This is a genomic window from Oceanobacillus salinisoli, from assembly GCF_009733865.1.
Taxonomy (GTDB): Bacteria; Bacillota; Bacilli; order Bacillales; family Amphibacillaceae; genus Oceanobacillus; species Oceanobacillus salinisoli.
On record NZ_WOFB01000001.1, the window covers coordinates 230,687 to 288,357 of the forward strand.

Annotated in this window: 59 protein-coding genes and 2 riboswitches (1 of these 61 cut by a window edge); of the genes, 45 read left to right on the forward strand and 14 right to left on the reverse strand. The window is 37.6% G+C overall.

Annotated features, from left to right (window positions below; all coding sequences use genetic code 11):
* The first annotated feature begins 45 nt into the window (after positions 1-45).
* From GMJ66_RS01005 to GMJ66_RS01025, 5 genes are all read left to right on the forward strand, one after another.
* On the forward strand, positions 46-936 hold the full coding sequence (locus GMJ66_RS01005; RefSeq protein WP_156288477.1) for a sulfite exporter TauE/SafE family protein: 891 nt from the start codon (positions 46-48) through the stop codon (positions 934-936).
* 38 nt (positions 937-974) lie between these two features.
* On the forward strand, positions 975-2,153 hold the full coding sequence (sat, locus tag GMJ66_RS01010) for a sulfate adenylyltransferase (protein ID WP_156288478.1): 1,179 nt from the start codon (positions 975-977) through the stop codon (positions 2,151-2,153).
* An 18-nt stretch (positions 2,154-2,171) separates the two neighbouring features.
* On the forward strand, positions 2,172-2,771 hold the full coding sequence (gene cysC, locus GMJ66_RS01015; protein ID WP_156288479.1) for an adenylyl-sulfate kinase: 600 nt from the start codon (positions 2,172-2,174) through the stop codon (positions 2,769-2,771).
* Between the two features lie 1,281 nt (positions 2,772-4,052).
* Entirely contained in the window at positions 4,053-4,394 is a 342-nt protein-coding gene (locus GMJ66_RS01020; RefSeq protein WP_156288480.1) for a DMT family transporter, read from the forward strand.
* The gene (locus GMJ66_RS01025) at positions 4,394-4,708 is read left to right on the forward strand and encodes a DMT family transporter (protein ID WP_156288481.1); all 315 of its coding nucleotides are present in this window, start codon (positions 4,394-4,396) and stop codon (positions 4,706-4,708) included. Before GMJ66_RS01020 ends, GMJ66_RS01025 begins: the two co-directional genes overlap by 1 nt.
* A gap of 50 nt (positions 4,709-4,758) precedes the next feature.
* Here the strand turns inward: GMJ66_RS01025 and GMJ66_RS01030 are convergent, their stop codons facing one another.
* The 5 genes from GMJ66_RS01030 to GMJ66_RS01050 form a co-directional block, all read right to left on the reverse strand.
* The gene (locus tag GMJ66_RS01030) at positions 4,759-5,184 is read right to left on the reverse strand and encodes an SH3 domain-containing protein (RefSeq protein ID WP_197046566.1); all 426 of its coding nucleotides are present in this window, start codon (positions 5,182-5,184) and stop codon (positions 4,759-4,761) included.
* A gap of 219 nt (positions 5,185-5,403) precedes the next feature.
* Entirely contained in the window at positions 5,404-5,817 is a 414-nt protein-coding gene (locus GMJ66_RS01035; RefSeq protein WP_156288483.1) for a Fur family transcriptional regulator, read from the reverse strand.
* Positions 5,814-6,662, reverse strand: a complete 849-nt coding sequence (locus tag GMJ66_RS01040; RefSeq protein ID WP_156288484.1) for a metal ABC transporter permease — start codon at positions 6,660-6,662, stop codon at positions 5,814-5,816. Before GMJ66_RS01040 ends, GMJ66_RS01035 begins: the two co-directional genes overlap by 4 nt.
* A 14-nt stretch (positions 6,663-6,676) precedes the next feature.
* On the reverse strand, positions 6,677-7,432 hold the full coding sequence (locus tag GMJ66_RS01045) for a metal ABC transporter ATP-binding protein (RefSeq protein ID WP_156288485.1): 756 nt from the start codon (positions 7,430-7,432) through the stop codon (positions 6,677-6,679).
* 358 nt (positions 7,433-7,790) lie between these two features.
* A complete protein-coding gene (locus GMJ66_RS01050; protein ID WP_156288486.1) occupies positions 7,791-8,831 on the reverse strand; it encodes a metal ABC transporter solute-binding protein, Zn/Mn family in 1,041 nt (346 codons plus the stop codon).
* Positions 8,832-9,202: 371 nt separating this feature from the next.
* Here GMJ66_RS01050 and GMJ66_RS01055 point away from each other — a divergent pair, with 371 nt between their 5' ends.
* Genes GMJ66_RS01055 through copZ form a run of 3 tightly spaced genes read left to right on the forward strand, consistent with a single transcriptional unit; the run spans position 9,203 to position 12,181 of the window.
* Entirely contained in the window at positions 9,203-9,505 is a 303-nt protein-coding gene (locus tag GMJ66_RS01055; protein WP_156288487.1) for a metal-sensing transcriptional repressor, read from the forward strand.
* Between the two features lie 28 nt (positions 9,506-9,533).
* Complete coding sequence (locus GMJ66_RS01060; RefSeq protein WP_156288488.1) at positions 9,534-11,918, forward strand: heavy metal translocating P-type ATPase; 2,385 nt, start codon at positions 9,534-9,536, stop codon at positions 11,916-11,918.
* A gap of 56 nt (positions 11,919-11,974) precedes the next feature.
* A complete protein-coding gene (gene copZ / locus GMJ66_RS01065) occupies positions 11,975-12,181 on the forward strand; it encodes a copper chaperone CopZ (RefSeq protein WP_156288489.1) in 207 nt (68 codons plus the stop codon).
* A gap of 468 nt (positions 12,182-12,649) precedes the next feature.
* Here copZ and GMJ66_RS01070 read toward each other — a convergent pair whose 3' ends face one another.
* Positions 12,650-13,393 (reverse strand): NADPH-dependent oxidoreductase, encoded by a 744-nt coding sequence (locus GMJ66_RS01070; protein ID WP_156288490.1) that lies wholly within the window; start codon positions 13,391-13,393, stop codon positions 12,650-12,652.
* A 282-nt stretch (positions 13,394-13,675) separates the two neighbouring features.
* Here GMJ66_RS01070 and GMJ66_RS01075 point away from each other — a divergent pair, with 282 nt between their 5' ends.
* The 16 genes from GMJ66_RS01075 (at position 13,676) to sufB (ending at position 30,695) form a co-directional block, all read left to right on the forward strand.
* Positions 13,676-16,063, forward strand: coding sequence for a 3-hydroxyacyl-CoA dehydrogenase/enoyl-CoA hydratase family protein (locus tag GMJ66_RS01075; protein ID WP_156288491.1), 2,388 nt, complete (start codon positions 13,676-13,678; stop codon positions 16,061-16,063).
* Positions 16,064-16,076: 13 nt separating this feature from the next.
* Entirely contained in the window at positions 16,077-17,252 is a 1,176-nt protein-coding gene (locus GMJ66_RS01080; protein ID WP_156288492.1) for an acetyl-CoA C-acetyltransferase, read from the forward strand.
* Between the two features lie 42 nt (positions 17,253-17,294).
* On the forward strand, positions 17,295-19,079 hold the full coding sequence (locus GMJ66_RS01085; protein WP_156288493.1) for an acyl-CoA dehydrogenase family protein: 1,785 nt from the start codon (positions 17,295-17,297) through the stop codon (positions 19,077-19,079).
* Positions 19,080-19,479: 400 nt separating this feature from the next.
* Entirely contained in the window at positions 19,480-19,836 is a 357-nt protein-coding gene (locus tag GMJ66_RS01090) for an arsenate reductase family protein (RefSeq protein WP_156288494.1), read from the forward strand.
* Positions 19,837-19,921: 85 nt separating this feature from the next.
* The gene (gcvH, locus tag GMJ66_RS01095; RefSeq protein WP_156288495.1) at positions 19,922-20,305 is read left to right on the forward strand and encodes a glycine cleavage system protein GcvH; all 384 of its coding nucleotides are present in this window, start codon (positions 19,922-19,924) and stop codon (positions 20,303-20,305) included.
* Positions 20,306-20,443: 138 nt separating this feature from the next.
* The gene (locus tag GMJ66_RS01100) at positions 20,444-20,818 is read left to right on the forward strand and encodes a toprim domain-containing protein (protein WP_156288496.1); all 375 of its coding nucleotides are present in this window, start codon (positions 20,444-20,446) and stop codon (positions 20,816-20,818) included.
* Positions 20,819-20,876: 58 nt separating this feature from the next.
* Entirely contained in the window at positions 20,877-21,191 is a 315-nt protein-coding gene (locus GMJ66_RS01105; protein ID WP_156288497.1) for a thioredoxin family protein, read from the forward strand.
* A gap of 559 nt (positions 21,192-21,750) precedes the next feature.
* A riboswitch (SAM riboswitch) is annotated at positions 21,751-21,865 on the forward strand.
* Positions 21,866-22,104: 239 nt separating this feature from the next.
* Positions 22,105-23,142 (forward strand): methionine ABC transporter ATP-binding protein, encoded by a 1,038-nt coding sequence (locus GMJ66_RS01110; protein WP_156288498.1) that lies wholly within the window; start codon positions 22,105-22,107, stop codon positions 23,140-23,142.
* Entirely contained in the window at positions 23,132-23,788 is a 657-nt protein-coding gene (locus GMJ66_RS01115; RefSeq protein ID WP_156288499.1) for a methionine ABC transporter permease, read from the forward strand. Before GMJ66_RS01110 ends, GMJ66_RS01115 begins: the two co-directional genes overlap by 11 nt.
* Before the next feature lie 15 nt (positions 23,789-23,803).
* Complete coding sequence (locus GMJ66_RS01120) at positions 23,804-24,694, forward strand: MetQ/NlpA family ABC transporter substrate-binding protein (RefSeq protein WP_156288500.1); 891 nt, start codon at positions 23,804-23,806, stop codon at positions 24,692-24,694.
* 162 nt (positions 24,695-24,856) lie between these two features.
* Positions 24,857-25,042 carry a hypothetical protein gene (locus GMJ66_RS01125; RefSeq protein ID WP_156288501.1) on the forward strand — a complete coding sequence of 62 codons (186 nt, stop codon included), beginning with the start codon at positions 24,857-24,859 and terminating at the stop codon, positions 25,040-25,042.
* A 428-nt stretch (positions 25,043-25,470) separates the two neighbouring features.
* Positions 25,471-26,256 (forward strand): Fe-S cluster assembly ATPase SufC, encoded by a 786-nt coding sequence (sufC, locus tag GMJ66_RS01130; RefSeq protein WP_156288502.1) that lies wholly within the window; start codon positions 25,471-25,473, stop codon positions 26,254-26,256.
* Positions 26,257-26,273: 17 nt separating this feature from the next.
* Positions 26,274-27,584 carry a Fe-S cluster assembly protein SufD gene (gene sufD, locus GMJ66_RS01135; RefSeq protein ID WP_156288503.1) on the forward strand — a complete coding sequence of 437 codons (1,311 nt, stop codon included), beginning with the start codon at positions 26,274-26,276 and terminating at the stop codon, positions 27,582-27,584.
* Positions 27,584-28,807 (forward strand): cysteine desulfurase, encoded by a 1,224-nt coding sequence (locus GMJ66_RS01140; protein WP_156288504.1) that lies wholly within the window; start codon positions 27,584-27,586, stop codon positions 28,805-28,807. The genes sufD and GMJ66_RS01140 overlap by 1 nt, the downstream gene beginning before the upstream one ends.
* A complete protein-coding gene (sufU, locus tag GMJ66_RS01145) occupies positions 28,794-29,228 on the forward strand; it encodes a Fe-S cluster assembly sulfur transfer protein SufU (RefSeq protein ID WP_156288505.1) in 435 nt (144 codons plus the stop codon). Before GMJ66_RS01140 ends, sufU begins: the two co-directional genes overlap by 14 nt.
* Positions 29,229-29,297: 69 nt before the next feature.
* Complete coding sequence (gene sufB, locus GMJ66_RS01150; protein ID WP_156288506.1) at positions 29,298-30,695, forward strand: Fe-S cluster assembly protein SufB; 1,398 nt, start codon at positions 29,298-29,300, stop codon at positions 30,693-30,695.
* A 91-nt stretch (positions 30,696-30,786) separates the two neighbouring features.
* On the opposite strand, the gene GMJ66_RS01155 is transcribed toward sufB, so the two are convergent.
* Positions 30,787-30,999 carry a hypothetical protein gene (locus GMJ66_RS01155; RefSeq protein ID WP_156288507.1) on the reverse strand — a complete coding sequence of 71 codons (213 nt, stop codon included), beginning with the start codon at positions 30,997-30,999 and terminating at the stop codon, positions 30,787-30,789.
* A gap of 192 nt (positions 31,000-31,191) precedes the next feature.
* Between GMJ66_RS01155 and GMJ66_RS01160 the strand changes: the two genes are divergently transcribed.
* From GMJ66_RS01160 to GMJ66_RS01195, 8 genes are all read left to right on the forward strand, one after another.
* The gene (locus tag GMJ66_RS01160; RefSeq protein WP_156288508.1) at positions 31,192-32,010 is read left to right on the forward strand and encodes a sulfite exporter TauE/SafE family protein; all 819 of its coding nucleotides are present in this window, start codon (positions 31,192-31,194) and stop codon (positions 32,008-32,010) included.
* Positions 32,011-32,025: 15 nt separating this feature from the next.
* Positions 32,026-33,432 (forward strand): bifunctional metallophosphatase/5'-nucleotidase, encoded by a 1,407-nt coding sequence (locus GMJ66_RS01165; RefSeq protein WP_156288509.1) that lies wholly within the window; start codon positions 32,026-32,028, stop codon positions 33,430-33,432.
* A gap of 241 nt (positions 33,433-33,673) precedes the next feature.
* Positions 33,674-33,985: a YunC family protein gene (locus tag GMJ66_RS01170; protein ID WP_156288510.1), complete on the forward strand. Its 312-nt coding sequence runs from the start codon at positions 33,674-33,676 to the stop codon at positions 33,983-33,985.
* A gap of 301 nt (positions 33,986-34,286) precedes the next feature.
* The gene (locus GMJ66_RS01175; RefSeq protein WP_156288511.1) at positions 34,287-35,372 is read left to right on the forward strand and encodes an HD-GYP domain-containing protein; all 1,086 of its coding nucleotides are present in this window, start codon (positions 34,287-34,289) and stop codon (positions 35,370-35,372) included.
* A gap of 52 nt (positions 35,373-35,424) precedes the next feature.
* Positions 35,425-36,240 (forward strand): sporulation protein YunB, encoded by an 816-nt coding sequence (gene yunB, locus GMJ66_RS01180; protein WP_156288512.1) that lies wholly within the window; start codon positions 35,425-35,427, stop codon positions 36,238-36,240.
* Positions 36,241-36,280: 40 nt separating this feature from the next.
* Positions 36,281-36,456, forward strand: a riboswitch (Lysine riboswitch).
* Positions 36,457-36,650: 194 nt separating this feature from the next.
* Positions 36,651-38,210 carry a Na+/H+ antiporter NhaC family protein gene (locus tag GMJ66_RS01185; RefSeq protein WP_156288513.1) on the forward strand — a complete coding sequence of 520 codons (1,560 nt, stop codon included), beginning with the start codon at positions 36,651-36,653 and terminating at the stop codon, positions 38,208-38,210.
* Positions 38,211-38,926: 716 nt separating this feature from the next.
* On the forward strand, positions 38,927-40,459 hold the full coding sequence (locus tag GMJ66_RS01190) for a sodium-dependent transporter (RefSeq protein ID WP_156288514.1): 1,533 nt from the start codon (positions 38,927-38,929) through the stop codon (positions 40,457-40,459).
* A complete protein-coding gene (locus tag GMJ66_RS01195; protein ID WP_156288515.1) occupies positions 40,459-40,575 on the forward strand; it encodes a methionine/alanine import family NSS transporter small subunit in 117 nt (38 codons plus the stop codon). Before GMJ66_RS01190 ends, GMJ66_RS01195 begins: the two co-directional genes overlap by 1 nt.
* Positions 40,576-41,500: 925 nt before the next feature.
* Here the strand turns inward: GMJ66_RS01195 and GMJ66_RS01200 are convergent.
* A complete protein-coding gene (locus tag GMJ66_RS01200; RefSeq protein WP_197046567.1) occupies positions 41,501-42,469 on the reverse strand; it encodes a M23 family metallopeptidase in 969 nt (322 codons plus the stop codon).
* A 120-nt stretch (positions 42,470-42,589) separates the two neighbouring features.
* Entirely contained in the window at positions 42,590-43,162 is a 573-nt protein-coding gene (locus GMJ66_RS01205; protein WP_156288516.1) for a YhcN/YlaJ family sporulation lipoprotein, read from the reverse strand.
* A gap of 131 nt (positions 43,163-43,293) precedes the next feature.
* Between GMJ66_RS01205 and GMJ66_RS01210 the strand changes: the two genes are divergently transcribed.
* Entirely contained in the window at positions 43,294-43,569 is a 276-nt protein-coding gene (locus GMJ66_RS01210; protein WP_156288517.1) for a YutD family protein, read from the forward strand.
* Positions 43,570-43,607: 38 nt separating this feature from the next.
* On the opposite strand, the gene GMJ66_RS01215 is transcribed toward GMJ66_RS01210, so the two are convergent.
* Positions 43,608-43,859: a hypothetical protein gene (locus GMJ66_RS01215; RefSeq protein ID WP_407939175.1), complete on the reverse strand. Its 252-nt coding sequence runs from the start codon at positions 43,857-43,859 to the stop codon at positions 43,608-43,610.
* A 95-nt stretch (positions 43,860-43,954) separates the two neighbouring features.
* On the opposite strand from GMJ66_RS01215, the gene GMJ66_RS01220 reads away from it, so the two are divergent.
* Positions 43,955-44,263, forward strand: a complete 309-nt coding sequence (locus GMJ66_RS01220) for a hypothetical protein (protein ID WP_156288518.1) — start codon at positions 43,955-43,957, stop codon at positions 44,261-44,263.
* A 506-nt stretch (positions 44,264-44,769) separates the two neighbouring features.
* On the opposite strand, the gene GMJ66_RS01225 is transcribed toward GMJ66_RS01220, so the two are convergent.
* Positions 44,770-46,197: an amidase gene (locus GMJ66_RS01225; protein ID WP_156288519.1), complete on the reverse strand. Its 1,428-nt coding sequence runs from the start codon at positions 46,195-46,197 to the stop codon at positions 44,770-44,772.
* Between the two features lie 247 nt (positions 46,198-46,444).
* Between GMJ66_RS01225 and GMJ66_RS01230 the strand changes: the two genes are divergently transcribed.
* The 3 genes from GMJ66_RS01230 to GMJ66_RS01240 are packed head-to-tail and all read left to right on the forward strand — an operon-like array spanning position 46,445 to position 48,331.
* A complete protein-coding gene (locus tag GMJ66_RS01230) occupies positions 46,445-46,885 on the forward strand; it encodes a DUF86 domain-containing protein (RefSeq protein WP_156288520.1) in 441 nt (146 codons plus the stop codon).
* A gap of 12 nt (positions 46,886-46,897) precedes the next feature.
* Positions 46,898-47,536, forward strand: coding sequence for a helix-turn-helix transcriptional regulator (locus tag GMJ66_RS01235; RefSeq protein ID WP_156288521.1), 639 nt, complete (start codon positions 46,898-46,900; stop codon positions 47,534-47,536).
* 21 nt (positions 47,537-47,557) lie between these two features.
* Positions 47,558-48,331, forward strand: coding sequence for a TIGR01457 family HAD-type hydrolase (locus GMJ66_RS01240; protein ID WP_156288522.1), 774 nt, complete (start codon positions 47,558-47,560; stop codon positions 48,329-48,331).
* Positions 48,332-48,799: 468 nt separating this feature from the next.
* On the opposite strand, the gene GMJ66_RS01245 is transcribed toward GMJ66_RS01240, so the two are convergent.
* Positions 48,800-49,300, reverse strand: a complete 501-nt coding sequence (locus GMJ66_RS01245; protein WP_156288523.1) for a phosphatidylglycerophosphatase A family protein — start codon at positions 49,298-49,300, stop codon at positions 48,800-48,802.
* 81 nt (positions 49,301-49,381) lie between these two features.
* Here GMJ66_RS01245 and GMJ66_RS01250 point away from each other — a divergent pair, with 81 nt between their 5' ends.
* Positions 49,382-50,356 carry a protein kinase family protein gene (locus GMJ66_RS01250; protein WP_156288524.1) on the forward strand — a complete coding sequence of 325 codons (975 nt, stop codon included), beginning with the start codon at positions 49,382-49,384 and terminating at the stop codon, positions 50,354-50,356.
* Positions 50,357-50,391: 35 nt separating this feature from the next.
* Entirely contained in the window at positions 50,392-51,354 is a 963-nt protein-coding gene (locus GMJ66_RS01255; protein ID WP_156288525.1) for a 2-hydroxyacid dehydrogenase, read from the forward strand.
* A 189-nt stretch (positions 51,355-51,543) separates the two neighbouring features.
* On the opposite strand, the gene GMJ66_RS01260 is transcribed toward GMJ66_RS01255, so the two are convergent.
* Positions 51,544-51,768, reverse strand: a complete 225-nt coding sequence (locus GMJ66_RS01260; protein WP_085991476.1) for a NifU family protein — start codon at positions 51,766-51,768, stop codon at positions 51,544-51,546.
* A gap of 163 nt (positions 51,769-51,931) precedes the next feature.
* On the opposite strand from GMJ66_RS01260, the gene GMJ66_RS01265 reads away from it, so the two are divergent.
* The 3 genes from GMJ66_RS01265 to GMJ66_RS01275 all read left to right on the forward strand — a co-directional run bounded on the left by GMJ66_RS01265 (position 51,932) and on the right by GMJ66_RS01275 (position 53,697).
* The gene (locus GMJ66_RS01265) at positions 51,932-52,258 is read left to right on the forward strand and encodes a YuzD family protein (RefSeq protein ID WP_156288526.1); all 327 of its coding nucleotides are present in this window, start codon (positions 51,932-51,934) and stop codon (positions 52,256-52,258) included.
* A gap of 12 nt (positions 52,259-52,270) precedes the next feature.
* A complete protein-coding gene (gene dapF / locus GMJ66_RS01270) occupies positions 52,271-53,134 on the forward strand; it encodes a diaminopimelate epimerase (RefSeq protein WP_156288527.1) in 864 nt (287 codons plus the stop codon).
* A gap of 206 nt (positions 53,135-53,340) precedes the next feature.
* Positions 53,341-53,697 carry a HesB/IscA family protein gene (locus GMJ66_RS01275; RefSeq protein WP_156288644.1) on the forward strand — a complete coding sequence of 119 codons (357 nt, stop codon included), beginning with the start codon at positions 53,341-53,343 and terminating at the stop codon, positions 53,695-53,697.
* Positions 53,698-54,101: 404 nt separating this feature from the next.
* Here GMJ66_RS01275 and GMJ66_RS01280 read toward each other — a convergent pair whose 3' ends face one another.
* Positions 54,102-55,094 (reverse strand): NAD(P)/FAD-dependent oxidoreductase, encoded by a 993-nt coding sequence (locus GMJ66_RS01280; protein ID WP_156288528.1) that lies wholly within the window; start codon positions 55,092-55,094, stop codon positions 54,102-54,104.
* Positions 55,095-55,395: 301 nt separating this feature from the next.
* Between GMJ66_RS01280 and GMJ66_RS01285 the strand changes: the two genes are divergently transcribed.
* The 3 genes from GMJ66_RS01285 to GMJ66_RS01295 form a co-directional block, all read left to right on the forward strand.
* A complete protein-coding gene (locus GMJ66_RS01285; protein ID WP_156288529.1) occupies positions 55,396-56,616 on the forward strand; it encodes an NAD(P)/FAD-dependent oxidoreductase in 1,221 nt (406 codons plus the stop codon).
* A 95-nt stretch (positions 56,617-56,711) separates the two neighbouring features.
* Positions 56,712-57,023, forward strand: coding sequence for a YuiB family protein (locus tag GMJ66_RS01290; RefSeq protein WP_156288530.1), 312 nt, complete (start codon positions 56,712-56,714; stop codon positions 57,021-57,023).
* Between the two features lie 71 nt (positions 57,024-57,094).
* Positions 57,095-57,671, forward strand: partial view of a 3D domain-containing protein gene (locus GMJ66_RS01295; RefSeq protein ID WP_156288531.1) — the 5' portion only. 107 nt of this gene lie beyond the right edge of the window; only the first 577 of its 684 coding nucleotides appear in the window; the start codon lies at positions 57,095-57,097; its stop codon lies off the right edge, out of view.

Consider the following 57,671-nt stretch of genomic DNA (forward strand, 5'->3'; position numbering starts at 1 on the left):
GAAAAGAGCTAAGATTAGAAATCAGCTGAAAGAAAGGAGCCCGTCATGCAAAAATTACTTCTCTTCGCACTCGTTGGCTTTTTTGCCCAATTAATTGATGGTTCGCTGGGAATGGCTTTTGGAGCGACATCATCTTCTTTACTGCTCATGTTTGGCGTGGCTCCTGCCGTTGCTTCTGCTTCCATCCACATATCTGAAATTGCGACTACAGCAGCTTCTGGTGTGTCACATTTTAAATTTGGGAATGTGGATAAGGGATTAATGATTCGTTTAATGATCCCTGGCTCTATCTCTGCATTTCTAGGTGCAGCACTTTTAAGCAATTTAAATGGGGAACTTATTAAACCATTTATTTCTATATTTTTATTAACAATGGGTATTTACATTATTTATCGTTTTTTATTTAAAATGGATATGAATCAGCACGGTGGAAACCGTAAGATATCAACGATTGTTCTTATCCCACTTGGGGCTGTTTCCGGTTTTTTGGATGCTATAGGTGGTGGTGGATGGGGACCAATTAATACGCCACTGTTATTATCCAAAAAAGGCGTAAATCCTCGATTAGTCATTGGTACCGTATCAACAAGTGAATTTGCCATTACCTTATCTGCGTCCATCGGATTTTTAATGTTTCTTGGCTGGGAACAGATTAATTGGTTGTGGGTCGGTGCTTTTGCTTTTGGTGGTGTATTTGCTGCTCCAATTGCAGCCTGGTTGGTTAGGGTTATTCCACTGTATCTATTAGGAGCGATTGTTGGGGGATTAATTATAGTGACCAATGCCCATATTTTAATGAATTTCCTGGTTAGTGACAGTTCTATAAAGAATGGTATCTATTTATCTCTGTTTTTAGGGTGGGGGTTACTTCTTCTTTTTGCAATTTATCGTAACAAAATCAATCCAAAGAAAGATAAACAGCGTGAAGTAAGCTAAATAAATAGTAAATAATAATTTAGGGAGGCTATTATTTCATGACGATAACAAAAGCGAACGAAGCGACAACAATATTACCACATGGTGGAGAATTGATACGAAGAGAGTTGGATGGAGAGAAAAGGAAGGCCCTTATAGCAAAAGCTGCATCATTTAAGGGATTGACCTTAGGTGCATGGAGTTTATCTGATTTGGAATTAATAGCTATTGGTGGGTTTAGTCCACTAACAGGTTTTATGGGAAAAGAGGATTATACCCGAGTTGTTGAGGAAACAAGACTTTCCAGTGGGTTAGTCTGGAGTATACCGATCACACTGCCTGTAACGGAGAAACAGGCTGAGGAGTATGATATCGGCACATCCATTTCCCTTTATGGAGAGGACAATCAATTATATGGGGTGCTTGAGCTGGAAGAAAAGTACAAATATGATAAAGAAAAAGAAGCGAAACTTGTATATGGTACAACAGATGAAGCACATCCAGGTGTAAAAAGAGTTTATGAAAAGGGGGATGTTTATTTAGCAGGTCCGATTTATTTGCTTAACCGTCCTCGACATGATGATTTTAAAGAATTTTATTTAGATCCAACAGAAACGCGGGAAATGTTTGCTGATTTAGGATGGAAAACAGTCGTAGGTTTCCAAACCCGTAACCCGGTTCACCGTGCCCATGAATACATTCAAAAGTCAGCTTTGGAAATAGTGGATGGGCTGTTGTTAAATCCATTGGTAGGTGAAACGAAATCGGATGACATTCCAGCCGATATACGTATGGAAAGCTATCAGGTTATTCTAAAAAACTATTTTCCTGAGAATAGAGCTAGATTAGTTATTTATCCAGCTGCCATGCGGTATGCAGGTCCAAGGGAAGCCATTCTCCATGCCATCGTCCGTAAAAATTATGGCTGCACCCATTTCATCGTTGGGCGCGACCATGCAGGAGTTGGTGATTATTATGGAACGTATGAAGCGCAAGAGTTAATCAGTCAGTTTGAAGGGGAGCTAGGAATTCAGATTCTGAAGTTTGATCATGCCTTTTATTGCACTAAATGTGAAAACATGGCAACGGCTAAAACTTGCCCGCATGACAAAGATGCTCATGTTCATTTAAGCGGAACGAAAGTGCGTGGGAAGCTTCGCAATGGAGAAGCTTTACCGAAACAGTTCTCTCGTCCAGAGGTTGCAGCTGTGCTTATAAAGGGAATGCAGCAGGTTTAAACAATTAGGAGGGGTAAAATGAGCAAATCAGTCAATATCGTCTGGCATGATTCCAACGTAACGAAAGAAGATAGACAAAGCCGGAATAACCATAAGAGCGCTGTGCTATGGTTTACAGGTCTTTCCGGATCAGGGAAATCTACTATTACTGTAACTTTGGAGAAAGCGCTCTTTGACCGAGGAATTCAAATATACCGTTTGGATGGAGATAATATCCGCCATGGTTTGAATAATAACCTAGGCTTCAGTCCAGAAGATAGAAAAGAAAATATTCGCCGTATTGGAGAAGTAGCAAAGCTAATGGTCGATGCGGGATTAATTACATTGACAGCTTTTATTTCTCCATACCGGGAAGATCGTGATAATGTTAGATGGATACTGGAAGAAAATGAGTTTATTGAGGTTTATGTGAAAGCAAGCTTAGAAGCGTGTGAAGAGCGTGATCCAAAGGGGCTTTATCAAAAAGCACGAGCAGGAGAAATTAAAAATTTCACGGGAATTGATGCCCCATATGAGGAGCCATTACAACCGGAAATTACAATCGATACAGAAGAACAATCGATAGAAGAATCCGTTGACGTTATTATTTCTTATTTAAGGGAGAATGGATATTTATAGACTTATTCCTTAACAAAAGTGGATGTACAAAGGTAAATACTATAGAGTTTGTAATGGGTTTACTTTAGAATGTAACCATTTTAATAAAGAACTTCTTTCATTCATACACATGTTATTTTTGTGAAAAATAACATGTGATTTTTATCGTTAAATTTTATCTTTAGCTTTTTTCTTAAGTTATATTGCCGTTCATCCTTTGTAGTTGATATAAACTCTGAAATGGCTTTAGATGATGTTGGAGCTTTATCTACCGCTGCAGAAATACATACCTTTCGGGGGAGGCTGGTGCTACGTGACCGAGTGAGTTCTGGAATCAATAAAAGGTCATGTAGAGAGGTGCTACGTTACCGAATAAGTTCCAGAATCAGATAAAAGGTAACATAGAAAGGTTCTATGTTACCGAATAAGCTCTAGAATCAGATAAAAGGTCACATAGAAAGGTTCTACGTTACCGAATAAGCTCTAGAATCAGATAAAAGGTCACGTAGAAAGGTGCTACGTTACTGAATGAGCTCTGGAATCAGATGAAAGGTCACGTAGAAAGATGCTACGTTACCGAATAAGCTCTGGAATCAGATAAAAGGTCACGTAGAAAGGTGCTACGTTACTGAATGAGCTCCGGAATCAGTTAAAAGGTCACATAGAAAGGTGCTACGTTACCGAATAAGCTCTAGAATCAGATAAAAGGTCACTTAGAAGGTGCTACGTGACTAAATGAGCTCTGAAATCAGTTGAGCAGGTAAGTTGCCTCTTTTCCCACAGTGGTTTCCATGTATTTCCTACGTTAGATTTGTACTATTCTTATTCCTATCATTATGTGCTAATCCCATGGTCGATTGGAGTGGATGGCAGTCGACTATTAAGGGAAAGTGAAGACGATGAGACCCCACAGCGAGCAGTTTTTGCTCATGAGGAGGCTCATCGCGAGCCCGCGAATAGTACTTCCCGGTGCGGAAATCAATGTTAGGCGTACTTCGCAGTTTATATATTTTGTGTCAACTACAATAATCTTTTTGAAAAGGATTATGTACAAACGGAATTTAAAATTTCACCATAATTTCATAAAAAGTGTTAAAATTGCTCATGGATGAAAAATGATATGAAACCATTTATTATTAAGTATTTTAGGGATGCTAATATTTGGATGAATTGGAAAATAAAAATAGAATGCTTTCAAGTGACCCACATAATTATTTGGCTGTGCAAATATTAGTTAGCTATGGATCTTTTTAACGACCGATACGGATTGGTGGATTCTTTACAAGAAATATGAGGTGGCTTATGAATAAAGACTGGAACATTATTTTAATAGCAGGATTGTTTGAAATTGGCTGGGTGATTGGGTTGAATCATGCTTATAATTGGTGGACATGGGGATTAACCCTATTAGCTATATACGTTAGCATGCATCTTTTAATTATTGGATCACGACGTTTACCAGTTGGTACGACATATGCAGTTTTTACTGGAATAGGAACTACTGGAACTGTAATTATAGACATTCTTATTTTTGGGGAGCCATTTCAATGGATTAAGGTTTTCCTCATATTTTTATTGTTATGTGGTGTTATTGGTTTGAAAACAATCACACCAAATAAGGAAAGCAAGGGAGAGCATGCATAATGGACTGGTTATTTTTACTTGTAGCGGGGGTAGCGGAAGTTTGTGGTGTAATGGGGATTAATCAGGTGAACCGGAAGAAAAATTTCCTGTCTTTTACGATGTTAATTGGTGGTTTTTTTATTAGTTTTCTATTTTTGTCCCTTGCGATGCGTACGATTTCCATGAGTACAGCCTATGCCGTTTGGACAGGGATTGGTGCAGTGGGAAGTGTATTGGTGGGAATGATTTTATACGGAGAATCCAAACAATGGTTAAGAATCTTATTTATTTTAATGATAGTATTAGCCGTTATCGGGTTAAAGCTAATTGATTAGAATAGGGGAAAATAAAAAGAGCCTAGAGAATATCTCTATGACTCCTTGTCTCACTCTTCATTTGTTAAGTATTTACTATTGACATAACCAGTAAACTCATCCGTTATTATTTTTACCCATTCCTCGGAATCATCCATGTCTTCTACTTTCACTTCCTGGTTCCGTCCAACAACACCTACAATGTCACCATCTGTAGTTGGGCCACTCCGAACATTTAATAAATCCGCTGTAACATACATCGTGACTGGAGAAGATTCGGATTTTTTGTTTGCTTTTTCCTCGTCTTTGTCTTTCTCCGTATCTTCTTCTGTTTCTGTTAAAGAAGGCGACTCTTCCGTTGAAACCGCACTTGGTTGTGACTGGGCTGTTGCAAAATCCGGATTGGTGAAATTATGCTGCATGATTACGACAAATGCAATAAATGCAGTAGTTAAAATGGTTAGTATAGCTATAGCAAAACCTTTACTTTTTTTCATTGTAATTTCTCCTATATGTATAATTTCTATTTCATTATACATGAAAAATGTAGAAATTTGGAGTATCTGCCTTATTTTAACGGAATTAGCTACATATATTTAAGGAAAAACATTCAGCTAGTGATTATATGTAATGGGGATTTCATCATAACAAAATCGGCAGGATGATAAAATGATTTTTGCTTCAATCACTTTATATCATCCTGCCGCAGATAAAGTTTAATGTTCCTGGCATGACGGACACAATCCGTATATTTCAAATTTATGTCCTTCAATGGCATAATTTGCTAACGTTTGTTGTACATCATCCATCGGGCATACTTTAATTTCCTTCGTCTTTCCGCATTCATTGCAAATAAAATGATGATGGTGGTGACTCGTACAATTCATCCGGAAATGTTTTTCCCCGTTCAACTCGGTTGTTTCTAATATTCCCATTTCGTCATATAAATGGAGATTTCGGTAGATGGTATCGAAACTGACACCATCATAACGGTTTTCCAGATGAGTAATCAAGTCCTTCGCAGTACGATAGCCATCTTTGTCAGCGAAATATGCCAAAATATCCTTCCGTTTCCCCGTAGCTTTATAGCCTTTGTTTTTTAAAAGGTCGATTGCTTCATTTATATTCATTTCGCTTCCCTCACTTTTTTAGGAAATTTCAATTGTTTTATGACTATAGAGATTAGTAATATGATAATAGATACCAATACAATCGTTCCACCAGGTGGAATATTTAAATAGTAACCAGAAATTAGGCCACTAATAACAGCCAATTCCCCAAATAGAATAGATAATCCCATCATTTGCTTAAATCCTTTTGCAAGTCGCATAGCAGCTGCAACCGGCAATGTCATTAATGCGGAGACAAGCAACACTCCGACAATACGAATGGATGCTGCAATAACAAGTGCAGTCAGAACGATGAAAAGCAAATGGATTCGTTTGGAATGAATTCCGGAAATCGTTGCATGCTCTTCATCAAACGATAATGTAAATAATTCCTTATAAAATAATGCTACTACAAGTATAACAAAGATGGAAATAGTTAGAATCATAAAAAAGTCGCTTTGACTTACAGCAGATACGGAACCGAATAAATAATTGAATAAATCATTATTAAAGCCATCTGCTATGGCAATAAAAATAACACTTAAGCCGACTCCACCTGATAGAATGATAGGGATAGCTATTTCCTGGTAGGCTTTGTATACACTACGAAGCTTTTCAATGAGGACTGATCCGAAAACCGAAAAAATCATCCCAGCATATAATGGTGAAAATACAATGGCAAATAGTTTTTCTACCATTAATCCAAAGGCAATCCCTGCTAATGTCACATGGGAGAGGGCATCAGCAATTAAAGAAAGCCTTCTTACGACAATAAATGTTCCAAGTAATGGAGCAATAATTCCAATCATTAATCCCGTTAAAAAAGTATAACGCAGAAAGTCATACTGATAAAAGTCTGCAAACATATGATGCCTCCTCTCTAGTGGTTGTGTGCAACGACATTAACTGGATGACCGTAAAAGTTAGATAAATCCTCTTCTGTCAACGAAGTATAATCTTCCGGTTTCCCATGAAAATGCAGTGTTTTATTTAAGCATACAATGTCTGTAGCATGTTCGGTCATTGTGCCTGTATCATGGGTTATTAGCAATAGGGTAATATTTTTGACTTCATGTAACTGGTGGAGTAATTCATAGAAACGTCTAACATTTTCATAGTCCACTCCGACGGTAGGTTCGTCTAAAATTAAAAGTTCCGGATCATTTACCAATGCCCTTGCGATAAATACTCGCTGCTGCTGTCCCCCTGATAAATTTCCGATATTTTCATATGCGTATTCCAGCATTCCTACTTGATTGATAGCTTCCAATACCTTTGCCTTGTGTTTTCTACTAAAAAACTTAAAATAACCAACCTTCGCAGTCAGTCCTGTAGAAACTACTTCAAACACCGTTGCTGGAAACCCGCGGTTAAAGGTGTTTGCTTTTTGAGAAACAAATCCGATTTTATTCCGTTCTTTAAATTTTCCAATTGGTTTACCGAATAATTCGATTGAACCTTCATCCGGTTTTAATAGACCAAGCAGCAATTTAATTAACGTAGTTTTCCCACCGCCATTTGGTCCAACTAAGCCCATAAATGACCCTTGAGGCAGTTCAAAATGGATATGATCAAGTACCGTCTTTTCTTCATAAGCATAGCTTACATTTTTCATAGATACAATCGGTTCTTTCATTATTACACCTCCACTCAAAAGCGTCTAAACGAAGCTTTATCTTATTTTTTGCACGTTAGGAAAGTATAAAATTTTAGCAAAGAAGCTTTTCGACGTAGCTAAAATTTTAACGTCCTAAGTATAAGAAAAACTACCCATTCGCTAAAGGACGAGCGAATGCGAGTTTTTCTAATTATTTCTAAAGGATTGTTGTTTTCCACTACTACATTAATTGCGAATTAACTTTAGATGCTAAATTGGTGTTGTAACCTACCGCTACGGAAAGCGTACTGCCCGGAGCGGAAAATCAACGTTGCACTTACTTCGCGGTCTTTATCAACTGCGGGAATAAAAAAAGCACAACCTAACTGGTCTATTTTTATTCCATAACTAGATTTAAAGTCTCCAAGTTTTTCTTCATTAAAGAGAGGTAATCTTCATTATTGGCTATATCCTCATCAGTTAATACAGATAAATTATGAATGGTTGCTGATTCAGCACCAATTTCGTCTTGAATAACTTCTGTTAAACGACTGGACGTATTCTGTTCAAAAATAACGTAGTCTAATTCATATTTTCTTGCTTGATCAATAATCTCGGTTAGTTCTTTCTGGGATGGTTCACTGCTTGAAGATAGGCCATTAATGGCAATTTGCTCGATACCATAACGTTCTTCCCAGTACCCGTAAGCAGCATGAGCAACTAATAATCTTTTATTGCTTTTTTCCTGAAGTGTTTCCGTGAATTCTTCATCTAGTGCAACTAAGTCTTCTTTTAATTCCTCAAAGTTTTCATTATATAAAGATTCGGATTCCGGATTTAATTTCACTAGTTCCTCTTTAATGATTTCAGACATTTCGAGCATACGGAGCGGATCAATCCAAATATGTGGATCCTGATCACCATGATTATGGTCATCATGCTCATCTTCGTCATCATGGCTGGTTTCTTCATCATGTTCATGAGATTCATGCTCATCTTCATGATCTGCTTCTTCATTCTCGTTGTGCTCGTCAGATTCTTGTTCTGGCTTTACTGAATCATCAGCATGGAAAAGTTCTTCATATTGGCCAAGCTCAATAACTGTAAGATTTTGACTACTTAAAGTCTCTGCAGCTGTTTCAGCGAATGGCTCCAGCCCGGCTCCGATATATATAAATGCATCGCTTTTAGCAATGTCTGTCATGTCCTTAGATGTAGGTTCATAGGAATGCTCATCAACCCCAGGAGGGTATACAGATTCTACCATTATGCTACCACCACTTATTCGTCCGATTGCATATTCAATAGGGTATACCGTTGTATATATTTTTAATGATTCATTATTATTTATTGTTTCTTCTTCTGTATTTTCCGCAGTACAGCCAATCATAACGGATGTCACTAATATTAATAGTATGATAGCTTTTAAGTATCTCACTGACATATCCTCCTCAACTTATCAATTTTAAACCACCTAACATATCATACCGTAATCATTTCGATTTGTAAATAAGAATGATTCCGATTCTATTATTAAATATCCTATTTCTGCAAGTAGTATGTTATTCGGGAAATAGTAAAAAATGAGTGTAAGCATAATCACAGAAATGATAAGTTTTCTATTATAAGTGCGTAAAAAACCTCTATAAGATAGTGAGTAAATACGTATTTAAACCGAAGTTATATTGCTGATAAGGGAAACCGGTATTAGTATTTTAAAATGAATGAACAAATCCATTGACATTAATACTATAGGGGGGTATAGTATTAAGTGTAATAGTGATAAGTGAATATAAAGGAAGTGAAAATATGGATAAATTCTTGCATGAACATCCAGTTACTCCAAGAACAGATGGTGAAAAAAAGGCCGTTGTCAATCGATTAAAGCGTATAGAAGGGCAAGTTCGAGGTATTCAAAAAATGGTGGAAGAGGATCGTTACTGTGTAGATATATTAGTGCAGATTGGTGCAATCAATGCAGCTTTAAAAAAAGTTGGATTTGAAGTTGCAGAACGACATGTGAAACATTGTGTCAGTGATGCGGTGAAGTCAGGAGAAGGAAATGAAGCCATCGAAGAATTGATGGAGGTTATGAAACAGTTTTCCAAGTAAGATTTAGAGGAAGTAAGGAGGGAATACAATGGGTGAAGCTAAACATACGACACTTGGCGTTACGGGGATGACCTGTGCGGCTTGTTCAAGTAGAATAGAAAAGGTCCTAAACAAAATGGACGGTGTCGAAGCTCAAGTGAACTTAACTACAGAAAAAGCGAATGTGGATTATGATTCAGAAAAAGCGTCATTTGAAGATATAACAGCCAAAATTGAAAAACTGGGTTACGGTGTACAAACAGAAAAAACAGAGTTTGATGTGATGGGCATGACCTGTGCTGCATGTTCCAATCGAATTGAAAAAGTGCTGAATAAACAAGAGGGTGTGAAGCTTGCCAATGTCAATTTAGCAACGGAAAGTGCAGCCGTTGAGTACAATCCTGGAATGGTGGATATTGAAGCAATGATCGGCAAGATTCAAAAACTTGGCTATGATGCAAAAGTAAAAGCGGATAATGCAGAGAAGAAAAAGACTAAAGAAAAACAGCTGCAAAAGATGAAGACCAAATTAATTATTTCTTCTATATTATCTGCACCATTACTGCTCACCATGCTTGTTCATTTAGTAGGTGTGCGTATTCCTGATTTATTCATGAATCCATGGTTTCAATTTGCGCTAGCTACACCAGTCCAATTTTATATCGGCTGGCAGTTCTATGTTGGGGCATATAAAAATCTAAGAAGTGGTGGAGCAAACATGGATGTGCTCGTTGCTTTAGGAACAAGTGCAGCCTATTTTTACAGTTTGTATGAGGCAATCAAAACGATTGGTAATCCAGAATACATGCCACACTTGTATTTTGAAACAAGTGCTATATTAATAACACTAATTTTATTTGGAAAATATTTGGAAGTAAGGGCAAAATCACAAACAACTGTAGCGATATCAAAACTGCTAAATCTACAGGCAAAACAGGCACGCGTTATTCGATATGGCGAAGAGGTGATGATTCCAGTAGAGGAAGTTGCAGTTGGTGAACGGTTATTAGTAAAACCAGGTGAAAAAATACCTGTAGATGGTATTTTAAAGAAAGGAAGAACATCAATAGACGAGTCGATGATTACCGGTGAATCGATTCCCGTTGAAAAAGATACAGAAGCAACACTTATTGGTTCTACTTTAAATAAAAACGGCTCGATCGAAATGGAAGCAACCAGAGTTGGAAAGGATACAGCACTGGCGTCGATTATTAAAGTGGTGGAAGATGCTCAAGGTTCCAAAGCGCCGATTCAGCGGTTAGCGGATGTGATATCCGGCTATTTTGTTCCAATTGTTGTAGGAATTTCCATTTTGACCTTTATTATTTGGATATCATTTGTTCAACCGGGAAATTTTGAAACCGCTCTGGTTACTGCGATTGCTGTACTGGTAATTGCATGTCCATGTGCACTGGGTCTGGCGACACCTACCTCTATTATGGTTGGAACTGGCAGATCTGCGGAAAGTGGGATTCTATTTAAAGGTGGCGAGCATCTGGAGCGAACTCATGCATTAGATGCTATTGTCCTTGATAAAACAGGTACAATTACAAAAGGAAAACCAGAAGTGACAGACTTTACTGGAGACCTGGAAACACTCCAATTATTAGCAAGTGCAGAAAAGGGTTCAGAACATCCGTTAGCAGAAGCCATTGTAGCATATGCGACAGAAAAGGAAGTCGAACTAAAAGATGTCGAGCACTTTTCAGCTATACCCGGACATGGCATTGAAGCTGCCATTACAGGAAATCGTATTCTTGTAGGTAATCGAAAGCTAATGGGTGAACATGGTATTGATGTCGACCATGCAGAACAACATCTCATTGATTTTGAAACCAATGGGAAAACAGCAATGCTGATTGCAGTAAATAACGCGTATCGTGGTGTCATTGCTGTAGCCGATACCATCAAGGAAACGGCTGTTGAAGCAATCGACCAATTGAAGGACCTTGGACTAGAAGTTATCATGTTAACCGGGGATAATGAGCGAACAGCAAAAGCAATTGCAGATCAAGTGAATATTGATCAGGTAATTGCACAGGTTTTACCAGAAGAAAAAGCAAATAAAGTAAAGGAAATTCAATTGCAGGGTAAGAAAGTTGCAATGGTTGGTGATGGTATCAATGACGCACCAGCATTAGCGATTGCTGATATAGGAATTGCAATCGGAACAGGTACTGAAGTGGCAATTGAAGCTGCAGATGTAACGATACTTGGTGGTGAATTACTGCTTATACCAAAAGCGATTAAAATGAGTAAAGCTACCATTAAAAATATCCGCCAGAATCTGTTCTGGGCCTTTGCGTATAACAGTGCTGGGATCCCGATTGCAGCCTTTGGATTATTGGCACCGTGGATTGCGGGAGCTGCCATGGCATTTAGTTCTGTAAGTGTGGTGACTAACTCCCTTCGATTGAAGCGAGTGAAAATATAACGTAGAGGTACTTTTGCCACAAGCCGGTGAATTCTTTTAAAGGGGGTGAAATGATTATGAAAACGACCTTAGATGTTAGAGGGATGACTTGTGGTCATTGCAAAATGTCAGTGGAAGGTGCGCTAAATGAAGTAGATGGCGTATCAAGTGTAGAAGTAAATCTGGAAACTGGCAAAGTAGAAGTGACTTATGATAAGTCTAAAGTGAACTTAGAACAATTACACGAAGCAGTAGAAGAACAAGGCTATGATGTTGTAGCTTAAATAGTATTTAACTATAATAAAGGGAGTTGGTTTCCGTGCGTTTGAGAACCAGCTCCTTTTTTGTGTAATGAAAGACTGGACCGATCAAAAGTGGAGGAGTGCCGCTCATAAAAGAATAGGAGCGCTCAAAAATGAGGTGTGCAGCCCAAAAGTGAAGAACAAAGAATATTAAAGGAAAAGCACCCGGTAATCGATTTATCACGCGATTAACTGGCTGTAAGACCCCCACTGATTGAAGATTAATTATACTCATCTCACTCATTGTCTTCCTCTTCTATGTATTTGCCAAGTAGAACAATGATACCTATTGATTAGAAAAACTCGCATTCGCTCGTCCTTTAGCGAATGTGTTCGTTTTTCTTATACTTGGTACATTAAAATTTTAACTACGTCGAATCCTCTTCATGCTAAAATTTTATACTTTCCTAACGTATAAAAAAAGTGGCCATCATACATAGCCACTAATGTTTAGGACTTTCCACCAGGAAATTTTTGCTGGTCCAGCATTTCCGGTATACCGTCATAATAGGATTTACTGAAAAACTTCGCGACATGTTCAGTCCACGTGCTGTTTCGTTGATTGCTTGACCGGTCACTTAGATAGGCCGAATAAGTTTCATTATATTTCTCGAGTATAGGTTGTAATTCACGATGGTATGTTTCTTCGTGGTAGACCGCTTCTTTTGGCAGGCGCGGTTTATGACCAGGATCTTTTGCCGGGTGCCCAATACATAGTCCAGAGACGGGAATAACGTATGGTGGCAGACTTAGTTCTTTTATAACCTCTTTTGCATTTCTTCGTATACCCCCTATAGGTACCGTTCCCAGACCAAAAGATTCTGCTGCGGTCACAGCAGTACCGAGAGCAATACCAACATCGGTAGATCCAACGATTAATGTATCAATATCTTCCAATGCCCCCATTTCCGTTCCTTCCATTTGACTTGCTATATACGTCCGATAAAAATCAGCACAAAATACGAGGAAAACGGCTGCCTCCTCAATATGTTTCTGATTTCCGCATAATTCCGCAAATCGTTTTTTTCGTTCAGGATCTTTTATGGCAATAATCGTTGTATTCTGTCCGTTTGTCCAATTAGGAGCTGCCTGAACCGCTTTGATAATTTCGTTTAACTGATTTTCATCGACTGGTTTATTTTCGTAAGATCGAAATGAGCGATGAGATAACAAGGTGTTGATAACTTCATTCATTTAGTGATACCTCCTTAATATGTCATATCGGGATTATCTTAACGGATAATGATGGTCTTTTCAAAAATAAGACACTAAATAGCGAGTATTTTATTACATGATTAACTGGCTTAAGCCCTTAACGAAAAGAAATCGACTGATTGAAGATTAAGTTGACGAATTTTATTGCGAAATGTCTGAAAATACTTTATAGTAGAAATAGACGGATAGAAAGCTATCTAAAATTTTTTGGGCAGAAAATGAATGACCATTCATTTAAGAAAATACAAGGGGGAGGAAAATATGAAGTACCAAGTGAAAAAAGCTGCAGTCCTTGGATCAGGGGTCATGGGATCAGGTATTGCTGCTCACCTGGCAAATGTAGGTATACCCGTACTAATGCTTGATATTGTACCAAGAGAGTTAACCAAAGCAGAAGAGGCAAAAGGATTTACATTGAAACATCCGGCCGTCCGGAATCGTATAGTCCAGAAGAGTAAACAGGCATTACTGAAGCAGAAGCCTTCGCCAATAACAACGAAGAAGAGTCTTGATTTGATTCAAGTAGGCAATATGGAAGATGATATGGAGAAGCTTGCAGAGGTAGATTGGATTATTGAAGTCGTGGTGGAGAACTTAGAGATTAAGAAAAAGGTTTTTGCTAATGTAGATAAATATCGCAAACCTGGAACATTTGTCACTTCCAATACTTCAGGAATCTCAGTTCACGATATGATAGAGGATTGTTCTGACGATATGAAAAAGCATTTTCTTGGTACTCACTTTTTTAATCCTCCAAGATACTTAAAACTATTAGAAGTCATTCCAACGAAGTATACAGATCCGGACGCCCTTTCATTTATGAAAACGCTTGGGGAAGATGTTTTAGGAAAAGGTGTTGTAGAAGCAAAAGACACGCCAAACTTTATTGCTAATCGAATTGGCACGTATGGTTTACTTGTTACAGTAAGAGAGATGTTGAAGGGCGGATATAGTGCTGGGGAAGTGGATTCAGTAACAGGTCCTTTGATTGGCAGACCGAAAAGCGCGACATTCCGCACCTTGGATGTGGTTGGCTTGGATACATTTATTCATGTTGCAAAAAATGTTTATGACCAAGTGGAAGGAAAAGAAAAGGAAGTTTTTGATGTCCCTGATTTTATGGAAAAAATGAAGGAGAACGGCTGGATTGGTGCAAAGAGTGGGAAAGGATTTTTTGTAAAAAAAGGGAAAGTAATTGAAGAATTAAATCCGAATACACTTGTATATGAAGAACGGAAAAAACTAAAAACGTCAGCCATGGATTTAGCTTTACAGGAAAAGGGTCCAGAGAAAAAAATGAAAGCACTAGTAAATGCAAAAGGTGACCGAGCAGGGGATTTGGTATGGTCTGTTTTAAAACCTACACTGCTTTATTCCGCAGAATTACTTGGTGAGATTGCCGACGATATTGTTGCGATTGACCAGGCCATGAAATGGGGATTCGGCTGGGAATTAGGGCCGTTTGAAACATGGGATGCCATTGGCTTAAGAATCTCAGTGGCTCGAATGCAGCAGGAAGGAGAAACGGTACCAAAATGGGTGCTGAACCTTTTGGAAGATGGATATGAATCGTTTTACAAACAGGAGAAAGGCAATATTTATTACTATGAACAAGGGGAGTATAAAAGGCAAACCTTTCATAGAAAAGAAATTAATTTAATAGACTTAAAAGAACAAAATGGAGTAATAAAGAAGAATCCAGGCGCGAGTTTGATTGACATGGGGGATGGAGTAGCACTGCTTGAGTTTCATTCCAAAGGCAATGCATTAGGTCTTGATTCCATTCAAATGACTCATTTTGCACTAGATGAAATATCCAAAAATTATGAAGGGCTTGTTATTGGAAATCAAGGGAAGAACTTCTGTGTTGGTGCAAACCTTGGATTAATGCTTATGGAAGCACAGGATGGAAACTTTGATGAGCTTGATTTAGTAATTCGTCAGTTCCAAAACATGGCTATGAATATTAAATATTCCGAAAAACCGGTTGTTACTGCAGCTTTTAATATGACATTGGGTGGTGGGGCAGAAGTATCTTTGCCTGCTGCGGCGGTTCAAGCTTCTGCTGAAACGTATATTGGACTGGTAGAAGTTGGAGTTGGACTTATCCCTGGTGGTGGAGGAACGAAAGAAATGTATTTAAAACAGCTACGTAACATGCCAAAGGGAATCGATTTGGATTTAACGAAACTGGCAAATGATGTATTTGAAAAAGTTGCCACAGCGAAGGTTTCCACATCTGCAGCAGAAGGTTTTGAAAACGGATTCTTTGGTGCTGGAGACAGTATAAGTGTAAATCCGGATCACCTTTTATATGATGCGAAGGAAAAAGTATTAGCATTGGCAAATACAGGGTATCAGGCACCAAAACCAGAGAAAATTCCAGTTGTTGGTGAAGCAGGGTATGCTGCCATGTTAATGGGCGCAAAATCAATGCAATATGGCGGTTATGCAACAGAGCATGATCTAAAGATTGCTGAGAAATTAGCATATGTTCTATCTGGTGGGCGTATTAGAGAAGGTAGTGTCATAGATGAACAAGTGATGTTGGATCTGGAACGGGAAGCATTCCTGAGCCTTATTGGAGAACCATTAACACAAGCTAGGATGCAGCACATGTTTGTCAAAGGAAAACCACTACGTAATTAAAGGGGAGGAAAGTATGAAGGAAGCAGTCATTGTTTCAGGAGCAAGAACACCCGTTGGTAAAGCATTTAAAGGATCTTTGGCTAACACAAGGCCGGATGATTTAGCAGTACGGACTATAAAAGAGACATTAAAGCGTGCGGGCGATTATGATGGAAATATTGATGATGTCATCATTGGCTGTGCGATGCCTGAGGCAGAACAGGGAATGAATATGGCACGCAATATTGCTGGGCTAGCTGGTTTAAAGCATGATGTACCAGGAGTAACCATTAATCGGTATTGTTCATCAGGTTTACAGTCCATTGCATATGCTGCGGAGAGAATCATGGTAGGTGCAAGTGACACCATTATTGCGGGTGGTGCGGAATCGATGAGCCTAATCCCAATGGGTGGGCATGTCATTAAACCAAATGTCAATTTGGTCGAGAAAGCACCGGGATATTACATGAGTATGGGGCATACGGCCGAAGAAGTGGCAGAGCGGTTTGAGATTTCTCGATCAGATCAGGATGAGTTTGCGGTAAGAAGCCATAAACGTGCTAATAAAGCGATTCAGGAAGGGAAATTCAATGATGAGATTGCATCTGTGGAGGTTACTGAACGGGTGATTGGCACAAACAATAAGATAGAGGAAAAATCCTTTACGTTTGAAATGGATGAGGGTGTACGTTCAGACACGACTACGGAGGTTTTAGCAAAATTGCGTCCGGCTTTTAAGAAGAAGGGAACGGTAACAGCTGGTAATTCTTCACAAATGAGTGATGGGGCAGCATCCGTGTTAGTGATGGACCGTGAAAAGGCAGAAGCTGAGGGGTTAACCCCGCTCGTGAAATTTCGTTCCTTTGCGGTTGCTGGTGTGGAACCGGAAATCATGGGAGTAGGCCCTGTAGCGGCTATTCCAAAAGCATTGAAAATGGCAGGATTAGAGCTTTCGGATATTGATTTATTTGAACTGAATGAAGCATTCGCCGCTCAAGCTGTTCGTGTTGTGCATGCTCTGGATTTGGATATCGATAAAGTGAATGTGAATGGCGGTGCCATTGCTCTTGGACATCCACTTGGCTGCACAGGAACGAAACTGACATTGACCCTAATACATGAAATGAAACGAAGAAATGTGCAATTTGGTGTTGTAACCATGTGTATTGGCGGAGGAATGGGTGCTGCAGGAGTGTTTGAAATTTTGTAAGGGAATGTTATGAATCTATTATTTTTAGGGAGGAAGAAAAGCATGAGTGAAACTAGGGAAAAGCTTTTTAAGGGCGGGGCATTTTTAACGGAAGATCTAACTAGTCAGGATATAATCACACCAGAAGATTTCACAGATGAACAAATCATGATTTCCAAGACAACCGAGGAATTTATTGATAAAGAGGTATTACCTAACCTGGAGGAATTAGAAAATCAGAACTTCGATATATCTTTAAATCTTCTAAAGAAAGCTGGGGAATTAGGACTTTTAGGTGCGGATGTACCCGAAGAATATGGTGGATTGGGATTGGATAAAACAAGTTCTGCATTAATTACCGAAGAGTTTTCCCGTGCTGGTGGCTTCTCTATTTCCCACGGAGCACATGTAGGCATTGGTTCCCTTCCAATTGTATTTTTCGGTAATGAGAAACAAAAAGAAAAATACCTGCCTAAGCTTGCTACAGGGGAATTAATTGCTGCGTATGCTTTAACAGAAGCAACTTCCGGTTCCGATGCATTGAGTGCTAAAACGACTGCAGTATTAAATGAGACTGGTACACACTACATTTTAAATGGGGAAAAGCAATTTATCACAAATTCCGCATTTGCAGATGTATTTGTTGTATATGCGAAGATTAATGGAGAACATTTTTCCACTTTTATCGTAGAACGGGATTTCCCTGGTGTATCCACTGGAGCAGAAGAGAAAAAAATGGGAATTAAGAGTTCTTCTACAAGAACCTTAGTTTTGGATGATGCAGAAGTACCTGTTGAAAATTTATTAGGTGAAAAAGGGAAAGGCCATAAGATTGCCTTTAATATCTTGAATGTCGGTCGTTATAAGCTAGCTATTGGCGGGGTTGGTAGCGCCAAAGCGGCATTGGAAGTTGCTGTGAAATATGTGAATGAGCGTAAGCAATTTCATACAAAGATTTCCAGTTTCTCTTTGACTCAGGAAAAACTGGGAACCATGGCTGCGAAAATCTATGCTAATGAAAGTGCCGTATATCGGACAGTCGGGTTATTCGAGCAGCGAATGGGTTCACTGACAGAGGAACAATTAAAAGATGGAAGAGAAATTGCTGCTGCCATCGCTGAATATCAAATTGAATGTTCTTTAAATAAATATACCGCTACAGAGCTTTTGGACTATGTGGTAGATGAAGCAGTGCAAATGCATGGTGGAAATGGCTTTATTCAGGAATATGAAGTAGAGCGCATGTATCGTGACTCCCGAATTAATCGTATATTTGAAGGAACGAATGAAATTAATCGCCTGCTTGTTCCTGGTACATTGCTTAAGAAAGCCATGAAAGGAGAACTTCCTTTATTGGAGCAAGCGCAAAGTCTTCAAGAGCAACTGGTTATGAAAAAGCCTGAGGAAATTGGAACAGGTACATTAGAACAGGAAAAATATTTACTGAAGAATGCAAAAAAAATTTTCTTATTCGCTGCAGGTTTAGCTGTTCAAAAGTATCGGGATAAGATTGAAAACGAACAGGAAATTCTCGTCAATTTAGCGGATATGGTATCTGAAATATATAATATGGAAGCAGCAATTCTTCGGACAGAAAAAGCAATCAGTAAATCTGGCGAAGAAGCAAATGAACAAAAACTGCTTTATACTCAAGTATATGTTCAGGAAGCGTTTCATCGTATGGAAGGAGATGCGAAAGAAACGATTATTGCTACAGAAGAAGGCGATACGTTACGAATGATGCTATCCTCGCTTCGTAAATTAACTCGCCATACACCAATGAATATCATTGCGAAAAAGCGGGAGATTGCTGCAAGAATTATTGAAGAGGAGAAATACGTGGTTTGATAAAAAATGTAGGCATTGATGGTCTCGCCTTTGGGGTTAGTTTATTCCTCTTATATTGATAAAGAGAGGCTGGAGCAAAAGTATTTTAGTTTAACATAAATCCGAACTATGATTCAAAATTCTTCCGTTAGAATTCGAATTGAGTTCGGATTTTTTCTTTTTTAATAAGACTGTTTTCCCAAAAACTTTAAATGATGTTGGAACATCAACTTACCGCTCCGGAAATACACTACGCTCCTGACTTTGACAGCACATATGATGAAAACTCCCGGCAAATATTGATATAACAACATTTACATGTAGTAATTTATTTTTTGTATATATGCTTTAAACCCAACAGTGTAACTCCATGAACAAACATGGTAAGATAAAGGAAATAGATTGGTAAGGAGTGTCTAAGATGTCATTAACATTTTATTGGTATCCAAATTGTGGAACGTGCAAAAAAGCAAAAAAATGGCTGGAGGACAATCAGGTTGATTATACAGCTGTACATATTGTGGATGAAACTCCATCAAAAAACGAACTATTAGATTTCATAAATAAAAGTGAATTACCTGCGAAGAAGTTTTTTAATACGAGTGGGAAAAAATATCGGGAACTGAACATAAAAGAAAAAATTCAGGATACGACAGCTGAAGAAATGGCTGAAATTCTGGCTTCAGATGGAATGCTGATTAAGCGGCCGATTGTAACAGATGGGGAAAAGGTGACCGTTGGCTTTAAAGAAAATACATTTTCAGAGACATGGCTGTAATAAGCACATTTATGATGATAACTACTGGAAAAATATCCTATAAACAGGTATAGTTGAATTGAATGAAAATTTGGAGGGATTTAAAGTGAGCTTACCAGAAGAATTATTGTATTCAAAAGAACATGAATGGGTAAAAAAAGAAGGAAATAAAGTTCGTATCGGAATTACAGATTTTGCACAGGACGAGCTAGGGGATATTGTTTTTGTTGAACTTCCGGAAGCAGGAGATGAAATGAAAGTTGATGAACCGTTCGGAAGCGTAGAATCTGTTAAGACTGTGTCTGAATTATATGCACCAATTAGCGGAACCGTTGTGGAAATTAATGAAGACTTGGAAGACAGCCCGGAATATGTGAATGAATCTCCTTATGAAAAAGCATGGATGGTTGTTGTAGAAATTTCCGATGAATCCGAGCTTGACAATTTACTTAAACCGGAAGAATACAGACAATTGACGGAAGAAGATTAATATAAAACCAAATAAACATCAATGGCTAACTGACATTTTCGAAAAAAGTGTATAGTTAGCCTTTGTTCTATCATATACTTATCTAAACTGAATACTTAAAATAAGCATCTTGTTTGCTTACATAAGGAGTGCTGTGTGATGATAACGACTGAGTCAGAAAAAGTAATCATAGTAGAAGGGTTGACTGATAAACGTCAGATTGAAAAAGTTATCAATGACGATGTAACGATTGTCTGTACGAACGGTACGCTTGGTGTGGAGCGTTTGGATGAGATGTTAGAAACGTATCGATTAGATGACAGAGATGTATTTATTTTGGTTGATGAGGATCATTCCGGGATGAAGTTGCGAAAACAGCTTGCTCGTGAATTACCACATGCTGATCATATTTATGTTAGCAGTGAATATCGGGAAGTGGCAACAACACCTGAACATGTTCTCGCGACTACTTTGGTAAGCAAACATTTTTCGGTAAATCCATTGTTCTTAGTTAAAGATGTAAGGAACATTTAAATAAAGTTATGGTATTATTTACCACAAATGATCATTATAAACGTTTAGGGTGGTATTTTTGCAGGAAATTACAGAACAAGCACTAAATCAGGAAAGATATCTGTTATACATTTATACACCATTTTGTGGAACTTGTGGTTTAGCAAGGACGATGCTCGAAAAAATTGAATCGGTTCATAAGGCAACCATTTTTTATGAAATGAATGCATCGTTTTATCCTGAATTCATGCAGGATAATAAAATCGAAAGTGTCCCATGTTTATTAATAAAAGATAATAATGAATTAAAAGAAAAGATATATGCGTTTAAATCGATTGCTAATATTTATTCGTACTTAATGGACTATAAACCAGAACTTTTTGCAAATAATTAACTAAAAAATCGGCAGTGGAGTCGATTTTTTATTTCACGTTAGGAAAGTATAAAATTTTAGCAAAGAAGTAGTATCGGCGTAGCTAAAATTTTAAGGTCCTTAGTATAAGAAAAACTGGCCCATTCGCTAAAAGACGAGCGAATGCGAGTTTTTCTAATAATATTTATGGATCTTTTCGCAAGGTTTGTTGTTATGAATTGATATAAACTCCTGACTAATGAAAAAAAGAAGATTACTCAGTAGTGCTCGCGCTGCTAGAGTCTAGGCACGAGTGATAAATGCCTTCTAATGGTTGATATCCTGTATACACTGGTTGATATGTGCGCCCGTTGTGTTGATATTTTGCGTAACAGTCGACATCTGCTTCTTTATGGTCACCCGCGGAAGTCGCAGTGTATTTCCGTAGCGGTAAGTTGGTGCTCCAACATCATTTAAAGTTAGTTCGCAGTTTATAGAAATCTATTCAAATTTAATCAGTTTTTATTGACAAATATAAATCTATTATGCTAGTATTATTGTCATATTATTCGACAATAATAATTAAATTTAATGATAGGATCTCTTATCAAGAGCGGTGGAGGGACAAGGCCCTTAGAAACCGCGGCAACCTTCAAACTTAAATGTTTTGAAAAAGGTGCTAATTCCTGCAAGGCGTTTGCTTTGAAAGATGAGAGAACGGATGACTTTGTTTTTAACGTCTTTCTGTTCTCATGCAGAAAGACGTTTTTATTTTACTCGTTAGGACAGTGTGAAATTTTAGCAAAGAAGGGCACTCCCCAATGGCTGAAATTTTAACATCTAAGTATAAGAAAAACTAAACTATTCACTAAAAACGAGGGAAAGGGAGTTTTTCCAATACTATGTTGCATAATAAAACAGAAGCATCCTTTGAAATATATAAGGAGGAACCATATTGATTTCAATTAAGGGTTTACGGAAGGTCTTTACATCGGACAATAAACAATTAACAGCAGTGGATAATATAACCCTTGATATAGAGGAAGGTGAAATCTTCGGAGTGATTGGGTATAGTGGTGCAGGAAAAAGTACCTTTATCCGATTGCTAAACCGACTGGAAGAACCGACTGAGGGGAATATTGTTATTGATAAGCAGGAAATTACTTCGTTAACAACAAATGAACTTAGGGCAGCAAGACAGGATATTGGAATGATTTTTCAGCATTTTAATTTACTTTGGTCACGGACGGTTGAAGACAATATCGCCTTTCCACTTGAAATTGCCGGTGTTCCAAAAGTCGAACAAATGAAGCGGGTTCAGGAGTTAATCGATTTAGTGGGCTTGTCCGGAAGAGAAAAAGCATATCCATCACAATTAAGTGGTGGACAAAAACAGCGTGTGGGAATAGCTCGTGCATTGGCTAATAATCCAAAAGTTCTGCTTTGTGATGAAGCAACATCTGCATTAGATCCGGAAACAACCAATGCGATTTTGGATTTATTAGTAGATATTAATCAAAAGTTAGGTTTAACAATTATTTTAATTACCCATGAAATGCATGTCATTCGTAAAATTTGTCATAGGGTGGCTGTCATGGAGCAAGGCAGAATCGTTGAACAAGGCAATGTACTAGACGTATTCTCCCATCCTAAAGAACAAGTGACGAAGAAATTTGTGGCTCAAGTAATGGGAGCTGGTACAGAGGATGAGACCGAGGATGTTGAATACTTACGGAACACGTATAGGGAAGGTGAACTCGTAAGGCTTCATTTTATTGGGGAATCAACGAATCAAACGTTAATAAGTCAAATCGCGAAGAAATTCCCTGTAGATATTAATATTCTGCAAGGGAAAATCACCCAAACACAAGCGGGTGGTTATGGTACATTGGTCATTCAGTTTGTAGGAAACAGTGCAGATATAGAGAAGGCAGTAGCCTATATTCGCGATGAAACCTCAGTAGAAGTGGAGGTCATTCGCGATGCTAAATAATATAAAAATGGAAGATATATGGATAGCAACATATGAAACACTATATATGACGATCATTGCTTTAATAGGTACAGCGATTTTAGGTATTCTACTTGGATTGTTATTATACTTAACGTCAAAGGATGGCATTTGGGAAAATAAGGTAACGAATATGATTGTTGCAAGTATAGTCAATGTGTTTCGTGCAATACCTTTTATTATTTTGATTTTGTTGCTGTTCCCATTTACTGATTTTCTAGTTGGAACAGTTCGAGGGCCAACCGCTGCATTACCGGCATTAATTATTGGTTCAGCCCCTTTTTATGGGAGATTAGCAGAAATTGCATTTCGTGAAGTGGATAAAGGTGTGATTGAAGCAGCTCATTCCATGGGAGCCAAAATTAGAACGATTATCTTTAAAGTGCTGATTCCTGAATCAATGCCAGCACTTGTATCTGGTATTACGGTAACAGCTATTGCTCTAATAGGATATACAGCAATGGCAGGAGTTATTGGTGCTGGAGGTTTAGGTGATTACGCCTACTTCTATGGGTTCCAGCGTAGGCAATTTGACGTAGTCTTACTATGCACGGTTTTAATTTTAATAATTGTGTTTATTTTTCAGTTCATTGGAGACTTTATATCCAATAAAATAGATAAAAGATAAAAAGGAGATTACAAAATGAAGAAATTACTAGCAGTTTTAGCAGTATTATTACTAACAGTGGTACTAGCCGCTTGTGGTGGAGGAAGTGTAGAGGAAGATACAGCAGATGAAAATACATCAGAAGGTAATAACGCAGCAGAAGAAAATGTTGAAGAATCAACAGAAAATGTAGAAATCACAATTGGTGCTTCTAGTACACCACATGCTGAAATTTTACAAGAGGCAGAACCATTATTAGCAGAAGAAGGAATTACACTTAATATTGAACAATATCAGGATTATGTTTTACCAAATGATGATCTAGAAAATGGAACATTGGATGCAAACTACTTTCAGCACATCCCTTATTTACAAGAGACAGTTGCTACGACTGGATACGATATTGATTATATTGATGGGATCCATGTAGAACCAATGGGTGTTTATTCCAAAAGTATCGCAAGTATAGATGATATTCCTGAAGGTGCGGAAGTTATCATTAGCCGTTCTGTCGCTGATCATCCACGTATCTTAGCATTATTTGAAGCGCAAGGCTTAATTACATTGGATGAAAATGTAGATAAATCTGAGGTAACAGTAGATGATATCGTTGAGAATCCACTTAATTTAACATTTTCACCTGACGTAGATGCAGCTTTCTTACCGGAAATGTATGATACAGAAGAAGAGGCATTAGTTGCAATTAATACGAACTATGCAATCGAAGCAGGATTAAACCCGTTAGAGGATGCACTATTTATTGAAGATGAAGAATCTCCTTATGTGAATGTCATCGCTGTCCGTTCCGAAGATAAAGATAATGAAGCATTGAATAAACTCGTTGAAGTACTTCAGTCTGAAGAAATCCAAAACTTCATTGTTGAAACGTATGAAGGAGCAGTTGTACCTGTTGGAGGAAACAACTAAATATCGAGTATTCGGCAGAATGATTGAGTAATTCTTTAAAAATCCGATGTATAAATGTTGTGAGATTGTTCGGAGCTTTATTTTTCTGATTTTTAATTCCATATCCGCTTTGTTAGGAAATCTCTCAAATGTTATGATTATTTTAGACATTTTGAAAGGATGATGATTAAGTTAATCATGAAGTATACAACGGATATGGAAAAGGCGTTGGAACAGTCTCACGGTATGAATTTTGCGGAGTATGAACGTAAGTTGTCTAATCGCATGAAAGTCGAAAGAAAACGTGAAAAAGACTATGAACAAAGTAAGAAAGTTGTAGCAGAAGCGACATCCCAAGTGCATAGATAAATATAAAAAGCTGAAATTAAGGGAAATGCTGGTACTTCATGTGAGTGCCAGCATTTTGTTTAGGTGGAAGAAGGAACTGTCCCATAGTGAAGTGATTGTTACAAGATATACAGACACTGATTCTAATGATTATTATAGTATGTGTGCTGTGTTTTTTCTGGTAATCCACCTTCTTTTATGGCTTCTACCTATCCATATGTCCTAAAAATTTGTTATCATAGTAATTAGTTAATTTCTTTTGGCAATTCTATAAATAAGGTAAACGTTTTTTTTACTGGAAAGTGTACATATATCAATTAATTTCTTCTTAGTTAATGAGTTGATTATTAATTGGAAATGCTTTAAGATTGTAATGAGAATAGATTGAGAATGGATATTACATTCATTTCATCATAGAAACAAAAATATCAGTCTTTGGAGGTATAGTTATGGCAGGATCAGTTTTAGAAATTAAGGATCTTCATGTTGAAATTGAAGGTAAAGAGATTTTAAAAGGTGTAGACCTTACTATAAAGGGTGGAGAATTCCACGCAATCATGGGACCAAATGGTACTGGTAAATCAACACTTGCATCAGCTATTATGGGACATCCAAGCTATGAAGTTACTAAAGGAAGCATCACACTTGATGGTGAAGATGTATTAGAAATGGAAGTGGATGAGCGTGCACGTGCAGGTCTTTTCCTAGCTATGCAATATCCTAGTGAAATCAGTGGAGTAACTACTTCTGACTTTTTACGTTCTGCAATTAATGCTCGTCGTGGAGAAGGCAATGAAGTTTCCTTAATGAAGTTTATCAAAGGATTAGATAAAGACTTGGATTATTTGGAAATTGATAAAAATATGGCAACAAGATACTTAAATGAAGGCTTCTCAGGTGGGGAGAAAAAGCGTAATGAAATTCTTCAATTAATGCAATTAAATCCAGAAATTGCTATTCTAGATGAAATTGACTCTGGACTTGATATCGATGCATTGAAAATCGTTTCCAAAGGGATTAACAAAATGCGCGGCGAGAACTTCGGCTGCTTAATTATTACCCACTACCAACGTTTACTAAACTACATTACACCTGATTATGTACACGTCATGATGCAAGGTCGTGTTGTGAAATCAGGCGGACCTGAACTTGCAAAACGTCTTGAAGATGAAGGTTATGAGTGGATTAAAGAAGAACTAGGAATCGAAGACGAAACTGTAGGACAAAATGCGTAAACGTTAGGAGGACTAATATGACTGTTGAAACAAAGCTTCCATATAATAAAGAATATATTGAACAGTTTTCAACCGACAGAAATGAACCTGCCTGGATGAAAACGTTAAGGTTAGAGGCATTGGAACAGGCGGAACAATTAGAAATGCCAAAACCGGATAAAACAAAAATCACGAGATGGAACTTCAGTAAGTTCAAACAAGAATTTACAAAAGGGGAAGCTATCTCATCCATAAAAGAACTACCTGAAGTATTACAGGACTACTTTGATCAGGAAAATGTTCCGGAAAACTTGCTTATACAGCGTAATCACTCGATAGCATATGCAACATTAAGTAGTGATTTGAAAGAAAAGGGCGTCATTTTCACGGATATTTTTACAGCACTTGAAAAACATAGTGATCTAGTAGAAAAATACTTTATGAAGGATGCTGTAAATGTAGATCAGAATCGTTTAACAGCATTACATGCCGCTTTAATGAACGGTGGAGCTTTCATCTATGTACCAAAAAATGTGGAAATTGAAGAGCCATTACAAGTTGTTTTCTGGCAGGAGGATCCGGAATTATCACTATTTAACCATGTGATTGTTGTAGCCGATGAAAACAGTAAGCTTACTTATGTGGAAAACTATATTTCAAGTAATGAGGAGCAGGAAACGGTTGCAAACATTGTCGAAGAAGTGATTGCAATGGATAATGCAAAAATTTCTTATGGTGCCGTAGATAATTTTGCTGCTGGTACAACAACGTATATTAATCGTCGTGGTGTAGCCTATAATAATGCCACCATTGATTGGGCATTAGGACAAATGAATGATGGAAACACGGTATCTGAGAATATTACGTATCTAATGGGCAATGGTGCCACGTCTAATGCTAATGCGGTATCTGTTGGTCGTGGGAAGCAAATTCAAAACTTTACAGCAAGTATTGTTCAGCATGGAAAAGCAACAGACGGATTTATCCTCCAGCGTGGGGTGATGAAGGAAAGTGCCACCACAATTTTTAACGCAATTGGTAAAATTGAGCATGGTGGAACAAAGGCAAATGCTGTACAGGAATCACGCGTATTAATGCTTAGCCCGAAAGCGCGTGGAGATGCGAATCCAATTCTATTAATAGAAGAAGATGATGTTACAGCAGGGCACGCGGCATCAGTTGGCCGAGTGGATCCAATCCAAATGTACTATTTAATGAGTCGCGGTTTAACAAAGGATGAAGCAGAGCGTCTTGTTATTCACGGTTTCTTAGCACCAGTTGTTAATGAACTGCCAATCGAGTCTGTGAAGAAACAATTGAAACAAGTAATTGAAAGGAAAGTATACTAATGGATATCCAAGCCATTCGTGACATGTTTCCGATTCTTGACCAGGAAGTGAATGGAAGTCCGCTTGTATACCTTGATTCTTCCGCGACATCACAAAAGCCGTTACCTGTTATTAAAGCGGTAGATGATTATTATCGAAATGATAATTCTAATGTTCACCGTGGTGTTCATACACTGGGAACAAGGGCAACAGATAGTTATGAAGGGGCACGTGAAAAGGTTCGTGCATTTATCAATGCAGAAAGTACTGCTCAAGTTATTTTCACTAGAGGAACGACTACCTCGATTAATTATATTGCCTATGGATATGCTCGTCCGAAATTGCAGCCCGGAGACGAAATTGTGATTACACCAATGGAACATCATAGTAATATCATTCCTTGGCAGCAGGCTGCAAAAGCTACGGGATTAACATTAAAGTATCTTCCATTACAAGAAGATGGGACGATATCCATTGACGATGTTCGTGAAACAGTAACAAGCAAGACGAAGATTGTAGCAATTACACATGTTTCCAATGTATTAGGTACCATTAATCCAGTGAAAGATATCGCTAAAATCGCGCATGAAAATGATGCAATTATTGTAGTAGATGGTGCTCAGGGTGCCCCGCATATGAAAGTGGATGTCATTGATTTGGATGTTGACTTTTATGCTTTTTCCGGACATAAAATGTGTGCTCCGACTGGTATTGGGGTACTCTATGGAAAACGGGAATTGCTTGAAGAAATGGAACCCGTTGAATTCGGTGGAGAAATGATTGATTTTGTTGATTTATATGACTCCACATGGAAGGAATTGCCTTGGAAGTTTGAAGGTGGCACACCGATTATTGCTGGAGCAATTGGGCTAGGAGCAGCAATCGACTTCCTGAATGATATCGGAATGGATAACATTTATGAGCATGATAAGAAATTAGCTAACTATGCAATGGAAAGATTAAGCTCAATTGATGGGATTACTATTTATGGACCCAAAGAGCGTGGAGCACTAGTTACATTTAATTTAGATGATGTCCATCCACATGATACAGCAACTGTCCTTGACTCGGAAGGAATTGCCGTTCGTGCAGGCCATCATTGTGCACAGCCGTTAATGAAGTGGTTGAATGTAACAGCAACTGCTCGTGCTAGTTTTTATTTATATAATTCAGTAGAAGATATCGACACCCTAGTTGACGGACTTTTAAAAACAAAGGAGTATTTTGGGAATGTCTTTGAATAATCTCGATACACTTTACCGGCAAGTCATTATGGATCATTACAAAAACCCGAGAAATCGTGGTGTGGTGGAAGGTGATTCCGTTTCCGTCGATATGAATAACCCTACTTGCGGTGACCGTATTAGACTACAATTAAAAGTAGAGGACGGCATTGTAAAGGATGCGAAATTCGAGGGAGAAGGATGCTCCATCAGCATGTCATCCGCTTCCATGATGACACAGGCAGTCAAAGATCAAAAGATTGAGGATGCATTAAAAATGTCTGAGATTTTTTCTGACATGATGCTTGGCAAGGAATTGGAATCGGACTTAGACTTAGGGGATATCGAAGCATTGCAAGGTGTTTCCAAATTCCCGGCACGTATTAAATGTGCAACATTAGCATGGAAAGCAATGGAAAAGGGCGTAAAAGAGGAAAATTAGGAATGCAGAATCCATCCGTTATATACAGTTGGAAACTGTGACTACTAGTACCTAAAGGAGGTTTTTTAATTGTCTAAGAAAGCACCTGAAATAGAAGAGTATCAATATGGGTTTCGGGACAAAGACGTTTCCGTTTTCCGTACTGAAAAAGGGTTAACACGTAAAGTTGTGGAAGAAATCTCTAAAATGAAAGAAGAACCTCAGTGGATGCTGGACTATCGTCTAAAAGCTTTGGAACATTTCTATGAGCGTCCAATGCCACAATGGGGTGGAGATCTAGCAGGATTAGATTTTGATGAAATTGTTTATTATGTGAAACCATCAGAAAGACAAGGAAGAACATGGGATGAAGTACCTGATGAAATCAAGCAGACCTTTGATAAATTGGGTATTCCTGAAGCAGAACAAAAATACCTTGCTGGTGTATCTGCCCAGTATGAATCTGAAGTAGTATACCATAGTCTAAAAGAAGATTTGGAAGAACTCGGTATTATCTTTAAAGATACAGACACAGCCTTGAAAGAGCATGAGGAACTTTTTAAAGAATATTTTGGTAAAGTGGTACCATATTCTGATAATAAATTCTCAGCCCTAAACTCAGCGGTATGGTCTGGTGGTTCCTTCATTTATGTTCCAAAAGGCGTGAAAGCATCAACACCACTGCAAGCCTACTTCCGTATTAACTCAGAAAACATGGGGCAGTTTGAACGAACATTAATTATCGTTGATGAAGGCGCATCTGTACACTATGTTGAGGGATGTACAGCGCCGGTTTATACAACTAATTCGCTTCACAGTGCAGTAGTTGAAATCATTGTGAAGAAAGATGCGTACTGCCGTTACACAACCATCCAAAACTGGGCAAATAACGTGTATAACCTGGTTACTAAACGTGCAACATGTGATGCCAATGCAACGATGGAATGGATTGATGGTAACATTGGATCTAAGCTTACAATGAAATATCCTTCTATCCATTTAAGAGGAGAAGGTGCGCGCGGAAATACTATTTCTATCGCGATTGCTGGAAAAGGCCAAGTTCAGGATGCTGGTGCGAAAATGCATCATTTGGCACCTAATACTTCATCTACTATCGTTTCCAAGTCATTCTCCAAACAAGGTGGTAATGTAACATACCGTGGCCTAGTACACTTTGGACGTAAAGCAGATGGTGCTCGTGCCAATATTGAATGTGACACATTGATTCTCGATAATGAATCCAAATCTGATACGATTCCTTATAATGAAATTAACAATGACAATATTTCATTGGAACACGAAGCAAAAGTTTCCAAAGTATCAGAAGAACAGTTATTCTACTTAATGAGTAGAGGATTAACAGAAGAAGAAGCAACAGAAATGATTGTAATGGGCTTCATTGAACCATTTACAAAAGAACTTCCAATGGAATATGCGGTAGAAATGAACCGTCTTATCAAGTTCGAAATGGAAGGTTCTATTGGTTAATTGACAAAAAACCTTGGTATATTAAAGTTATACCAAGGTTTTTTAATATGCTTTATTTAGAGTGTTCCGACGTTGTGCCTGTCTATAAACGTTAAACATCCTCTAAAGAGTAACTTAATAAGTCTTCTTCTTTATTCCAATCGATATATACTTCTACTGTTGTGCCCTCATTATTACTGATGGCAAAGTTGGGATCGCCATGTTCGCCGGCATTTTTTTCTTCTTTCTCAAATTTTTCTCTTACATTCTCGCCTAAAATTTCCTGGAGTCTTTCGATTGCTTGTTCGCGGGTTAAATTTTTCATTTTTATTCTCCTGTATGATGTTTTTTTCTTTAATAGGATGTTCCAGTTTAACGTTTATCATACATTATGAAACAACATCAACAATATATTCATATGCATTTCGTAAAAAAGAACGATGACCCAATAAGTAGGAATCCTTGCCAATTAGTGCTAATATTAATAGTAGAGTCAATGAGATGGAAGGGATAGAATTTGGTTTTTTTCATATGTTTAGGAATAGGTATTCTTACCGCATTTATCGGTTCAATAGCAGGATTGGGGGGAGGAATCGTTCTCGTTCCAAGCTTGTTTTTTATGCAAAATATTTCCGAATCTTTTACATGGGCAACCCCACAATCTATTGTCGGCATTTCGCTTATAACAATGATATTTACCGCATTATCATCCACTATATCTTACATAAGAGGAAAACGGGTAGACTATAAAACTGGACTACTCTTTCTAACGGGCAGCATTCCTGGTGGAGTTATCGGATCATGGTTAAATGAGTTTATTCATGTCGATACATTTTTATTATACTTTGGTATTTTAATGCTCGTTATATCGTTAATATTATTTATGAATAAAGATGTTTTTAGAAAAGATATAGATCCTAATGAAAATGGAGTTAGGATATTTACATTATTTGGGGAACAATTTCATTATAAAGTATCTGCCAGTGCCGCATTTATTCTCTCTTTAGTCGTTGGTATGCTCTCAGGATTGTTCGGTATTGGTGGGGGATCCATTATGGTGCCGGCAATGATGTTACTTTTTGGAATTCCTGCGCATATTGCTACGGCAACGTCCATGTTTATGATATTCTTTGTGAGTATATCAGGTACGATAACACATATGGCTTTAGGGCATATTGTTTGGGAATATGTATTATTTTTTGTACCAGGAGCTTTGGTTGGCGGGTGGTTAGGTGCAAAGGTGAATCAAAGGCTAACAGGAAAAACACTGGAATGGATATTGCGAATTCTACTTATTTTAATAGGGTTACGAATGATTTTCCAAGGGCTTTCATAAGGAGTATGACAAACAATGGAAGAAAAACTTTATTTTTATTATACCAATGATTTACATAGTAATTTTAAACAATGGCCTAAAGTGGCTGGATTTATGAAAGAGGCTAAAACAGAACGTCAAGCTTATGGCAATGATTATTGGTTAGTGGATATTGGTGATCATATGGATAGGGTTCATCCAATTTCAGAAGCATTCATGGGTAAAGCTAATATTCAATTAATGAATGATTTGAATTATGATATTGCTACATTTGGTAATAATGAAGGAATTACATTGTCACATGATGACTTATTTCATTTATATGATGATGCGGCGTTCGATGTCGTTTGCACGAATCTCTATAGTATGGATCATCATCATCCAGCATGGTTAAATCGTAAGGTCCATATTACTTCGTCCAGCGGATTGAAAATTGGGGTTATCGGTTTAACAGCACCATTTAATGACTATTATCATTTACTCGATTGGCATGTATCCTCTGTGTTTGATGAGCTTGATAAATACGTTGAGATGTTAAAACCACATACAGATATTATCATTCTCTTATCCCATCTTGGAATAAATGAGGATCAGGCAATTGCGAGAAAATATACAGATATTGATGTTATTATTGGCGGGCATACACACCATCTGTTGCGAAGTGGAGAAATGGTTAATAATACGTTAATCACTGCAGCAGGAAAGCACTGTTCCTTTGTTGGGGAAGTAATAATCACTTGGGATCATGACACAAAGCGTCTTGTGAAGAAGGAAGCTTATGCTGCCGATATTACCAATCATCCAAAAGATTTAGTTACGGAACAGCGGATAAACGTGCTACAGGAAGAAGCGGACAAACGATTAGGGTATACAATCGTACATACCGAACATCCCATAGAAGTAAAGTGGTTTCAGTATACGAAAATTATGCAGGAACTTACTAATACATTAAAAGAGTTTACGCAAGCAGATATAGCTATGTTAAATTCTGGGTTATTATTGGATCAACTTCCAGCTGGCGATATAACTTACAGAGATGTTCATCGTATTTGTCCGCATCCGATCAATCCAGTTACTGTCGATTTATCGGGCAGTGAAATAATGGAAGTAATCCGTGCTTCGTTCACAAAGGAATTTACAGAATTAGAATTAAAAGGATTCGGCTTTCGTGGAAAAGTACTTGGAAGAATGGTTTTTTCTGGAATTGACGTAGAAACGGCTTTCCATTCCAATGGGGAAGAATATGTAAAGCATGTACATTTACCAGATGGATTAGAAATCGTTCCGGATAAGGTTTATAAATTAGCAACCGCCGACACTTTTACATTTGGCCGATTATTGCCTGAGATTGCAAGGTCTAATACAAAACATTATTTCTTGCCAGATTTTTTGCGTGATTTGTTAGCTGATACTTTAAGAAAAAAATTTTTATCATGTGATTAACTGGTTGGAACTCCAATATCAAGAATGGTAAGTGGGAGTCTTACGGCCACTTCTAATTTGTTTATCTACATCGGTAGGCCAGGAAAAAAACATTGATTGAAAATTTATTTTAAAAAAGTAATTCCTGTCATATAGGCGTTTATCCCACTTTTTGATGTTAGGAGTAGAGTGATTTTAGTGACATTCCACCTTCTTTGTGCATAAAAATATTATGTACATTACGAAGGAGGCATATAATCTTATGGTTACAGTAAAACCTTTAGAAGTAGAGGGCAAGTATTTTACTGCAACAACGGTTGAACTCCCTAAAACGACACTATTAACTATCTCCAATGAGGTCGGTTATATTATGTGTGCGGCTTTAGATGTGGATTTCTTTGATGAAAATCCAAAACTCAAACAAAGAAATGTCATTGCTGGTCGTGCAGAAGGTGTAAGGACGATTGACCAATTATTACATGCACCACTTGCAAAAGTAACGGATGCTTCCCGTGAACAATACGGATGGGAAGTAGGTATGACCGGTAAGGAAGCACTTTTAAGAATTTCCTAAAAAAAAAGAAAAAGCGGAAGCCCTGGTTATTTGACTGGCGCTTTCGCTTTTTTACATCGACTGTGAGGATCAACCACGTGTTAATTGGCTGTGAGATCCCACTTCAAATACGTGCCGCCGACCCGAAAACCGAGCGAGCCCCAATTCAAATCCTACGAAGAGTGCATATAATATGATTCATATGTTTATGCTCCAATTACAAAAGGATGCAATAAATTTATAGAAAAAAAGGAGAATTTCTGGTACTATTTTCATAGGCGTATGTCTAATCATGTCGAAATGACTATGTTAGGAGAAACTTATGAAGCTTGTAAGCACAAAGTCTATTAAACCAGGGACCGTTCTTGCTCAGTCTATTTATAATGAAAATGGAGTTATACTCATTTCAAAAGGGATGAGTTTAACCAGTAAAGTAATCAATCGGCTGAACAGTTATGGTATTACATATGTATATATTGAAGATGAATTGACCAGTGATATTTATGTTGAATCGATTATTCCAGATCGGTTACGTATGGAAGCAGCGAGGACAATTAAAGATACCTTCTTAGAAGTAAAAAAGGAAGGAATTATGAAGAAATCCTTTATTTTAGACAAAAAAGGAAAGGATTTATTGAATGTCGTTCAAAAATTAATGGATGAAATACGTCATCAGGAAAAGTCATTATCTTTGCTTACGGATATTTTCCTAACTGATAATTATATTTTTCAGCACTCTTTAAATGTAACGATTTACTCGCTGGCGATAGGAGTCAATTTGAATCTGCCCAATAAAAAATTAATGGATATTGGGATTGGATCTTTGCTTCATGATGTCGGGAAAATTTTTATTGATCAGGAAATCCTTCAAAAACCGGATAAGCTGACAGATGAGGAATTTGAAGTAATTAAAAGCCATACAGAAATCGGATATAAATTTTTAAACAGCAATTTCGGTATTTCCTCTGTAGTAGCTCATTGTGCATATGATCATCACGAACGGTTGGATGGATCTGGTTACCCTCGTGGATTAAGCGGAGATCAATTACATACCTATGCAAAAATAATAGGTGTTGCAGATGTATTTGATGCGGTAACAAGTAATCGGGTGTATCGTGATGCCATGCTCCCACATGAGGGATTAGAGATTCTTTATGGAGGAGCGGTTCATTTATTTGAAAAAGATATTGTGGAAGCTTTTAAGAAAAGTATTGTCGTCTATCCAACTGGCATATCGGTGGAATTAAGTGATGGCCGAAAAGGTGTAGTCGTCAGGCAAAATAAACATCTTTGTGACAGGCCGGTTATTCGAATTCTGGAAGAAAATGATGTCCAGGTAGCATCTCCCTATGAAATTGATCTAGGGATTGTATTAAATCTAACAATTGTTTCTGTCATGAAGGATTAATTAATTCTATCCCTCCTAATACAAGCATAAGTTTGTTTTAGGGGGGATTTTGATGCGACCACGAAAAAGATTTGGAAGAAAAAAATTTGCCTCACCCTCGGGGAAGAATATATTTCTAATTACGCTCGTTGTATTTGTTATTTGTGTGATCTTAAGTATTGGAATCGTCAGTAAGGGAATAACGCCTGCAATCATTGAAATATCTGAAATTAAAACAGAGGAATTTGCTACACGAGCTATTAATATGGCGGTAAGATTTGCAGAAGGCTATGATTTCAATGATGTGTTAAACATTACTTATGACAATGAAGGAAATGTTGCGGTTTATAATTGGAATCAATCTGTGATTAGTGAGATTAACCGAGTTGCGACGGATCGGGTAGAGGAATTTTTTCTTCATATGAATCGAGGAGATCCGATTTCTTATGATTATTCTCTGCATGAACCGTATGACTACAGTGACGGTGCAGAAGATCGGGCTGCACAGGATCCGACGTTAATTGAGGTTCCGTTGGGGGAAATTACGGGAAATGCTGTTCTTGCAAATTTGGGACCGAAAATACCTATAAACCTAGAATTGGTTGGGGCCGTTCGAACGAATATTATTAGAGAAACGGAACCTTTAGGGATTAATGGGTCATGGGTTTCTTTATATGTCAATGTGGAAGCAGATGTACAAATTATTATCCCGTTTATCACAGAACAAACAACAGTTCAAACAGAAATTTATATAGATGGTGGAGCTATAATGGGAGATGTGCCTGAGTTCTATGGTGGTGGAAGTGATGGTCCTTCGATTGCAGTTCCAAAAGAAGATTTTGAAGAAGAAAAAGAACTAGAAGAAGAGGGCTTGCAAGAAGGTGAATAATCTAGTATATTAGTTTTTGTGAATTGAATAGACCTCAGATCGGTGAGGTAGAGGCGCAAACAAGAAGAGTAATCAGCAGGAGAATGACAACGAGGATTGCTGATGAAAGGATTGTTTGCCGAAGCGTAATAAGGGTCAAACTTATTATAGCTGGTGTACTTTTAAACAAAAGGTATACTGTCATGCAAAGTGTGTGCATGGAGGACTCCTGATCGAAATGGAGGATAACGTATTTTGTTAAGAACAAAGATAGGTTATTTTCTATCTTTGTTTTTTTGTGTGTAAAGATATCCTAAGCATTACATGGAATACACAACAGACTGCGTATGCTCGTACACCAACATTTCAATATTTAATTAGCTCATCTCCTCACACCTGCGACATTACTATACAATTGGAGGTAAGCAAATATGGAAGGGACGCTTTACTCACTTATTCCCGCAATATTAATGCTTGTTCTTGTTATATTAACGAGAAAAGTACTTCTGTCTTTAGGGGCGGGAATTGTAGTTGGAGCATTATTTATACATGATTTTCAAATACTTGGAGCACTTCAGGAGATTTGGACAGTTTTTTATGAAATAATTATCTCTGAAGGGGCGCTAAATACAGGAAATCTGCTGTTATTGGGTTTTCTGCTATTACTAGGAATAATGACTGCATTTTTGCAAGCATCTGGAGGCAGCCGTGCATTTGGAGAATGGATGCTAAAACGCGTGAAAACGCGCAGTGGTGCTCAGCTAATGTCAGGGGTCTTAGGTATCATTATTTTTATTGACGACTATTTTAATAGTTTGGCTGTTGGGCAAGTTGCAAGACCGATAACAGATCGTCATAAAGTCTCACGTGCTAAACTTGCTTATATTATTGATTCAACATCAGCGCCAATTACGGTTATTTCCCCAATATCCAGTTGGGGTGCATATATCATTGGTATTTTGGGTGGAATGTTTGCTGCAAATGGTATTACAGACATACAGCCATTACAAGCATTTATCCAAATGATTCCACTTAATCTTTACGCCATTACAGCAATCATTCTTGTTTTTTTAGTGGCGTATTTGAAAATGGACATTGGTCCAATGCGAACACATGAGGAACGTGCTATTCGTACCGGACAACTTATAAGCCCAGATCAAAGTAAAGTTTCTGGCGATTTAAGCGATGAATTTGAAGCACATCCAAAGGGCAAAGTGTATCATTTATTGCTTCCAATCGCTGTTCTCGTATTTGTCACGGTCTTAGCAATGATTATTACTGGTTCTCGGGCAAGTGAGGGGAACGTCACATTACTGTCTATCTTTGCCAATACGGACGTGAATATGTCCCTGTTTATAGGAGGAGTGGCAGCAGTGATTACTTCTTTTATATTCCATTTTGGACAAAGTGCACCTAAATCGGCTATTGGTAAAATGCTCGCTGAAGGAATCAAGACCATGCTTCCAGCTATTTATATTTTGATTTTAGCTTGGATGATAGGTTCTATCATTAGCACATTGGAAACTGGCCAATATTTAGCCCAAATATTTAATGATTTACAAGTCAATGCAGCGATGTTGCCGCTTTTATTCTTTATTATTTCTGGATTTATGGCATTAGCAACTGGTACATCGTGGGGAACATTTGGAATTATGCTGCCAATTGCAGCAGAAGTTGCAGTAGTAACGGATATGACGATGCTGTTGCCATCCTTAGCAGCGGTTTTAGCAGGGGCTGTATTTGGTGATCATTGTACACCAATCTCGGATACAACCATCCTTTCTTCCACCGGTGCCGGATCGAATCACATTGATCACGTTCTGACCCAATTGCCATATGCATTGATAGCAGCTGTTATTGCCATGATTGGATATGTACTAGTTGGTTTTACTGGACAAGCTGCTATTTCATTGGTTATATCCATCATACTAATTATTGCTATTAGTTTAACAATTAATTATTTTATAAAAAATAATCAAGATAACGCATAATAAGAGCGATTCTTTCATCTATATAAGATGAGAGAATCGCTTTTTTTGAAAAGATAAGAACGTATAAATTTTTTGCTTCGATGTCTAGCTCCAGCGCCCAGCGACTAGCGAGACTTCCCTCACCTCCGTACGATAAAGAAGACTTACCGATTGGTGAAACCAGAGGCTTAGTCGCACTTATACCCTTGTGGTGAAAGTCAACATCGACTCAGGTTTTTAGGAGCCGACTAAAAGCGGGCTCTAGCGCTCATGCGTCGGCATACCCCTATGAAGGGGCATGTTTCCTTTTCGCTCTTCAAGCATAAGATTCACTAAGATTTTTACATTCGTAAAAATCAAGATCATCTAATCTCCTGCGGGGACTGTTCGGTTAAAACCGCCGCTTTGCGTGGCAACACCGAACCACCTGGCATGGCCAGGCGCAGTCCGTACGTCACTAAACGGGCGCTTGCGCTTTTCTTATAGATACAAAATATAAAACTTTCTTCCTCCATAAGTACAGATAGGGATGCGTCATATATTCTTGTCCCTAGTTGTGTGAAAAACCTTTTTTAAAAGTTTTGTAATTGAATAAAAATTTTAATTATTACTTTGACATAGTCTAAAAGTACCGTTATAATACAAATTAATATCAGAAAAAATAGATTCTTAATAATTATTCTTATTGTAGAAAAATAGTGTTACTGCAATAAGAAGAGAAAAGGGGAGGCGTTTATATGGAAACAAGGTCACTGTGGGGGACCAGATCAGGTTTTATCTTGGCGGCAATTGGGTCAGCTGTAGGTTTAGGTAATATTTGGCGATTTCCATCTGTTGCATACGAAAATGGTGGAGGAGCATTTTTTATTCCATACTTATTTGCATTGCTGACTGCGGGAATTCCACTGTTAATTATGGAATTTACGATCGGCCATAAGTACCGTGGTTCGGCACCATTATCGTTTAGCAGAATGAATAAGAAAGCAGAATGGCTTGGATGGTGGGGAGCATTGGTAGCCTTTGTAATCTCTACCTATTATTCTGTCATTATTGCTTGGGCCATGTCTTATACTATTTTCTCTTTCAATTTAAACTGGGGTTCAGACACAGAAGCATTTTTATTCAATGACTATTTAAATTTAACTGTCGATCCTGGACAAACAGGTAGTTTTGTTCCTGGTGTGCTCATTCCATTAATTATTGTTTGGGTTTTAGTACTGGGTATTTTGTTTAAAGGAGTTAAAAAAGGTATCGAAATTGCCAACCGAATTTTTATCCCGCTATTAATCGTTTTATTCCTTATTATAGTTATTCGGGCAATTACATTACCTGGAGCCATTGATGGATTGAATGCATTTTTCCAGCCTGATTTTGAATCCATTATGTCATCTGATGTATGGGTTGCTGCTTATGGACAAATATTCTTTAGTTTATCGATCGCATTTGCCATTATGATTGCCTATTCTAGTTATTTGCCGAAAAAATCTGATATAACGAATAATGCCTTTACTGTAGGGTTTGGTAACTCAAGTTTTGAATTACTAGCTGGTATTGGTGTATTTTCTATTCTAGGTTTTATGGCCGGTCAAGCTGGTGTAGCAATAGATGAATTAGTAGCTGGTGGTGTAGGACTTGCATTTGTAGTGTTTCCACAAATTATTAATGAATTGCCTGCACTGAGCGGTCTATTTGGTTTCTTATTCTTTGCATCGCTGGTACTTGCTGGTTTGAGTTCTTTAATCTCTATTAGTGAGGCATATATCTCGGCAATTGTAGATAAATTTAAAATATCCAGAGCTAAAGCAGTATTGCTTGGTGGTGGGTTATCTGCTGTTATTTCACTGCTTTATGCAACACAAGGTGGTCTATTCTTCCTTGATGCGGTAGATTACTTTATTAATCAATTTGGTGTTGCATTTATCGGGTTAATAGAAGTTGTTATGGTAGCTTGGATTTTACGTAAGTTGAATGTCTTGCAGGAACATGCTAATGAAATTTCTGATATTCCTTTAGGTGGATGGTGGAAAATTAGTTTAGGTGGTATTACACCAATTGTATTAGGATATATGATGTTCGATTTATTCAGATTAAATCTATTAAAACAATTTCCGACCGATACAGGTAACTATGAAGGATATTCAGATACGTTCATAGCGATTGCTGGCTGGGGGGTAGCGGCGGCAGCATTAATCATTGGTATTTTATTAATGTTTACAAAATGGAAGAACGACGTCACGGAAGATTACCAAAAATCTGAGGAGGCAAAATGATGACTGGTGGAGCAATCTTTGTAATGGTTCTTGGTATGGTAATCATTTGGGGTGGACTTGGATTAAGTATTAACCATGCCGTTAAAAAAGCCAAAGAAGCTAAAGAAGCAGAGTGAAAATATATTTATGAAAATAAGGTTATCACTCTATGGTGATGGCCTTTTTAATTATAGGATCTATTTCGTAAAGTTTGTTGTTAGGGAATGGATATAAACCCCGAACAAACTTAAAATGATGGTTGGAGCATCAACTTACCGCTACGGAAATACACTACGCGCACCTTAGGGCGGCTGGTGAGCCTCCTCGTGCTGTCTCGTCTTTAGGGGTCTCACCGATGCCTCTTTTCCTGCGGGAGTATCCATGTATTTCTTCCGCTGTTTTTGTGCTATTCAACTTTCTATATTAGTATTGCCAATTGATTTTGACTGGGTCAGGGAATAGTTTATTTCCTTGGAATAATACAAAGATTTTATCTTATTTACGATATAACACTGTCCTGTTCGAAAACAGGTAACTAAAATCTTTAGAGCAAAAAGTAATCTAATGCAATATCTATTTACTAAGAATAATGTAGGGTCTATCTACAGATGAAAGAAGCTTAATCTCAAACGTCCTATTTACAGGTTATAGCTACACATTAAACAGAAAACTGGTACTAGCGTAGGCAGAATACGTAGACTCTTCGAAAATACAAACCGATTTTCTTCGTGCGATGTAGAGCTGAAGTTCGCGTTCCTTGTCCTGTGGGAATAGCACGTTCCAGACCTGAGCAGCTGCGGTTTTCCGCGAGGAGGCTTTAGGTCGTGCCCACGAACCGTAAGTCTTCTGCCGGAGCGAATGCAAAACCACTATCAACATTAGAATAAGCGAGAGCACACTAGTTCGAAGTTAAAATATGGAACATTTTCCTGTAATAAGCAACAATCTTTTTAGAAAAAATTCTAATTATTAAACCGTTTGAACAAAGGAGGTTATCACAATAATATGACTACAAAATTGATATACAATTCCGTAGTCATATTTAGAGATTCTTGTATAACGTTAATTTTTTGCCATTCGTTCCCATTTTTTTAAGTACGGATAGGGATCGAACGAAAATTCGTTTTTTCCATTGTCCTTGTACATTCCGTAGTGTAAATGCGGTGGGAATTTACCCGACGTTCCAGGAGGTCCGTATCCTGTTGATCCAACACTTCCAAGGACATCTCCAGGTTTAACCACTTGTCCTATTTGTAAATCATCATTATAGCCACTCATGTGTGCATAGTAGTGATAAATATTGTATATATCTCTAATACCAATGCGCCATCCGCCATACAAATTCCAGCCCATCATCTCTACTACACCATAAGTTGTTGACTTAACCGGGGTTCCATAATCAGCAAAAATGTCTGTTCCTTCGTGTGTTCGTAGGCCACCGAACCCCCGTCTGTCTCCCCAAGTATTATTGTAGCTGTAATTGTAGTTGATGGCGACTGGGAAGTCACGGTCGGTAAGGTTTATATCCTTGAATTTTCGAAACACTTTAGATGTATTTTTGATTGTTTGTACGGTTAGGTCCCGCTTATAATAATTCCACAGGGCAATCTTAATGTCATCCTCGGTAGGTCCATACTCTAAGAGGATATTTCCCATGGTAAATAAAATATCTTCAGCATCTTCAGGATCCGCTTTTCCGTCGCCATTTCCATCTTTTCCTTTACCATCAAACATTTCGATAATTTCCACACCCTGGTATTCAGAGGCATTTCCTATACCAAACCATATCTCAGATGGTATATCGATGGAAATAACCTTCTCCGGTTCACTACTATCTTGGGTATTTCGTTCAAAATTGTCAATAGCAGCTAAGTAATACCAAGGAATTTGTGTCAAAGCTTCTGTCTTTTTAAATAAAGCCATTCTTTTATCATAAATGGATTCTTTATCTTCATTTTCTTCTTCTGCATTTACCGTACTTACACATAAAAATGTCAAAATAAGTATGGAAACGATTAGCTTCTTAACCAATTGCTTCACCTCCCGGATTACACGTATATTTTTCGTCACATAACGTATTCTATTCCATACTTTCCTACAAAAATATCAGTGCTATCGCCATCAAAGGCTAACGATAGCCATATTTGGACTTTACATGTCATTGCTGGTATGATGTCCCTGTGGTGACTTTTGCATTTCTTTTATTAGTTGATTAATCAACTGATCGTAATTGCGTCGAGATGTTGAGTTATGAAGGCTTTGTATATCGTAAATTAAGGATTCATTATCAGAGACGTAAATCTCATAAAAGCTCGGCATAACAGATTCTGCGGTCTTTCTTGCAATTTGTGCTGTATTTTCTTGTTCACTGTTTTCTTCGCTTTCATAGGCAACTAAAACTTCCTGATCTGTAACGAGTGTAGCCACTTCTTCAAACCCTTCATTAACTAATATAAGCCTTGTAATCATATCAGCCATTTCTGGACGGTCTATTTTTGCTTCCCGATTATTTACTGCATCTTCATTTATTTCATCTTTTGAATAATGTACATAACCTAGTTGCTGATTCATATCCTGATTTTTCGTTCGAACTTCATCACGATTAGGGTCTAATTCATCAGCAATTTGATCTCTTTCCTCCATAGTATTATCTGTATCCACATTACAAGCACTAATAAAAAGAATGGAACTAACTGTAAGAATAAGAATAATTATTTTTTTCATGGTTTCCCTCCTTTATGAAATATGTCTCTTTCCTAGTTTGCTGTGAAAAAGGGAAATAATGCACCGAAATTTCTGTTTCTGTTTATCAACATATGGTAAAATAGATTCAGGTTGAAGAGAGGTGACTTGGAGTGTTGGAGTTACATGGAAAACAATATGAAATCATGGAGAACGTAAAAAATGGTTTTCAGGAAAATGCGTTGAAAGAACGTTATTCAGATATATTAGCTAAATACGATTACATAGTTGGAGATTGGGGTTATAATCAACTCAGACTAAAGGGCTTTTATCATGATCGAAGTGCCAAAGCCTCTATCGATACGAAAATAAGTGCACTGGACGATTATTTATACGAATACTGTAATTTTGGCTGTGCTTATTTTGTACTTAGAAAAATAAAAAAGTAGGAGCAGTCGTTCTTCCTGTGAACGTACTGCTCCATATCTTACTCATCATGGAGTGGATGTGAACCAGGGAGTTGTCTTGGAAGATCATCATGTTGCTCTTCATCTGGATAAACGAAGGCACTCATTCGTTTTTGCCCTTCTTTCCATTCCGTTGATTTACTTGAAACAGTCTCTTCTTTGTTTATAGCAGAACCAAAAGCCCCTTCAGGAAATTCTTCAGGTATTAGCTCATTTTTCATCCTGTCAACATTGGAAAAGTTGGAATATTTTTTGTTATGCTCTTTTGGCAAGTTTATTCCTCCTTTCACTAAATAGCTTTCTCAACAATTAATAATAATATGATATAGGGGTTAATTAGCTTTCATTTAAAGGGAGTGGAAACGTATTGAAGATCTCAACCATCTTAAAATGGGTCAGTGGGGGACTGGAAGCGTTTTGGGGAATACCAATTATCGGTGGAACCATTATTCTGGCCTATGCCTGGATGCCTTTAATGGTTATGCTCATCCTGCATATTGTTACCCTTGTTTTTTCCGTTCGTGAGCGGGAAAAATTCCATGGGAGTATTCTTGGAATTATTACTTCAACTATAGGGTGGATACCAATAGTTGGTATGATTATGCACATTATTACAGCTGTATTTCTTCTTATTGATGCGTACCATTCAAAAAAATCAAATCAGGATGTAATATAAGTGCGTGTTCAAAAAGGAGGGTGAAAAGGACCGGTCGGCTAAGATCGCAACGTCCTGGGACTGCGGTTACTCGTCCCACCGAAAACATTTGTAGCGAGCGCCGACACTAGCACGTCCTGTACGCCTTAAAGTTCGAGGCGGCGATGCTTTGAGTAGCGGACCCCGAGCGTGTTTTGGTGACTTCTACGTTGCCCACAGGACAAGGAACACTTCGTCAGCGATACATCGCACGCAGAAAAAGTGCTTTTCTTTTTCAAGGACGTAGGCGGTTTTAATAGAAGGTCCTCACCATACGTAAGCAACTAAAAAAGCGAGCCAACGAAGAAATTCGATGTGTCTTTTTTACCGGACTTTTTGAATATCCTCTATAGAAGAATCTTGCCAGTTTTGCTACGCTTACTCTTCGCAATTGATATAAATTCTAATACAAGTGAGTGCACTGCCCGATTCTCACCCGGGCAGTTTCGCACCTAAGGATACCACTTCAGCCTCTTAGAAGAAAAGACTTAATCCCAATTGGTACATCTCTCATACCCACGGAATCGCTTTTCTATCAGTCTTCCCAAACGGAATATGGCATCCTCATTACCGATGGAACTCATAATTTGTATACTAATAGGCATACCCATATCATCTGTTGCAACGGGAATGGTAAGTGATGGTAGTCCCCAAACATTTGCATAAGCTACATATGGCATGTACTGTAAAAAAGTTTTACGTATGGAAAAAATCTCATGATAAACCTGTCCATGTATTGGAGCACTTTGGTAATATACTGGGAATATGAGTAAACGATTTTTTAGATAGTCCGCTAACCGTTTATCTCCTTGATTCAAGGTTTCTTTAACTTTTAAGATTCTTTTTCCTGAAGGCTTGAATAATTTTGAACCAATAATTCCCCAGGATAAAGATGGGTGAATAGTTGTACGCTGTGTCAACTTTTCCCTAAAAAAGGCACGGTAAACACCTGAACGATCATTACTGTATGCTTCGTGTTCCAGTATATGTCTTCCATCACTTGAGAGGGTGTCCTGCCACATTCTTGCACCATCTTCAAAAAATGGGGGCACGGTGCGCTTCGTTGCAAAAAACTTCTCCAAATAATTTTCGATTGCATCTAGTGCTTCCTTTGTTACAGCTGATAATGGATACTCGATTGTTCCGGGAAGAATCTCTATTTTAAACTCCTGCAGATGCTTGGTTTTAACAACATTTTCAGAAATAATTTGATACATCATTCGCATATCCTGGACCGATTTCCCCATTGGACCGATAGCAAACATTCTTTCGGCCAAAGTTTCCATTACAGATGGAAAATGTCCTTCAGCTGACACTTGATTCATCCCTGGCTTAAATCCAATGACTCCATTAAAATGTGCAGGAATACGAATGGATCCACCAATATCGGAACCAATTCCTGCTGCAGCTCCCCCTGCGGCAAGTAATGCTCCTTCACCACCACTTGAACCACCAGCGGTTTTGGTTATGTCCCAAGGGTTATTGGTTCTGCCATATAATTTATTTTCCGTTTCCTGACTAAAACTAAGGGCTGGGGTGTTCGTTTTTCCTAAAATGACGGCTCCAGCGGCTTTTAATTTTGAAATGACGTCCGCATCCTGTCTGGAAATGAGGTCCTGACGATGCTCCAATCCCCCAGTTGTTTTCATATTTGAGACATGCAATGCTTCTTTGACACTAATTGGAACCCCATGTAAAAGACCAATGAATTGATTTTTCTTTGCCTGCTGATCAAGTTCCTGAGCTTCTTTTAAAGCCTCTTCAAACCGCTCCTCTACCATTGCATTAATACTAGAATTTACTTTATTAATTTGCTCTATATAATGTGTTACAGTTTCTGAGCTTGTTAAATCACCTTTTTTAATTGCCCCCGCAATGGATGTAGCATCCATGTCTAAAATTGACGTTGTTATCATTCCGTTTCCCTCATTACTTTGTGAATTTTTAACTCGTTTGGAAAGTATAAAATTTTAGCGAAGAAGTGGTTTGACGAAAGTATGTTTTTCTAGAGATAAGAAAGTAAACCACTTGCCACCTGTTACAATTAGGCTAAAGCCTAGGGACTTTGCTGTAATGAAATTTTTAAACGTTATCATTTTCCCACTTATTTTTATATGTATTATGATATGATAAAATTATAGAATGTCAATCGGGGGGGAGCAAATGTATTTTGTAGATAGAACTAAAATTGAAGAAATACTTATATATATGGAAAAAGTACTTCGTGAACTAGATAAGATAACAGTTGATTCGTTTTCTGACAAACTTAGTCAGGAGCGTATGGCCCATGTTTTAATCGAATCAATTTTAGATGTTGGAAATATGATGATTGATGGATTTATTATGCGTGACCCAGGAAGTTATGAAGACATTATTGATATTTTAATTGATGAAAAAGTCCTTCCTGTCAATGAGGAGAAGGATTACAAAGAGGTTATTGGACTGCGTAAGATGCTTGTCAATAATTATATCCATGTGGACAACGGGCATTTGCAAACAGTTCTTTCCAAGAAAAAGGAGATATTAGGACGGTTCAGTTCCCATATTAGAACATATTTAACGAATGAATTGGGAGTTGCGAACGCTTTTTCAAATAAGAAATAAAGGTGATGTAAAATGAAGAAACAAACAACACCAAAGCAAAAATTATTACATATTTTTAAAAAGAATCCTGCCATGACGATTGGGGAAATCATGAAATATTTTACGATTTCCGAAATTGCTGTTCGAAAACATATCCATGAGTTGGAGCAACAGGGCTTGGTTGAGAAAACTTCCCATAAAAAGAAGATTGGAAGGCCATATTTTACATATGATTTAACAAAAAAAGGCCATGATACATTTCCAAATCAGTTAAAAACATTGCCTATTGATTTATTGAGTGATTTAGAAGCCCTTCAAGGCCCAAAGGCAGTCTATGATGTGCTGGAAAAAAGAATGGAAAGAGAGAAGGCCTATTACGAGTCCTGTATTGTCACCAATTCATTAGAAGAAAGAATTCACCAGGTTGCACATATCCAAAATGAAAATGGCTATATGGTTGAGGTGGAGAAAACAGATGATGGTGATTTTGAACTAAGAAATTATAATTGCCCGATATCCAATATTGCATCAACGTACCATCAAGTTTGTTTGAACGAGAAAAAAATGTTGGAGCAATTGTTTTCAAATAGTAAGGTGTCAGCACACTCGTTTATAACAAAAGGCAATCATGTGTGCAGGTGGACGATTAAAAATCCGTCAGCCAATGAATAATTAGGAAATGAGGGCGAAAAATTGAAGCAATATAAAGGATATTTAATTGATTTAGACGGTACGATGTATCTTGGGGAAGAACCAATAGATGCGTCAGTAGATTTTATTGATACACTGGTTCGTAAAAACATTCCATACTTGTTTGTCACGAATAATTCGACAAAAACAGGGGAAGATGCAGCAAATAAATTAAGTCGAATGGGAATCCAGGCAAAGGCAGATCAAATTGTTACCACCAGCTTAGCAACCGCCAATTATATAAAACATCAAAAGCCCAATGCCACTTGTTATGTTATTGGTGAAGAAGGACTGCGTCATGCATTGCAAAAAAGCGGGCTTGAGGTTGTTGATCACGAGAAAGCAGATTATGTCATCGTTGGCCTTGACCGGGGAGTGAATTACGAAAAATTAGCTAAGGCTTGTCTAGCAGTAAGAAATGGGGCAACATTTATATCGACAAATGGTGATGTTGCCCTTCCAACCGAACGCGGTCTATTGCCTGGTAATGGCTCGATTACTTCGGTTATAACGGTTAGTACTGGAGTCGCTCCAACGTTTATTGGTAAACCGGAATCAGTCATTATGAAGGAAGCACTTCATATTATTGGATTGTCAAACGAGGAAACATTAATGGTTGGGGATAATTATGAAACCGATATTAAAGCTGGAATCAATGCTGGGATGGATACACTGATGGTCTTTACAGGAGTAACTCCGTTTTCAGAGTACGCTCATCTGGATGTAAAGCCAACCTATTATGTTCACAGCTTGCGTGAATGGATGGAAAACATTTAAAAAAATTGAGGCAGGCTAAGACATAACTTGGACAAAATAATATAAAAATGGTTCCGAACATGTTTTGATGATTGGAACCATTTTTTTTTGGATTATTTTTCTTTATCTATTGAATAAATGAATTCATGACTGTTTACTTACTCATGTCTACTGCCACGAATGGGAATTTTAATTTTGTATTTCTTTTTCTTTTGTGCCCGAATGAGCCGATGAAATCATCAAAAGGTCGCGTAGAGTTGTTTTACGTACCCGAATGAGCCGATGAAACCATCAAAAGGTAACGTAGAGTGGTTCTACGTGCCCGAATGAGCTCATGGTTTTAGATAAAAGTGATTTAATTAAAGAAAAATCCGAACTGTGATTCGATATTCTTCATTTAGAATTCGAATCACAGTTCGGATTTTTGTATCTTATACCTTTTTTAATTAGGTGCCATTGTACGCTAGTTTTGCCCCAGCCTCGTGTTTTCTAATCATCTTCTTCAAGCTGTTCGTACGTATGTGCAAGACGGCTGGAAGCAGCTGCTGATATTGCTCCAACGATATCGTCTAAAAAGGTATGAACTTCACCTGAAGATTTGTCATTTAATTTTTTTAGAATGCCCGGTTTTTGCTTATCAATATATCCATAGTTTGTAAATCCAATGGAGCCATACACATTGATAATCGAAAATGCAATCACCTCATCTACTCCGTACAATCCTTCATCCTTTTCAATAATTTCCTGAAGTGGCTCTTCTAGCTGTTTTTTCTCGGCTAACATGTCTAATTGTATACCAGTTATAATAGCATTTTGAACTTCTCGTTTGGTTAGCACTTTCTCCACATTTTCTCTGCAAATGTCCATGTTAAGTTTGTCATGATAGGCAGATTGCAGGTAATACACTAATTCAGCAATACTTTCAACGGAAACACCACGTTCTTCTAACAGTTCTCTTGCTTTCTTTTCCAATTCACTAGTTTTAGCCATTTAATCACCTTTTCTTTTTTTGTAGTTAAGATATGTTCTTTCCATACATATAATTTGTAGTAATGGAAAGGAGAGATTGTTTTGCCTTTTAGTGGATTTCTTTCTACGTATTATGGTATCCAAGTTGAAGAAAAAATAGGCTTTGGTCGTGAAGAAGGATATAGAAATGGTAATAATTTCTATTTTATCACTTCTATTGAAAACAGGGAAATGGTTTATTTGGAACAGGCAAGTTTAGCATATTACTTGAAAGAAAACCAAGTGGACCACATTTCTTTACCAATACCCAATCTTCAGGGGGAGTGGTTTACTCCTTACCATGATAAAAATTATATGGTCATGCAGGTAAATAATATGCAACAGGATAATCGAATATCCCATGGGTTAGGGATGGCAGAATTTCATCAGGTCGGAGCACAGTACCAGTATCAGCCAAAGGAAATATCCAGCTATGGAGACTGGAGAAGTTTATGGATTGATAAACTAACTTATTTTGAAGCGAAAATAGAAGAGGAAGCGAAAAATAATCCGTGTGATTATTACCAATTACTAATGGATGTACTGCCATATCTCATTGGTATAAGTGAAAATGCCATTCAATATATACGGGAAAGTGAAACAGAATCGCGATTTCATAAAGCGGATCAGGGAACAATAACCTTTAATCGTTATTCTAATCAGTTAAAGTCATCAGTCTTATGGCCAACTGAATTCGTTTATGATCATCCGGCAAGGGATATTGCGGAATATATTCGTACCTGCTTTCTCTATCACGAACGACAGGAAGAAATCGTTCATTTTGTGGATGACTATCAATCCGTTTCTCCATTATCCATTTTTAGTTTACGTTTAATTTATGGTCGTTTGCTGTTTCCTATTCACCTGTTTGATGTTATATATCGTGGATTTATGGCTGAGGATCTGGATCAATTATATCTTGATTTGCGAGAGCGAATTGATCAACAATCAGATTATGAAAAAAAACTTCGCGGCTTTTATGAAAAATTAGATATTGATTCTAAATCATTGGATATTCCTGTGTTACACTGGTTATAAACACAAATGTAATATAGGAAAGTGAGGCAGTAAAGATGGAAAAACCATTGATCTATATTTCCAGAAAAATTCCAAGTCAACTATTGGAGCCATATCAAACTCAATATCAATTTAGAATGTGGGATGAAGAGGAAGTTCCTGTACCAAGAGAAACGTTATTGGATGAAGTAAAGAAAGCAGATGGGCTCGTTAGTATGCTAAGTGATAAAATTGATGAACAGTTACTACTGGCAGCACCACAACTAAAGGTCGTTGCAAATCTAGCGGTAGGCTATGACAATATTGATGTAAGTGCGGCTAAACATCGTGGTGTGGTGGTAACGAATACTCCCGATGTTTTAACCGAGACAACGGCTGATTTAGGATTTGCATTGTTAATGGCGACTGCAAGAAGAATTATAGAAGCGAACAACTACATAAAAAAGAACCAATGGGAAAACTGGGGACCATTTTTATTAGCCGGCTCTGATATTCATCATAAAACGATTGGAATCGTTGGTATGGGGAGAATTGGAGAGGCAGTGGCAAGACGGGCAAAAGGATTTGGCATGTCTATTCTGTATCACAACCGCACAAGAAAAAAGGATGCTGAGAAAATGTTAGATGCTCAGTATGCTGGGTTTGATGAGCTTTTACAGAAGGCAGATTTTGTAGTATCTGTTGTTCCATTAACAGATGAAACACGTAAAATATTTAATAAAAATGCTTTTGAGAAAATGAAGGATTCTGCCATTTTTATCAATATATCCAGGGGAGCGACTGTTGATGAGTCCGCTTTAGTGGAAGCATTGAAAACCAAGCAGATTCGTGCTGCAGGGTTGGATGTATTTGAAGAAGAACCGATTGACGGCACACATCCGTTGATGGAACTGGATAATGTAGTATGTTTACCGCATATTGGTTCGTCAAGTGTAGAAACACGAACAAATATGATTGAACTTTGTCTTGATAATGTGGATCGTGTTATACAAAGAAAAGAGCCAGTAACACCGATTTAGGAAAGAACAAAAGCGCAAGCGCCCGTTTAGCGACGTACGGTGGTGAGGGAGGCTCGCTGGGCGCTGGAGCTGGATGTGGCTACTTATAGTAATAAAAATTATTCACAGGTTTTACATTTTATAATTTCCTAAGCAATAAAAAAGGCAGGAACGATCCAATTCGTTCCTGCCTTTAGCTATATGTTGTAATTAGAATACTTGTTCGATTTCTTTTACTCCAGGTACCTCTGAAGTAAGTGCACGTTCAATACCAGCTTTTAAGGTGATTGTAGAACTTGGGCAGTTTCCACAAGCGCCCATTAGACGAAGAAGAACGATACCATCCTCATCTACATCTACTAATTCTACATCTCCACCGTCACGTAATAAGAATGGACGCAATTTGTTTAATACTTCTTGTACTTGTTCATACATATCCATCTTCTCCTTTCCCTGTCTATATTATAAAATGTATTTGTAAAAAAATCTATTCGAATTTTCCAGAGGAGCTCAAAACATCTATTTAGTTACTTTTATTTTATCTTTATATCAACATTTTGTAAAATAAAAGTAATTGGAAGTATGGGAGGTTTTACGTTTGGAGAAAGCAAAAGTTAAGATTACAATATATGGAGCAGAGCAAATTTGCGCAAGTTGTGTTGGTGCACCGAGTTCTAAAGATACGTATGAATGGCTTCAAGCAGCGATAGGAAGAAAATATAAAGATGATCATATTTTATATGAATATGTAGATATTAATGAACCACCAAACGATGAAAAGCATCAGCAATTTGCAAGACGGATATTCGAGGAAGATTTGTTTTGGCCGGTAGTTATGATTAATGATGAATTGGTTGCAGAAGGAATCCCACGTTTAAAGCCAATTTACCAGTCATTGGAAGAACATGGATTGAAACAACAATAGAAATGAGGGGCAATGATGGAAATCCCATTTACAAAAATGCATGGACTAGGTAATAATTATATTTATGTTGATTTATTTAAATTTAATTTGAAAGAAGAACTTCTGCCGGAAATTGCACAGGCAGTTTCTAATGTGAATACAGGAATTGGCTCGGATGGATTAATCCTTATTCATCCGACAGACGATGCAGATGTTGGTATGCGAATATTTAATAAAGATGGCTCGGAAGCGATGAGCTGTGGCAATGGACTTCGCAGCACTGCAAAATATGCCTTTGAAAATGGTATTGTGAACAAGAGAAAATTTCGGATTCAAACGAAGGCAAACATTGTGGAATCTGAAGTATTTATTAAGGATGAAGCGGTTCGGGAAATTACCATTAACATGGGGAAACCGATTTTAAGACGATCAGACATTCCAATGAAAGGAAAAGATGCAGACACTGTTATTGCAGAGCCTTTTACAGTAAAAGAGAATGTTGCGTTAGATGTTACAGCCGTATCCATGGGAAACCCGCATGCAGTCTTTTTGGTAGATCGTATTGGGGATGCGCCACTTTACGAATATGGACCAGTTATTGAAAAAGATGAACGTTTTCCTGAAGGGGTTAATGTGGAGTTTATTGAAATCGTTTCTGACAAGGAAATCAACTTTCGCGTATGGGAACGTGGATCTGGTGTGACACAGGCATGTGGAACTGGTGCATGTGCATCGGTAGTAGCTGCTGTATTAAATCAGAAAGTAAAACGCAATGAAGAGGTTATTGTTCACTTGGATGGTGGAGATTTAACGATTAAATGGGACGAAGAAGGATATGTTTGGATGACTGGTGGAGCGGAAGTCATTGCCTCTGGAATCTATCAGTATGAGGCATAATTTATGGGAAGTATTGTGTCAGCTAACAATCGCTAAGAAGTGAAAATGATTAAGTGATAAACTTACTGTTAGAGCTTTACAGATTGAAGATTCAATTTACCATAATCTTACTGGCAGTAAAAGCGTGAAAAATCAATTAGTTGAAGTACATTGATGAACTTTGTATACTAATATTAATAAGATGAATGAAGGAGGTCCGTGGGATGATGGTTATTCATTTAACTGAACAAGCAAGTACGCGTATTAAAGAAATGATGCAAGATGAAAGTGAAAATGTACGTCTTCGTTTCGGCGTAAAAGGTGGCGGGTGCAGCGGATTATCTTATTCAATTGGCTTTGACGAAGAAGTGAATGAAGAATTGGATATACAAGAAGAAGTAAATGGAATTCCGGTTGTCATCCAGTCACAGGATGTTCCTATTATTGAGGGGACAACGATTGACTATAAAGAAAACATGATGGGTGGCGGATTTAGTATCGATAATCCAAAAGCCGTCTATTCCTGTGGTTGCGGCTCTTCGTTTAGAACAAAGGAAGTTGTTGGGACACCAGGAGATTGTTAATGAAATCCAGAACGCTTTTCTTAAGTGTTCTGGATTTTTTTTGCAAAAATCCCCTTTATTATTCATTCATAATTACCCGAGATCGAAAAGATTTGTTGCTTTAGTCACTATATACATAAACCGCGAACTAACTTTAGATGATATTGGAGCTTAATCTACCGCTACGGAAATACACTACGCTATCCGTGGGCTGCTGGTGAGCCACCACGTGCTGACACGTCTTTAGGTGATTAATTGGCTGAAAGACCCCCACTTTAAGAATGATAAGCGAGGGTCTTACAGCCAGATTTGTTCATTGAACAACTAGTGGGGAGATGAAAAAAACTGGTTGAACAATCATTTTATAGGATTATTGTTCTAATGTGCTTGTTCCTTGGATAGCAAAAATTTATTGTAAAAAAATTTTAGAATAAATCCAAATCAGATGAATGTTTTGGCTGAACCCTTGCTTTTGGATCAATATAGCGTTTTGCATTATTGATGGCTGTTGGTCCTTCGCCAAATCCGGTGGCAATTAGTTTTACCTTCCCGTCATATGTACAAATATCTCCTGCAGCATAAATTCCCGGAATGTTAGTTTCCATTTTAGAATTTACAACAATACTGTTTTTCTCGATATTTAAGCCCCAGTCTTTGATTGGCCCTAATTTCGAAATAAAGCCATAGTTACATATAATGGAGTCCGGCTCCAATTCAATCTGGTTTTCGCCTTTTACTTCCTGTAAAATTAAGCGGTCAATTTTATCGGAAGTGGTAATATCTGCTGCTACATATGGTGTTAAGATATCGACCGTAGAGGCATGGAGTTGTTCAACGCTGTGTTCATGTGCTCTAAATTGATCACGCCGATGAACCAATGTTACTTTTTTTGCAATTGGTTCAAGCATTAATGCCCAGTCGACTGCAGAGTCTCCACCGCCCAATAGAACAACATGCTGATCTTTAAACTGATTCATGTCCCGAACATAGTAATGAAGATTAATTCCTTCAAATTGTTCGCTTTCCCCAATGTTTAAACGGCGAGGCTGAAAGGCACCGTTACCAGCGGTGATAATCATCGTCTTCGTATGGTGAACTTCTCCTGTACTGGAAGTAAGCTTAAGAGAGTCATCCTCTTGACGTTCAATCGTTTCTATTGATTGACCAAGAACAATTGTTGGATCAAAAATGCGGGCTTGCTTCTCTAAATTATCTACTAATTCCTGAGCTCGAACTTTTGGAAATCCAGCTACATCATATATATATTTCTCGGGATACAGGGCTGCCAATTGTCCACCAGTGTGAGGTAAACTTTCAATAATTTTCACACTTGCTTGCCGCATTCCTCCATAAAATGCTGTGAATAATCCGACAGGGCCTGCTCCAATAATTGTTACATCATATAATTTCTCTGACATGGCAATTACCCTCACTTTTTCTATTTTTAGTCCAACACAATAGTATCATAAACAAGCTAACGGTGGAATGAATAAAAATCGAATATTATTTTTAATAAGTTTGGACATATTGTAGCATTCCACTTAATATGAATGCTTTTAGAAGAGAATCTTCATTTAAGGTTGAAAAAGAATGGAATACAAGCTATGATAACATGTGGGTTTGTTACAGTATTGTAACAAAATGTTATAAAAACATTACCATTAATTGGATAGATTAATAGTTTTACAATTTTTAGAATTAGAGATGGAAGTGAAATTCATGCATAGACCACATATCGTTATTCTTGGAGCGGGATATGGGGGAATGATGACGGCATTAAAATTACAAAAGCAACTTCATGTAAATGAGGCAGATATAACGCTTGTAAATAAAGAGGATTATCACTACCAGGCTGCCTGGTTACATGAAAATGCAGCAGGTTCCTTACACCATGAACGTACTCGTGTACCAATCAGGGAGATTATAAACGAAAATAAGATTAATTTTGTTTTAGATAAAGTGGTTTCCATTAAACCAGAAGAAAAAAAGGTAAAGTTAATGGAGGAAACACTTTCTTACGATATCCTCGTAATCGCCCTTGGGTTTGAGTCAGAAATGTTGGGGGAGCCAGCATTGGAAAAGAATGCCTTCTCTATTGGTGATATAAATAGTGCAAGACTCATTCGAGAGCATCTGGAATATAATTTTGCCTGTTATCATAATGAAACAGAAAAAAATGATGCTAGGCTTAATATTGTAATTGGCGGTGGTGGGGCGACCGGATCTGAATTTGCTGGTGAATTAGCAGATCGTATTCCTCAATTATGTAAAGAATATGATATTGAAAAGGCGCTTGTTCGAGTCATTATGTTAGAAGCAGAATCATCGATTTTACGTGGATTTGACGAAAAACTGAGACATTACGCAATGAATTCATTGGAATCACGTGGTGTTGAGATTATAACTGGTGCAACACTTAAGGAATGTAAGCCAAATAGTATTGTATATGAAAAAGATGGGAGCTTAGAGGAGATCCCCACTACAACAAAAATTTGGGCAGCAGGTGTACGGGCAAATTCCCTAGTTGAAAAGTCGGGCCTTGGTACGAAGAACGGAAAAGTAGAGGTAACCAAGTATTTAAATGCGTTGGACTGCAGGGATGTTTATGTTGTTGGAGATTGTGCTTATGTCATCGATCAAGAGAGTGGTGAAGCTTGTAATTCAACTGCACAAATTGCCGTTCAGCAAGCATCTGTAGTGGCTCATAATGTGAAGGCAATATTAAAGGAAAAAAAATTAAAACCTTTTGAGCCTAAAATAAAAGGAATGATTGTTTCGTTAGGTGGCTACGATGGTATTGGAGTTATTTTCAATAACCGAAAATTAGTTGGCTGGAAGGCTCCATTAGTAAAAATCTTGATCGATAGTTGTTATTTATTAAAACTAGGTGGGTTGAACCTGGTCATGAAGAAAGGGAAATTTAAATTTTTAAATTATTAAAGTAAAGCAAAGGAAACCTGTGCCTTTGCTTTTTGTGTGAATTCATATAAAATGAAAATGATGTCGATACATAGATAGTGAAGGGAGTTACGTGATTGGTACAATTAATGGTTTCAATTTTATTATATTTTGTTATGTTTTTTGGGATAGCATTTATTGTCAATATGCTTATCCGAAAAACCTGGCTTATGTCGTATCTTTATCCATTTATTATTATTTTAATGATTGATAATCTTTCCACATGGAAATATATTACAAGTCCGGGAAATGCTTTTTCAGAACTGGGTGGAATATTGGGGAATTTAACCGGATATGATATGGTTCTCTTTCTGTTTGGATTCATTGGTACAATTACAGCCGGCATTGTTATGAAACTATTAAGAAAGAGCGGTTATGGCATGTTTTAATAGATTTATATAAAAAATGTGAATAAAATTGTTTAAGATTGGAAATGATGACATCCAGAGAGGTGTTATTCATGAAAATCAAAAATTTTATTCACAGAACCATATTGTCACTATTGTTTTTGGCAGCTTTATATGTGACAGTATCTTCCATTTCCAACATTACTATTTCAGATATGAAAGTTTGGGCAGAAAACATTCAATTAGGGGAAGACAAGCTATCATCCGAGTATAGACAAATAAGGGTAAAAGATAAAGAATTAAATTATGTAAAACCAAAACAAAAATTAATTTCCAGTGATGAAATTGAAGGCCCTAAAACTTTAGAAGAAGCGGTAAATGTAGAACAATATCCGTCTAAAACAGTTGTAGCAACTGGATATACGGCTGGAATTGAGTCTACCGGTAAGACAGAATCGCATCCTCAGTATGGAATTACATATTCTGGGGTGAAAGTGAAAAGAGACTTATACTCTACTATTGCTGCGGACACAAGCATATTTCCTATTGGGACCATTCTATTTATCCCAGGGTATGGATATGGTGTAGTAGCTGATACTGGCAGTGCGATAAAAGGAAATAAGATTGACTTGTATTACGATACCGTAGAAGATGTTTATTCCGAGTGGGGTAAGCAGGAAGTGGAAGTAT

Bases quoted from the DNA above. Each gene is read 5' to 3' on its own strand.
- GMJ66_RS01005 (WP_156288477.1), top strand. From the start codon at position 46: ATGCAAAAATTACTTCTCTTCGCACTCGTTGGCTTTTTTGCCCAATTA.
- sat (WP_156288478.1), top strand. From the start codon at position 975: ATGACGATAACAAAAGCGAACGAAGCGACAACAATATTACCACATGGT.
- cysC (WP_156288479.1), top strand. From the start codon at position 2,172: ATGAGCAAATCAGTCAATATCGTCTGGCATGATTCCAACGTAACGAAA.
- GMJ66_RS01020 (WP_156288480.1), top strand. From the start codon at position 4,053: ATGAATAAAGACTGGAACATTATTTTAATAGCAGGATTGTTTGAAATT.
- GMJ66_RS01025 (WP_156288481.1), top strand. From the start codon at position 4,394: ATGGACTGGTTATTTTTACTTGTAGCGGGGGTAGCGGAAGTTTGTGGT.
- GMJ66_RS01030 (WP_197046566.1), bottom strand. From the start codon at position 5,184: ATGAAAAAAAGTAAAGGTTTTGCTATAGCTATACTAACCATTTTAACT.
- GMJ66_RS01035 (WP_156288483.1), bottom strand. From the start codon at position 5,817: ATGAATATAAATGAAGCAATCGACCTTTTAAAAAACAAAGGCTATAAA.
- GMJ66_RS01040 (WP_156288484.1), bottom strand. From the start codon at position 6,662: ATGTTTGCAGACTTTTATCAGTATGACTTTCTGCGTTATACTTTTTTA.
- GMJ66_RS01045 (WP_156288485.1), bottom strand. From the start codon at position 7,432: ATGAAAGAACCGATTGTATCTATGAAAAATGTAAGCTATGCTTATGAA.
- GMJ66_RS01055 (WP_156288487.1), top strand. From the start codon at position 9,203: ATGGATAAATTCTTGCATGAACATCCAGTTACTCCAAGAACAGATGGT.
- GMJ66_RS01060 (WP_156288488.1), top strand. From the start codon at position 9,534: ATGGGTGAAGCTAAACATACGACACTTGGCGTTACGGGGATGACCTGT.
- copZ (WP_156288489.1), top strand. From the start codon at position 11,975: ATGAAAACGACCTTAGATGTTAGAGGGATGACTTGTGGTCATTGCAAA.
- GMJ66_RS01070 (WP_156288490.1), bottom strand. From the start codon at position 13,393: ATGAATGAAGTTATCAACACCTTGTTATCTCATCGCTCATTTCGATCT.
- GMJ66_RS01075 (WP_156288491.1), top strand. From the start codon at position 13,676: ATGAAGTACCAAGTGAAAAAAGCTGCAGTCCTTGGATCAGGGGTCATG.
- GMJ66_RS01080 (WP_156288492.1), top strand. From the start codon at position 16,077: ATGAAGGAAGCAGTCATTGTTTCAGGAGCAAGAACACCCGTTGGTAAA.
- GMJ66_RS01085 (WP_156288493.1), top strand. From the start codon at position 17,295: ATGAGTGAAACTAGGGAAAAGCTTTTTAAGGGCGGGGCATTTTTAACG.
- GMJ66_RS01090 (WP_156288494.1), top strand. From the start codon at position 19,480: ATGTCATTAACATTTTATTGGTATCCAAATTGTGGAACGTGCAAAAAA.
- GMJ66_RS01100 (WP_156288496.1), top strand. From the start codon at position 20,444: ATGATAACGACTGAGTCAGAAAAAGTAATCATAGTAGAAGGGTTGACT.
- GMJ66_RS01115 (WP_156288499.1), top strand. From the start codon at position 23,132: ATGCTAAATAATATAAAAATGGAAGATATATGGATAGCAACATATGAA.
- GMJ66_RS01120 (WP_156288500.1), top strand. From the start codon at position 23,804: ATGAAGAAATTACTAGCAGTTTTAGCAGTATTATTACTAACAGTGGTA.
- GMJ66_RS01125 (WP_156288501.1), top strand. From the start codon at position 24,857: ATGATTAAGTTAATCATGAAGTATACAACGGATATGGAAAAGGCGTTG.
- sufC (WP_156288502.1), top strand. From the start codon at position 25,471: ATGGCAGGATCAGTTTTAGAAATTAAGGATCTTCATGTTGAAATTGAA.
- sufD (WP_156288503.1), top strand. From the start codon at position 26,274: ATGACTGTTGAAACAAAGCTTCCATATAATAAAGAATATATTGAACAG.
- GMJ66_RS01140 (WP_156288504.1), top strand. From the start codon at position 27,584: ATGGATATCCAAGCCATTCGTGACATGTTTCCGATTCTTGACCAGGAA.
- sufU (WP_156288505.1), top strand. From the start codon at position 28,794: ATGTCTTTGAATAATCTCGATACACTTTACCGGCAAGTCATTATGGAT.
- GMJ66_RS01155 (WP_156288507.1), bottom strand. From the start codon at position 30,999: ATGAAAAATTTAACCCGCGAACAAGCAATCGAAAGACTCCAGGAAATT.
- GMJ66_RS01165 (WP_156288509.1), top strand. From the start codon at position 32,026: ATGGAAGAAAAACTTTATTTTTATTATACCAATGATTTACATAGTAAT.
- GMJ66_RS01170 (WP_156288510.1), top strand. From the start codon at position 33,674: ATGGTTACAGTAAAACCTTTAGAAGTAGAGGGCAAGTATTTTACTGCA.
- GMJ66_RS01175 (WP_156288511.1), top strand. From the start codon at position 34,287: ATGAAGCTTGTAAGCACAAAGTCTATTAAACCAGGGACCGTTCTTGCT.
- yunB (WP_156288512.1), top strand. From the start codon at position 35,425: ATGCGACCACGAAAAAGATTTGGAAGAAAAAAATTTGCCTCACCCTCG.
- GMJ66_RS01185 (WP_156288513.1), top strand. From the start codon at position 36,651: ATGGAAGGGACGCTTTACTCACTTATTCCCGCAATATTAATGCTTGTT.
- GMJ66_RS01190 (WP_156288514.1), top strand. From the start codon at position 38,927: ATGGAAACAAGGTCACTGTGGGGGACCAGATCAGGTTTTATCTTGGCG.
- GMJ66_RS01195 (WP_156288515.1), top strand. From the start codon at position 40,459: ATGACTGGTGGAGCAATCTTTGTAATGGTTCTTGGTATGGTAATCATT.
- GMJ66_RS01205 (WP_156288516.1), bottom strand. From the start codon at position 43,162: ATGAAAAAAATAATTATTCTTATTCTTACAGTTAGTTCCATTCTTTTT.
- GMJ66_RS01225 (WP_156288519.1), bottom strand. From the start codon at position 46,197: ATGATAACAACGTCAATTTTAGACATGGATGCTACATCCATTGCGGGG.
- GMJ66_RS01230 (WP_156288520.1), top strand. From the start codon at position 46,445: ATGTATTTTGTAGATAGAACTAAAATTGAAGAAATACTTATATATATG.
- GMJ66_RS01235 (WP_156288521.1), top strand. From the start codon at position 46,898: ATGAAGAAACAAACAACACCAAAGCAAAAATTATTACATATTTTTAAA.
- GMJ66_RS01245 (WP_156288523.1), bottom strand. From the start codon at position 49,300: ATGGCTAAAACTAGTGAATTGGAAAAGAAAGCAAGAGAACTGTTAGAA.
- GMJ66_RS01255 (WP_156288525.1), top strand. From the start codon at position 50,392: ATGGAAAAACCATTGATCTATATTTCCAGAAAAATTCCAAGTCAACTA.
- GMJ66_RS01260 (WP_085991476.1), bottom strand. From the start codon at position 51,768: ATGTATGAACAAGTACAAGAAGTATTAAACAAATTGCGTCCATTCTTA.
- dapF (WP_156288527.1), top strand. From the start codon at position 52,271: ATGATGGAAATCCCATTTACAAAAATGCATGGACTAGGTAATAATTAT.
- GMJ66_RS01275 (WP_156288644.1), top strand. From the start codon at position 53,341: ATGGTTATTCATTTAACTGAACAAGCAAGTACGCGTATTAAAGAAATG.
- GMJ66_RS01280 (WP_156288528.1), bottom strand. From the start codon at position 55,094: ATGTCAGAGAAATTATATGATGTAACAATTATTGGAGCAGGCCCTGTC.
- GMJ66_RS01285 (WP_156288529.1), top strand. From the start codon at position 55,396: ATGCATAGACCACATATCGTTATTCTTGGAGCGGGATATGGGGGAATG.